Below are 54,962 nucleotides of genomic sequence, written 5' to 3'. Positions count from 1 at the left end.
CCGGGACGGTGTAGGTCGTCTCGCCGTCGCTGTGGGGGAAGACGCCGACCAGCCGGTCGCGGTCGTAGACGGCGAGACAGATCGTCGGCGTGACGAGGCGGTCGATGGTGCGCTCGGACGCGATGGAGGTCGTCTCCCGGGTCTGGAACGGCGGGTGGATGCTCACGTCGGCGCGATCGGCCCAGTCGGTGAAGCGGTCGTACTGGTCGAGGACCTCGGGGTGTGGCGTGTCCTCGAGCATCGCCACCTCGCCGGGCCAGCTCCGGAGGAGCAGGGAGTCGATGGTGCCGTCGCGCTCACACTGGCGGAGCGTCTCGATCTTCGCGTCGATCGGTTCGAGGACGAGCGTCGGACGGACGTGACAGGCAATCGTGAGATCTGTGGGGGCTGGCTCGGTAGACATGGGGACACCCGGTTCGACGCTCCGGGAGTGATCCTTCTGCGGGCAGGCGCATAAAATCCCCTCCGTCTCTCAGTACGTGGCAACAACGGCGTGGCGAAGCGAACGGAGCCCGTTGGGTCCACGCCGGTACGCGCGTGCTACTCGGTGACGGCGTCACGCTACGGTGCCGGCGCTCCAAAAGTCTCAGTTCCGCGCGTCCTCGACGGCCCGAACCAGTGCGGCCGCGTTCTCGGTCAGTTGCTCGTAGTCGCCTGCGTCGACGGCGTCGTGGTCCAGGATCGCGCCGCCCGCACCCACGGCCATCGCACCTGCCTCGACGTACTCGCCAGCGTTGCTCGGCCCGACGCCACCCGTCGGGATCACGTTCAGGTGGCCAAGCGGGCCCTTGAGTGCGGAGACGTGCCCGGGACCCCCGGACTTCGCGGGGAACACCTTGACGACGTCCGCGCCGGCCTCGTAGGCCTGCTGGGCCTCGGTCGGGGTGAAGACGCCAGGCGCGACGGGCACGCCGTAGCGGTTGCACGTTTCGACGACGCCGCGATCGAAGGTCGGGCAGACGACGAACTCGGCGCCGGCGGCGATCGCGGCACGGGTCGTCTCCGAATCGAGCACCGTCCCGACGCCGACGAGCGCGTCGTCGCCGACGGTCTCGGTGAGCGTCTCGATCATGTCCATCGCGTCGTGCGAGTCGGCGGTGACCTCGAGTGCGGTGACGCCCCCCTCGACGATCGCTTCTGCGACCTGCTCGACCGTGTCGGGTTCGACGCCGCGCAGGACGGCGACGACGCCGGCCTCCTCGATCCGCTGGAGCGTGTCGTTGACCATGTTCGTCGTTGCGACGGCCGGTGGCTTAAACGCGGCCATCCGGCAGGCGCCCGGTCACTGGCTGGAGCCGTGTATCGAGCGCCGTGGGCGACACGTTCAAAAGAAGTCCATGTCGGGACTCCCCTGCCCGTCCTGGCCCTCCGCCGTCACGTTCTCGCCGATCGCGGCGATGAAGGAGTCGAGGCCGCGGGTCTGGTACCAGACGCGTCCCGGCCCCGAGAAGTCGAGCACGAGGCCTTCCCCGCTGAGGATCGTGGACTTGAGGCCGCCGACGCGGCGAACGTCGAAGTCGACCGAGCCCTCCCAGGCGACCAGGTGCTCGTTGTCGATGGTGTACGTCTCGTCGGCCGATAGCTCCACTGACTCGATGCCGCCGAAGGCCTCGATCAGGACGTCGCCCGTGCCCTTGAGCGCGAGCGGGGTGAGGCCCGCGCCCCCGAGCATGGTCTTCAGCCCGCCGAGTTCGGAGTCGATGTCGATCGCCGGATCGGACGCGAGGTAGCTGCCGTCGACGGCGTAGAGCGTCTCCTCGGCGAGCTGGAAGTGCTTCACGTCGCCGGGGGTCGGCGGCGCGAGCGTGACGGTGCCAGGGCCGTCCTCGGCAGTGAACTCGTTGGCGAACGCCGACTCGCCGCCGAGCATCGACTTGGCGGAGGAGAGCAGGCCGTCTCGACTCGTCGTGGTGTCGACGGCGACGGTCGACGTGTGGCTCACCATCGCGCCTGGCTCCGCGAGGATGGTCTCGCCCATCTCGAGGTCGGCGACGACGTGGGTGTAGGAGGGCTGGTGCGTGAGTTCGATGTTCATGCGTACGCTTCAGTCGGTGGCGCCCGATCGTATTGAATGCTGAGGCGAAGCACGTCGCGTCCATCCGATCGATTCGCCGTGACTGCTCGGATCGAGGGGCGCCGCCCCCGCACTGCACTAGAACTCGACGGCTGCGCCGTCCGTCCAGACCGCTTCGACGTCCCGCACTGCCGAAATATCCTCGAGCGGGTCGCTCCCGAGCGCGAGCACGTCGGCGCGGTTGCCGGCTTCCAGCGTGCCGACGTCGTCGTCCGGGACCGTCCGCGCCGCGATCCGGGTCGCCGACTGAAGCACGTCGTGTTCGTCCATTCCGACCTCGTCGGCGAGCAGTTCGAGTTCGAGTGCGTTCTCGCCGTGGGGGACGAGTTCGGGGCCGAGGAAGTCCGTGCCCGTGGCGATCGGAATCCCGGCGTCGTAGGCGCGCTCGACGGCATCGAAGTGCGACTCGCTGGCCTCGCGGGACTTCTCGAGTCCGTACTCCGGGACGCCGTGGTCGGCACCGTGCTCGATCAGGCGGTACATGATCGCGAGCGTCGGGACGAAGGTCGCGCCGGTCTCCTCGAAGAGGTCGAGGCACTCCTCGTCGAGGTAGAAGCCGTGCTCGATGGTGTCGACGCCGTTCCGGAGTGCGGTCTTGATACCGGGTGCGCCCTGGGCGTGGGAGGCGACCGGAATGCCGACGCGGTGGGCCTCCTCGACGAAGGCCTGGACCTCCGCGTCGGTGAACTGGCTCTGGTCGGGGGCGTCCTTCTCGCTCAGCACGCCCCCGGTCGTCATGATCTTGAGGACGTCGACGCCGTCGCGGATCCGCTTCCTGGCCTCCTTCCGGCACTCGTCGGGGCCGTCGGCGAGCGTGCCGATGCCTCGCTCGCCCCCGGAGACCCACTCGTAGGGTAGGAAGTGGCTGTCGCCGTGGCCGGCGGTCTGGCTGATCGACTGCGCGCTGGTGTAGATTCGCGGGCCCGGGATCGAGCCTTCCGCGACGGCGTCCCGGAGCCCGAGCCCCGTTTGCGATCCGACGTCGCGAACCGAGGTGAACCCCGCCGCGAGGAGGTCGCGGAGGTCCGCGGTCGCTCGGGCCGCGCCCAGTTCCGAAGACTCGATTACCCACTGCATCGGGTCCATAGAGCGCGCGCCAGTGAGGTGCAGGTGCGCGTCGATCAGTCCGGGGGTGACGACGGGATGCGCCTCGTGAGCGGCATCGCCGGTTGCGCTCACGTCCTCCTGCGTTCCGACCTCGTCGATCGTTCCGTCCTCCTCGTCGATCACGATCCGTCCGTCCTCGATCGGTGGCGCGTCGCGTCCGGTGACGAGCAGATCTGCGTCGATGACTCGCATGATCGTTCGTTTGCAACCGTACCGCATAGTCGTTTGCGCCGCGGAACCCGCCGATTCGCGCGAACCGTCGCGTTGTGACCGCCGAATCGGGAGCACCTCCGAGCGGGGACTGCCAAATCGCGAACATCGCTGCGCGGAGCCCGCGACTGCGAGCACCGTCGCGCACGCGAAGACCGCAACACAGTTACCCGCGCCCGAAAAAATCGCTGCCAGATGAGCAACGACATCGACTACACGGACCTGCACGACCCGAACGCGGAGTACACGATGCGCGATCTCTCCGCGGAGACGATGGGCGTGACGGCGAAGCGCGGCGGCGGTCGCGACGTCGAGATCACGGACGTCCAGACGACGATGGTCGACGGGAACTTCCCGTGGACGCTCGTCCGGATCTACACCGACGCGGGCATCGTCGGCACCGGCGAGGCCTACTGGGGCGCAGGCGTCCCCGAAGTGATCGAACGGATGAAGCCGTTCGTCGTCGGCGAGAATCCGCTGGACATCGACCGACTCTACGAGCATCTCATCCAGAAGATGTCCGGCGAGGGCTCCGTCGAGGGCATCACCGTCACCGCGATCGCCGGCATCGAGGTCGCCCTGCACGACCTCGCCGGGAAGATCCTCGAGGTCCCGGCCTACCAGCTCCTGGGCGGCAAGTACCGCGACGAGATGCGCGTGTACTGCGACTGCCACACCGAGGAGGAGGCCGACCCCCAGGCCTGCGCCGAGGAGGCCCGCCGCGTCGTCGACGAACTCGGCTACGACGCCCTGAAGTTCGACCTCGACGTGCCGAGCGGCCACGAGAAGGACCGCGCCAACCGTCACCTCCGACCCGGCGAGATCCGGCACAAGGCCGAGATCGTCGAGGCCGTCACGGAGGAGGTCAAGGACGAGGCCGACGTCGCCTTCGACTGCCACTGGACGTTCTCCGGTGGCTCCGCGAAGCGCCTCGCCGAGGCCATCGAGGACTACGACGTCTGGTGGCTCGAGGATCCCGTGCCCCCGGAGAACCTCGAGGTGCAGGAGGAGGTCACGAAGTCCACCACGACGCCGATCACCGTCGGCGAGAACCGCTACCGCGTCACCGAGGAGCGCCGCCTGATCGAGAACCAGGCCGTCGACATCGTCGCGCCGGACATGCCGAAGGTCGGCGGGATGCGCGAGACCCGGAAGGTCGCCGACGTGGCGAACCAGTACTACGTGCCGGTCGCGATGCACAACGTCTCCTCGCCGGTCGCGACGATGGCGAGCGCCCACGTCGGCGCCGCCATCCCGAACTCCCTCGCCGTCGAGTACCACTCCTACGAACTCGGCTGGTGGGAGGACCTCGTCGAGGAGGACGTCATCGAGGAGGGCTACATCGAGATTCCAGAGGAGCCCGGTCTGGGCCTCACGCTGGACGAGGACGCCGTCGCGGAGCACATGGTCGAGGGCGAGACGCTGTTTGACGAAGCGTAACGGAGTGGAGCTTCGTCAAACTCGCTGAGCTTAGCTCAGCGTTGTTCGATCCTGCGTAAGCAGGATCGAGCTCGCTGGACGAGCGAAGCGAATCCGGATCGAACTCCCGACGCTTCGATTCGCGGCCATCGACGAGGTGCAGCCTCGTGACGTCTCGTCGACGGAGGGGCCGAGCGTTGCTACTCCTTCGGCGTTCGACGATCCTGTGTCAAGCGGACCGTGACCGTCCACGGCGAACGAGACAAGCGCCCGACTGGCCGCGATTCTCTCGATAGATAATCGGCTCCCTATCTTTACCTTGTACGACGAGCTGAGTGCCGATGAGATACTTACTGATGAGCGGATCCGATGCTGCACGCGAGTTCGACAAGTCGCACAGGATTCGGACGTCCGTCGGCCGTCGACAGCTTCTCGCCGCCGTCTCCGGCCTCGCAGGCCTCGCCGGCTGTTCGGCGCTGTCGGACGACGACGGATCCGACGGCGGATCCGACGACGGGCACGGCCCTGTCGTCGCCGACGCCGGTGAGGAGGCCGAAACCCAGACCGTCGATACCGTCGCCGTCGGGGAGACCAGGGGACGGGTTGCATCGGGCGGCGCCTCGATCGGCCGGGTCCAGATGGCCGTCCAGCTCGCGCAAGGCTCCGAGCAGGTCGACCTCTCGGCGATGACAATCCAGTACGTTGCCCACGACGCCTCGGTGACACTGGCCCACCAGAGCACGTCGACGGACGGCGAACCGGCGTTCGGCACCCGGGCGGTCTCGGCCGAGGACGAGCACGACGCAGTCCTCGAATCGGCGTCGGACGAGTACGAGATCGTGGTTCCACTCGGGGACGCGGCGGGGGAGTATCCGGCGCTCCGCCGGCTCGAGCCGGGTACCGCTGCCCAACTGACGCTGGCGCCCGACACCGACGCCCAGCGGGTTGTCAGGGTAGAGGTCCCCTCATCGCTCGGCGACGTTGAGGCAGGTGAGACCGTTGCACTGTGAGGGCACCGGCTCCTGTTAGTCCCACCGTGCGCCCCGACGATCAGCGGCATCGTCTGATCTCTCGCTCACGAAACAGGAAACCAGTTCAGCGAGCCCTTACGGTGCTGGGGTGTTTCGAATCGAATAATGCAATCCGACGGTTCACCGACTGTGGTCGCGATCTGCGGCAGTCTTCGCGACGCGAGCAAGACGAGAATCGCGTTACGTGAGGTCCTCGACGCCGCGAGCGATGCGGGCGCCGAGACGGAACTGATCGACCTCCGCGAGTACGACCTCCCGGTCTTCGACGCCGACGACCGGGACGCGGGCGACGCGCCGGACCTCAAGCGGACGGTCGAGCGGGCCGACGCGGTCGTCTTCGGCACGCCGAACTACCACGGCTCCTTCTCGGCGCCGCTGAAGAACGCACTCGATTACTGCGGCCGCGACGAACTCGCTGGCTCGACCGTCGGCCTGCTGGAAGTCGCGGGCGGCGACTACCCGAAGTCGGCGATGATGCACCTCCGGACGGTCGCGCGGACGCTCAACGCCTGGACCCTCCCGCTGGAGGTCGGGATTCCCGCGGCGTACGACACGGTCGGCGACGACGGCATCGAGGATCCGGACATCGAATCTCGCGTTCGCGAACTCGGGGCGCAACTGGTCGATTACGCGGGCGTCGACGCCTATCCCGAGGTCGCCGGAACGCCGGCGGAAGCGCCGCTGGCCGACGACGATTGAGCAATCGGACTTTCCCTCCTAGCAGATCGGTTTCGGATCCATCCCCATTCCGTCGAGGGCGTCGGCGTAGTCGTCGTACGCGACCTGGATCGTGTACTCGGTGACGCCCGCCGCCGTCTCCCAGTCCTCGTCGGTCTCACAGAGCGATTCGAGGAGGTCGAGCCCCGACTGGAGCGAGCCGTCGGTGTCCTCGCGGAGGTCCCGGAACAGGTTCGCACGCCGTCGATCCCCCTCGTTGACGAAGAAGCTGATCACCTGCAGGTGTGTGCGATCGCTGACGAGCCCCCGACCGACGAGTCCGGCCGCCCGGGCGATCGCGTCGTCCTGCTGGCGAAGGTGCGCGTGCAGCGGTCCGCCGTCGGCCGGCTCGAAGTCCTCGGGGAGGTGCTCGGCGACGCGTTCGTAGTGCTCGGCCTCCTGCTCGGCGACGTCGGCGAAGACCTCGCGGGCCCGCTCGTCGTCCTCGGAGTCGGCCCACTGCTCGAAGGTGTTGCGGGCGGAGTGCTCGCTCGCCGCTGCGGCTTCGAGGACTCCCTCCTCGCTGAGGTCGGCGTCCGTCAGCGCGATCAGGAGCTTCTCCGATCCCAGGCGGTCGAGTTCGGTGGCTTTCTCGTCCGTGACTCGCTCGCGGAAGGCCTCGCCGTCCATGCGCAGTTGTTGCTTCGGGACTGCATTGAGCGTTCGGACGGAACTGAGCAGTTTGCGCTCGAACTGGAGGATCGACCGCCACCGCACATTTACCCCCTCGCCGGGCGTACGCAGGTGCATGGCCGAGTCCATCGAACCGGTCGACCTCGCCGAACGCATCGCGCGCGGCGAGCGGATCGGGATCGTCGACGTGCGTAACCGCGAGGAGTTCGAGGAGTGGCACGTCGAGGGGCCCGCGGCCGAGGTTTCACAGATCCCCCACGCGCAGTTCCTCCAGGCCCAGGTCCGCGGCGGTGCCGCCGACCTCGTCGCCGACGTCCCCGAACCGATCGTCACGGTCTGCGCGATCGGCGAGGCCAGCGATCACGCCGCGGAGTTGCTTCGCGACGCTGGCCTCGACGCGATGAACCTCACGGGCGGCATGGAGGCCTGGGCCGACGTCCTCCTCGCGCGATCCCTCGACGCGCCCGACGGCGCGGAGATCATGCAGTACCAGCGCCCCGCGACTGGCTGTCTCGGCTACCTCGTCGTCGACGGCGAGGAAGCGGCCGTGGTCGATCCGCTCGGCGCCTTCGCGGATCGCTACCCCGACCACGCAGCGGAATCGGGTGCGGAGCTACGGTACGCGATCGACACGCACGTCCACGCAGACCACGTCAGCGGGGTCGCCGACGTGGCAGAGCGCAGTGACGCCGAACCCGCCATTCCAGCGGGCGCCTGGGACCGTGGGTTCGACAGCGACCTCGAGTACACCGCCCTCGACGACGGTGACGTCCTCGAACTCGGCGAGCAGACGACGATCCGTGCGATCCACGCCCCCGGCCACACCGGCGAGATGACCGCGCTGCTCGTCGAGCGTGCGGGTGGGAGCGGAGCGGAGCCGGAATCTGGCGACCGGCCGGGCACACTGCTCACGGGCGACAGCCTGTTCGTCGACGGCGTCGCGCGCCCGGACCTGGAGGCCGACGTCGATCCGGAGGAAGCGGCTGCGACGCTCCACGAGACGCTGCAGGCACTCCGCGAGCGGTTGCCCAGTCGGACGCTCGTCGCGCCGGGGCACGTCAAACAGCAGACCGAACCGACCGTCGACGGCACCTACGTCGCGGAACTCGGCACCCTCGCCGAGCGCCTCGAAGCGTTCGACCTCGACGCCGACGCGTTCGTCCGGTCCGTCACCGACGACCTCCCGCCACCGCCGGCGAACGCCGAGCGGATCGTCGCGGCGAACCTCGGCCACGAGGCGATCGACGACCTCGACGAAATCGAACTCGGCCCGAACAACTGCGCGGCCTGAACCGTCGGCGGATCGCACGCAGCGAGGTCACTCTCGCATCGTCACCCGGAACTGGCTCCACGAAGCGCGGCCGAGTCGACCCGTCCGGCGACGTACACGAGGGTCACCACCAGCAACGTCGCGCCGATCGGCAGGAGCCACGCCAGCAAGCCGACGAGGAGGCTCCCCGCCTGGATGCCGAGCACGATCAGCAGCGTCGGCGCACAGCACGCCGAGCCGCCCAGCAGTGCCGGAATCGCCGCTGCCAGCCCCGTCCCGGCGCCGACCCCGCAGGACTTCGGTTGCGTGATCGCGAGGAAGGAGAGCGCGAGATTTGTACCGACGAGGACCGCGAGGCCCAACCCGAGCAGCGTATTCAGCGGCGAGAACAGGAGCTGTCCTGCGGAGAACTCCACGAGTGCGATCGGCTCGTGGGTGTAGGGACCGGGCCCCGGTTCGAGCATTCGCTGCCACGGCTCCGCGACGGTCGTGATCCCCCACCCTGCGGCCTCGAACTCGAGATCTCCCATCGCGTAGAGGAACGCGAGCAGGTAGGCGAGCGTGCCGACCACGAGTACTGCGAGGGGGCGCCACCGGGTCGCGACGAGCAGCAGGACCCGGGCGCGGTGCTGAAGCCCAGCGAGCACGCGGTGGAGTGGACCGGGATTGGTGGTCGTGGTCATGCCGTCACGAGTGCTGTATTCGGGTAGTCTGCCGCCCATGCGAACCACATGGCGTCGAAGCTGATCACGCGCTCCAGTGGGAGCGACTCGGGATCGAAGGCCTCGCCGTCGACGGTCGGCCGCTCGCCGTCGTGGCCGAGGTCGCGGTCCTCCGCGTTCCGGTAGACGACGGCGGTGTCGAGGCTCGGTTCGTAAACGGCGACGAAGGGCGTCCCGCCGACGGTCGTCTCACGGACGCCGGCGCTCCGGATCGCCTCCTTCTCGATTGCGAGCGCGCCGTCGGCGGTCCGTGCACCCATCACCACCGTCTTCGGGTGGAGGCGGTCGTCCTCGTTGGTCACGTCGAAGAAGATCCCCCGGTTCTGGTAGTAGGCGTCTTTCGGGTTGTACTCGCCGTAGGGGTCGTCGCCGTAGTCCCGGACGTAGCCGGTGTCCTCGGAGAGGATCGCGGTGTCGGGGTGGGCCCCGGTCCAGCGGCCGAACGTCGTCCAGGTGACCTCGAACTCCTGGAGTTCGTGGCCGACGTGATCGCCGGCGATCGCCGTCGCGAGGATCTGGGGCCACCAGGACTCCGTCGCCCGGTCGTACATGACGAGGTTGTCGTTCAGGAGGTTCCCGGAGACGCCGAACTCGGTGTCGCCCCGACGGAACCCCTGGACCGTCCCGGTGAGCGGACAGTACGTGATCGCGACCGGTTCGTCGCCGAGGCGGTCGTTGACGATTTCGTGGTGGACCAGGACGCGCTGGGGGTATGCCTTGGCCTCGCCGTTCCGCTCGACGCCGAACACCGGATCGCCGTCGTCGAGACCAGCCGAGTTCGGGGACTCGAACGACGGGTCGTCGATCGAGGGGATCCCGTCCTGACTGACCCCGCCGTTGAGCACGGCGTCGCGAAGCTCCTGCATGGAATAGGCACGCGGAAGGTTCCGCTCGGCGGTCGGCGGTGACGGACCGACTGCCGCGTCGGGATCGGAGGACGGCGGATCGGCGCTCCCGCCCTGCTCGAGGCAGCCGGCGAGTCCGACGGCGCCCGCCGTCGCGAGACCTGCTATCGCCTCGAGGACGGTTCGTCTGGAGGGCATTCGAGGCGGTGCTACGCTACGATCGTTCCTAACGGCACGCCGATCGTGTGGTGGTGTCGCACGAACACCCGAGCGACGGTCTCGTCGCACTTCCGAGCAGGTTCACGGAGAGAAGCAGCGCCGCCGGAACGACCCTCGACTCAGTCGTCCGCGGCAGCCGTCGCGTCGCCAGTGGTCTCGGCGTCGTCCTCGATGCTCGGCGGGTACACGCCGCGATCGAGTTTCAGGTCGGACTGCGGGCGGGCCATACAGGTCAGCGCGAACCGCTCGGCCTCATCCTCGGTCAGCGCACGGGCCGCGGGCTGGGTGACCTCGCCCTCCAGGATCTCCGCGGAGCAGGCCAGGCACATCCCCACGCGGCAGGAGTACTCCTGGGCGATCCCCTCCTCGATGCACCGCGAGAGGATCGTCTCGGTGTCGGCGACCGTGATCGTCTCGCCGGTCCCGACGAACTCGACGGTGTAGTCGGTCATTGTGCTCGAATGGTTCGTCCCCCGGCAAAACCGTTTCCCTGCGACTCCCGGTCGGTGGGACTGCGGGATCGCGGCCACCGGCGTATAAAGAGTTTTCTCGCTCGGTGTCGCATCGGCGAACATGCCAGACTACGACGTGGTCGTTGCCGGCGCCGGCACCGCAGGGTGCTACGCGGCTGCGACCGCGGCCCAGGCCGGTCTCGACGTCGCGATCGTCGAGCGGAAATCGGAGGAAGAGGCCGGCCACATCGCCTGCGGCGACGCGTTGAAGGGGGCTGACGCGTTCCCGGAGTCGATCCCGAAAGAGCGCATCGAACCGGCGTTCACCAACACCGGCGTCGACCACGGCCGGTTCGAGATCCCGTCCGAGGACACCGTCCTCGAGATCCCGGTCCCCGGCGAACTCGCGGTCATCGATCGCTGGGAGTACGGCCGCCGGATCATCGACGCGGCCGACGACGCTGGCGTCGACATCCACTACGACACCGTGGTCCAGACGGTTCTCCAGGAGGACGACAGTGGCGAACCGAGCCCCGACGGTTCTGGCCGCGTCACTGGCCTGAAAGCCACGCGCAAGGGCGAGCCCGTCGAGTACGACGCAGGGGTCGTGATCGACGCCGCCGGCGCGCTCAGCCTGCTCCAGGACGAGACGGACTTCGAGGACACCACGTTCGACACGAACGTCACCTACAGCCAGTTCTGCTCGGCCTATCGCGAGATCGTTCACGTCGAGGAGCCCGTCGAGTGGGAGGACGCCCTCGTGTTCAAGCCGACCGAGCGCGCCGCGGGCTACCTCTGGTACTTCCCTCGCACCGAAACCGAGATCAACGCGGGTCTCGGCTTCCAGATGACCGAAGAGCCGATGCAGCTGGTCGACGATCTCAAGCGCGACCTCCGGGAGCGTCCCGAGTTCGAGGGCGCGGAGGTCGAGGACAAACTCGGCGCCGCGCTCCCCACCCGTAGACCATACGACTCCGCGGTCGCCCCCGGCTACATGGCCGTCGGCGACGCCGCCGGGCACGTCAACCCCACCACCGGCGGCGGGATCGCCGGCGCCGCGTACGCGGGCAAGTACGCCGCCGAGGCCGCGATGGACGCGCTCTCCAACGGTGGCCCGACCGAGGACGCGCTCTGGGAGTACAACGAGCGCGTGATGGACCACTTCGGCGCGCGCTACGCCGCCCTCGACGTCTACAACATCCTCTCGACCGCGGTCGACATCGACGAGATGATGGGCCTGCTCGCGGCGATGCCCGGCGAGAAGATCGCCGAGTCGCTCTACGAAGGCTCGACCAGCCTCTCCTGGCGGCTCAAGGCCCGGATGGCCATCGACAGCTTCGGTTACTGGCGGGACATCTACGGGCTCTACAAGACCAAGTCCGTCGCCGACGACCTCCTCGCCCACTACGAGCAGTACCCGAGTTCGCCCGCCGCCTTCGACGACTGGCAGGCCGAGCGCGACGAGATCATGGACCGGGTCTACGCCACCACCGGCGCGGATCCGAAGTACTGACTCGTGTCGGGTGGCGCCTTCGGTGGCGACGGATTCGCCGCTTCCGGGGCCGACGGCGAGTCGTTCTCGACCACGCACGTTCCGCTCGTGGGCGACGCCCGCGACCTGCCGTTGCCCGACGACTCCGTCGAACTGGTCGTCACCTCGCCGCCGTACCCGATGATCGAGCAATGGGACGACCTGTTCGCGAGCCTCGATCCCGCGATCGCCGAGGCCCTGGGCCTCGAAATCGGTGACGGCGAGGACTCGTTCGACGGCGACGACCGCGCGGACGACCTCGACGGCGAGGCGGCCTTCGACGCGATGCACGACATCCTCTACGCCGCCTGGGAGGAGGTCCAGCGCGTGCTCGTCCCCGGTGGCATCGCCTGCGTCAACGTCGGCGACGCGACTCGGACGCTCGATCGCTTCCGGGTCTACCAGAACCACGCCCGTATCGTCGACGCCTTCGCGGACCTCGGATTCGACCCCCTCCCCGAGATCCTCTGGCGCAAGCCCGCCAACAGCGCCGCGAAGTTCATGGGATCGGGGATGGTGCCCCCGAACGCGTACGCCACTCTGGAGCACGAGTACGTCCTCGTCTTCCGTAACGGCGAGCGTCGCTCGTTGGAACCCGGTGCGGATCGTCGGTACGAAGCCGCCTACTTCTGGGAGGAACGCAACGAGTGGTTCTCCGACGTCTGGACGGACGTACGGGGCGAGCGCCAGGCGCTCGGCGACGGGCCGGTGGCCGACGACACCGTCAGGGAGCGCTCGGCGGCCTATCCCATCGAGATCCCCCACCGTCTCGTGAACATGTTTTCAGTCTACGGCGACACCGTGCTCGACCCGTTCTGGGGGACTGGAACGACCACGACGGCGGCGATGGCGTCGGGACGGCACTCGGTCGGTATCGAGCGTGACCCAGTCCTGCTTCGGGCCTTCGAGGACGGGGTCGAGACAGTTCCGCAGCGGTCGCGAGCGATCGCGGCCGATCGCCTCGCTGCACACCGCGAGTTCGTGGCGAACCGACGAGCAGCGGGCGACGAGCTCGGCTACGACGCCGAATTCTACGACGTGCCGGTCAGGACGAAACAGGAGCGCCGGCTCCGGCTCTACGCGGTCGAGTCGGTCGATCGGACGGCGGCGGGCTATCGATGTCGACACGTTCCAGCCGAGCAAGAGTGACCGGCGGCCACTCGACAGCGACCAGGTTGCTACGATGGCTCCACTCCTGACTCGTGTGCTTCGAGTGGTTCCCAGCCGCTAACCGCGTTGGTAGCATCGGCCTACCGGGACCCACCCAGAACAGGCACCGAGTCAAAAAGCACATAGCCGTCCTTGCTGTCGCACCCGTATGGACGCGATCGTCCTCGCCGGCGGGTACGCCACCAGACTCTGGCCGATCACCCGCCATCGCCCGAAGATGTTCCTCCCCATCGGTGAGTCGACGGTCATCGATCGCATCTTCGAGGAACTCGAAGCCGACGACCGCATCGACGACGTCTACGTCTCGACGAACGAGCGCTTCGCCGAGGAGTTCGAGATCCACCTCGAGGAGTCCTCTTTCGAGAAGCCCCAGCTCTCCGTCGAGGAGACGACGGAGGAATCCGAGAAGTTCGGCGTCATCGGCGCGCTCGCCCAGCTCGTCGATCGCGAGCGCCTGACCGACGACACGCTCGTCATCGCCGGCGACAACCTCATCAGCTTCTCCGTCTCGGAGTTCGTCGACGAGTTCCAGTCGGTGGGCACGCCCACCATCGCCGCGTACGACGTTGGCTCCAGGGATCGCGCGACGTCCTACGGCGTTATCGACGTCGACGACGGCCGCGTGGTCGACTTCGAGGAGAAGCCCGAACAGCCTGCGAGCACGCTCGTCTCGATCGCGTGTTACGGCTTCCCGGCGGACACCTTGGGGCTCCTCCAGACGTATCTCGCCGGGGACAACAACCCCGACGAGCCCGGGTGGTTCGTCCAGTGGCTCGTCGACCGCGAGCGCGTCAACGCCTTCACCTTCGACGAGGCGTGGTTCGACATCGGCACGCCAGACTCCTATCTCGACGCAGTCTCCTGGTATCTCGACGGCGGACAACTGGTCCACCCCTCGGCGACCGTCGAGAACTCCGACCTCGGCGAGAACGTCCACGTCATGGCCGACGCGGAGATCGTCGACACGGAACTCGAACGAGCGATCGTCTTCCCCGAGGCCACGTTGCACTCCTGTGAGATCCGCTCGTCGATCATCGACGAGGAGACCGTCCTCGAGAACCTCAACCTCGCCGGCGCGCAGATCGGGGCGCACACGCGGATCGCCAACGGCGGGGAGTGAGGGCCTCGAACGGGGTCGCAACGCCACCGGCCACCAGCAGGTCGGCAGCACGCTTATTTTGCCGAATCTCGTACGAACGTCTATGAAGAATCGGTGCCCGGGCTGTGGCGAACTGTTCCACCTCGACGATCAGACGACCCGCGTCTGGGAGTATCGCTGTCCGTACTGTCACCGGACAGAAATCGTGCCGGCGCCCACTGCCTGAATCCGCGTTTTCGTTTCCAGAGACCGGGCGCGTCGCCATGTTAGCGCTTCCCACGCCGCCCGAACCGTTGATAGGCTCGCCCTCACAGCTTGTAGCATGACCGATCACGGCTACGACGAGCAGATGGCGGCGATCTACGACGCGATGACGGCTGCCCGCGACGACGACGTGGAGTTCTACGTCGACCGTGCGACCGCCGCCGATGGCCCGGTTCTCGAACTCGCCGTCGGCAGCGGCCGCATCTACCTCGACGTCCTCGAATCGGGCGTGGACGCGGACGGCGTCGACGTCTCGCCGGAGATGCTCGACGTTCTCCGGGATCGCGCCGCCGCCCGCGGCCTCGATGCCACCGTCTGGGAGGGCGACATGACCGACCTCGCGGGGACGACGGATCGAGCGATCGAGGGCCGGTACGACCTCGTCTACTGTCCGTTCAACGCGCTCCAGCACGCCCGCTCCGTCGACGACCAGCAGGCGGTCTTCGAGTCCGTCTACGACGCCCTCGTTTCCGGCGGCCGGTTCGTCTTCGACGTGTTCGTCCCCAACTTCGAACTGATCGAGGCGACCTACGGCGAGTGGCAGCCCCAGACCGTCGACTTCCGGGGTTCCGAGCACGAACTCCGCACCCGGAGCCAGTTCGTCGACGAACCTCGCCAAATCGTCGAGGTGGAGAACCAGCTCCGCGACCTCGACGGCGAGGTCGTCCACGAGACGAGCCACCGGATCAGCCCGCTTCCCTACCAACAGGTGGAACTCCTCGCTCGGGCGTCGCCGTTCGACTCGTGGGACGTACAGGGCGGGTTCGACGGCAAAGCCCTCGAAGACGGCGACGCAGTCCAGGTCTGGACGCTGGAGCGGGAGGCCTGAACCACGAGCTTTCACAGTCCACCGGGGATTTCGTGTGACTCGACCACTCTCCGCCGGGTGGGACTGGAAGGGGGCTTCCAAGCGGTTTGCTGTCGCGTTACTTGCGTCGCGATCGAAAGCTCGCTTTACTCACTCCAGCCAGGCGTCCTCGATCACGAGGTGTCCGCGGGTTCCCTCCCAGACCGTCGACGTCTCCAGTTCGATCCGGCGATCCATGTGCGGCCCGTCGACGACGAGCGTCTCGAACTCGCCGCCCTCGCCGAGCAGGTGGACGCCGTACTCCGTCCCCAGCTCCCGGAGCTCGTCGAGCGCCTCCCGATCCAGCGTTCGCCCGAGCCAGTCCTCACCGAGCCCCGCTGCCGCGACCTGAATGATCCGAATCTCGAAGCCCGCGTCGAGCATCTCGGCGGCCAGCTCCTCGGGATCCCGCTGCCAGAGCGGTGCGAACAGCTCCACGTCGAGTCGCTCTGCCATCGCCTCGATCCGGCTGGTCTGGAACTCGCTCTCGATCGCGCCCGCGGTGATGCCCGCGAGGCCGCCGTCGCCGCTCGCTTCGAGGTCGGCGTCCAGTTCGGCCAGTGCAGCCTCCAGCGGTTCTAGCTCAGCGTCGCCCTGTGCACCCGAGTCCACCGTCTCCGCTGCGTCGAGGTCGCCCGGATCGACCTCCACCAGTTCGATCCCGATGGACTCCGCGGCCAGTTCGGCGAGGTCGGTCGCCGGAACGTGGTACATGTAGGAGTCCTCGCCAGGATGGACCGTGACGAGGCGTTCGACGGGGAGGCCCTCCTCCAGTGCTCGATAGCACGCCCAGGATGAGTCCTTGCCGCCGGAGAAGAGGCTCGCCCAGACGCCCTGCGTCATTGGGATATCTCCGAGTCGATCGCACTTACCGGCTGCGATGCTGGTCGTCGTCATCGAAACTGACTCCTCGCTCGCTCGAGGGTGCCCTGCATGGACGAGTTCGCGTACGTCGTCAACGTCGACGTCGCCGTGCATCGGGACGACGAGTACTTGTTCATCGAACGCGGCGCCGACGAGGAGCACGCAGCGGGCCTGCTGGGGTTCCCCGGCGGCAAACTCGAGTCCGATCCAGGAACGGCAGACGCCATCGAAGCGACGGCGATCCGGGAAGTCGAGGAGGAAGTCGGTGTCGTCGTCGAATCCCCCAGCTACGTCCATAGCTCGACGTTCACGGCGGACGAGGGGACGACCTGTCTCAACGTCCTCACGCGTGTGGCCTACGTCGAGGGTCGGGCTCGCCCGTGTGCCGGCGAGGAAGTCGATGCCGTCCACTGGTTGACGCCATCGGAACTCGCCGGCCTCGACGGCGTGCCCTCCTTCACCAGGACGTACCTCGAACGCGTCGAGGCGGATCGCGATGCTGCGACCGAGGCCTGAGCCGGCACGCCCGGACTGCCTGGCTCGACCAGCGCCTCCTCGCCTGCCCTCCGAAACCCGTTTCCCCCTCGGTGGGCTATCCAGCACGAACGATGGTACGGGAGGTCGATCCCGACGAGGTCCAGTCGAAGCTCGCGAGCGACGACGAGGAGGTCACGGTCGTCGACATCCGCTCGCCCCGACAGTTCGCGCTGGGGCACGTTCCCGGCGCGATCAACGTCCCGCTTCCGGAACTTCCCCGGCGCGTCGACGCCTACGACTGGGACGCCGACGAGGTCGTCGCTGTCTGCCCACACGGAGAGAGTTCGATCCAGGCCGCCCGGCTCCTCGGGAGCTACGAGGGCATCCACGCCGACGCCGTCGCGAGCCTGGCGGGCGGCTATCGGGAGTGGGATGGAGATCTGGAGACCGGTGCTCCCGCGAGTGAGACTGCGGCACCGGCTGCAGAAGCCGACGGCGGGACGAACGACGAGGGACCCGAAGCACGCGACGAGGGACCCGAAGCACGCGACGAAGGACCCGAAGCGCCATTCTAACGCACGATTGCTACAGCGTCCGCGACGGATAGCCCTCCAGTCAGAACCGATCCGTCCGTCCCGACGCCGTCCACGCGTCTCGCGGAGCGTCTGCCGGCACGCGAACGGAGCGACCCTGCAACTGTTCGATGCGGCCGGCGAAGGTGAAGCGCTCGCCCTCCCACGACGGCTCGCCACCGGCGGCCGCCGCGGCCGCAGCAGCCTCGCGATCCCGGATGTGTGCGCCGACGGCGGCCACGATCGCAGCTGCCTCCTCGGTCGTCGCGGAGGGTGGAATCTGGATCGAGAGGTCGCGAGGGAGGTCGGGGACCTCGCCGTCGGCGTCGCGGGCCGTCGGCTCGACGTCGTCGTAGGCGTCTGCCGGATCGACGGGCGTTGGATCGGCCATTACAGTGGGATGTTGCCGTGTTTCTTGTCGGGGTTCGCCTCGCGCTTGGACTGGAGCATCTCGAGGTCGTCGATCAGCCGGGGGCGGGTCTCGATCGGATCGATGACGTCGTCGAGGTAGCCCTTGTCCGCTGCGGTGTAAGGGTTCGCGAACTGCTCGCGGTACTCGGCGATCAGCTCTTCGCGGAGTTCGTCGGGGTCGTCGGCGGCTTCGAGTTCGTCGCTGTAGAGGACGTTCACCGCACCCTGTGGCCCCATCACCGCGATCTCGGCGGTCGGCCAGGCGTAGTTGACGTCCGCGCCGAGGTGCTTGGACGACATCACGCAGTAGGCGCCGCCGTAGGCCTTGCGCGTGATGACGGTCAGGAGTGGGACCGTCGCTTCGGAGTAGGCGTAGAGGAGCTTCGCTCCGTGGCGGATGATGCCGCGGTGCTCCTGGTCCGTGCCGGGCATGTAGCCGGGCACGTCGACGAAGGTGAGGATCGGCACGTTGAACGCGTCACAGAAGCGGACGAAGCGGGAGGCCTTCATCGACGAGTCGACCGTGAGCGTCCCGGCGTTGACGCGGGGTTGGTTGGCGACGACGCCGACCGAGCGGCCGTCGAGCCGGCCGAAGCCGGTGACGATCTCTGCGGCGAAGCGTTCGCCGACCTCCATGAAGGACCCCTCGTCGAGTACGGAATCCAGGACGTTCGTCATGTCGTAGGGCTTCTGCGGACTCGGCGGGACGATCTCGCGGAGCTCCGCGTCCTGGCGATCGGGTTCGTCCCAGGGCTCGACGCGTGGCGGATCCTCGACGTTGTTCTGGGGAAGGTACGACAGGAGCCGGCGGATGTCGTCGAGGGCCTGCTCCTCGTCCGATGCCGCGAAGTGTGCGACGCCGGTCTTCGAGCTGTGGGTGCTCGCGCCGCCGAGTTCCTCGTGGGTCACCTCCTCGCCAGTGACGGTCTCGATGACGGAGGGCCCGGTGATGTACATGTGGCTGGTGTCGTTCACCATGAAGATGAAGTCCGTCATCGACGGGGAGTAGACCGCGCCGCCGGCACAGGGACCCATGATGGAGGAGATCTGGGGGATGACGCCGCTGGCCTCCTGGTTGCGCCGGAAGATCTCCGCGAACCCGGCGAGCGCGTCGACGCCCTCCTGGATCCGCGCGCCGGCGGAGTCGTTGAGGCCGACGAGCGGTGCGCCGACCTCCATCGCCTTGTCCATGACCTTCGTGATCTTCTCGGCGAACACTTCGCCGAGCGAGCCACCGAAGACGGTGAAGTCGTGGGCGAACACGAAGACGGTCCGGCCGTCGACCTCGCCGTAGCCCGTCACCACGCCGTCGGTCAGGAGCTGGCGCTCCTCCATCCCGAAGTTGTGGGTGTTGTGGGTTCGAAGCTGGTCGAACTCGTTGAACGTGCCGTCGTCGAGGAAGTACTCGATCCGCTCGCGGGCGGTCTTCTTGCCCTTGTCGTGCTGGGACTCGATGCGGCCCTCCCCGCCACCGAGTTCGGCCTCCGCTTGCAGCTCCTCGAGCTCGTCGAGCCGGTCTTCCATCGTCACGGCGCGAACCCTCCCGCGATCATTTGATGGTGACCGACGGCGACCGACCGGAAAAGCGTTCCGAACCCCAGTACCACGGGCCTGTGCCCCGATTACCGAGCGACCGACGTCCGCCCTTCAGTACCTACCGACTACTTCCTCGCGTCGCTCCGATTCGACTGTCCACCGGGCGGCGACGGTCCGCTTCACCGTCCGCCGAGAGTTCGCGACCTTCGATATCCACTCGGTTTCGTGAGCCTGCACAGTTCACCCTCGGGTGGGACTGGAAGGGGGCTTCCAAGCCGTTTGCGGTCATAGTAGCGTCGCGAACGCACTTCTGAAAGTCACGCGACCGCGAATTCGGACCCGGTATCACCGCATTTTTCGATCCCCCGCCCCAACGGAGGTGTATGTCCGGTATCACCAGCGCCCTCCGGTCGCTCCCCGATGCCGTGTTCGCCGACTTGCTGGAGAGCGACGACGCCTACCTCCTGGTCCTCGATCTTCCCGGCGTCACCGAGGACACGCTCGACGTGACGGTCGCCACGGGTCGGCTCCACGTCGAGGCCCACCGCGACAAACCCGACGTCGCTGGCTATCGGTTCGTCGAGGAGCATCGTGATGCGTTCCTCGACGTCGACCTCCCGCTCCCGCCGGACGCCGTCGCCGAGGACGCGACGGCGACGATCGAGCAGGGCGTGCTCGAAGTGACGATCCCCAGGGAGCCCGAGGCGGAGGTCACCGAGATCGAGGTCGGGGACGCCTAAGCGTGCCCTTCCTCCGGCCGTACTGGCGGTTCCTTCGCGTCCTCCGGCAGTTTCTCCCGCTCATCCTCGCGTGGTGGCGGGACCGCCGCCGATTCTTGCTCTTCGGCGGCCGGCGGGCGGTCTCCTCCGAGGAACGGACCCGCCGCGCCGAGGAGTTACTGGACACCCTGCTCACGCTGGGGCCGACGTTCATCAAACTCGGCCAGTTGCTCTCGACGCGGCCGGACGTGCTTCCCCCGGAGTACGTTTCCGTCCTCTCGAGCCTGCAGGACGACGTGCCGCCCGCCGAGTGGGAGGACGCGAAGCGAGTGCTCGAAGCCGAACTCGGGCCGACGGAGCTGCGCTTCCACGAGTTCGACACCGAGGCGATCAGCGGGGCCAGTCTCGGACAGGTCTACCGCGCCCGGATCGACGACCAGGACGTCGCGGTGAAGGTCCGCCGGCCCGGCGTCGAGTCGCTCGTCGCCGCGGACCTCCGGGTGATCCGGTGGTCGCTCCCGGTCCTCCTGCTCGTCGTCGACGAGGCGCGGGCCTTCTCTCTGCGGAACCTCGCCGACGAGTTCGACAAGACGATCCGCGAGGAGATGGACTACGAGCGCGAGCGGCGGATGCTCGACGAGATCCGCGCGAACTTCGCCGACGAGCCGAAGATCGCGATTCCGGACACGATCGACTCCCACTCCAGCGAGCGCGTGCTGACGATGGAGTACCTCGGCGGCACGAAGGTCGATCGGATCGACGACCTCGACCGGCACGGGATCGACCGCACCGAGGTCGCGGAGACACTCCAGCGAGCCTACCTCGAGATGATCGTCGAGCACGGCGTGTTCCACGCCGATCCCCACCCTGGGAACCTCGCGGTGCAGGACGACGGTACGATCGTCTTCTACGACTTCGGCATGTCCGGCCGGGTCGACGAGTTCGTCCAGGACAAGATCGTCGAGTTCTACGTCGCCGTCGCCGAGCAGGACATCGACGGTATCCTCGACGCGCTGATCGAGATCGGGACGCTCTCGCCGCAGGCCGACCGCGCCGTGATGGCCGAGGTGATGGAACTCGCCATCCAGGACGCCCGCGGCGAGGACATCGAGCAGTACCGCATCCAGCAGATCGTCGGCCAGATCGAGGACTCGATTTACGAGTTCCCCTTTCGGCTGCCGAAGGATCTGGCCTTGGTCCTCCGGGTCGCGACCGTCGTCGAGGGCGTCTGCGTCACGCTCGACCCGAACTTCGACTTCATCGCGACGGCGACGGAGTATCTCACGGAGGAGGGCTATCGGGAGGAGACGATCCGCAACGTGATCGAGGATACCGGCGATCAGCTCCAGCGATCCGGCGCAGCGGCCGTCCGAATCCCGCCCAAACTCGAGAGCGCGCTGGACCGCGTCGAGCGCGAGAACGTCCGGGTCAAGGCCGAGATTCAGGACTCGAACGAACTCCTCGGGCTGCTCGCGAAGCGGTTGCTCGTCGGGATGCTCGCCGCTGCCGGCGTCGTCGCGACGACGATCCTCTACGTCGCAGCGTCGATCGAGGCGACCGCGGTCGCGGCCGGCGCCACCGTCTTCCTCTTGCTCGTCCTCTATCGATCGTTCCGCCGGCGCCGAGGGATCCGCGCCCAGCCGCAGTTCACCCGGCAGAATCTTCGGGCCCGGCGCGGACCGGACGAGGAGTGACCGACCCCGGCTGTGGACGAAGCGCGTGCGGTCGCGTCACCGGTTCGACCCAGCCAGCCTGGCCTCTGGGACGGCTACGGAATCCCGGCACCGCTCGCGACAAGCCTGACGCCGACGACCAGTAACAGCCCGAGCACGATCCGCTGGATCAGTCGCTGTGAGATACGGGGTCGAATCCGACTGCCCACCAGCGAGCCAGCGACCGCGGGAATCGCCAGTCCGGCGGAGACGGCCACGAAGCCCACCGACGGATAGAGCCCCAGCGCGGCGGCACTCGCGACGCGAAGGCCGTTGATCCCCAGAAACAACATCGCGAGTACGCCGACGAAGACCTGCTGGCGAAGGTCGCAGCTCCGGACGTATGCGACGAACTGGACCCCGACGTTCGTCGCACCGAAGAGGAGCCCGGACCCCGCCCCGAGGCCGACCATCGCGGGCGTCGTCTCCGCGAAGCAGCGGTCCGCCGCGGTCTCGACGCCCGGCAGCAAGCCGAGGCGATTCGCGACGAACCCGAGCGTCAGCACGCCCAGGCCGAGGAGCAAAGGGGAGCGGGGAATCAGATCCAGTGCGACCATCCCGAGGGTGGTACCTAGCAACGCCGCGCCGAGAAACGGCCAGAACCGGGCGACGCACTCCCGGGCGTCCTCGGGGCCCAGTTCCGTGATCAGACTGAGGTTGACGCCCAGAATCGGCAGGACTAGCAACACGACGGCCTGTGCCGGGTCGATGAGGGTCGCAGCGACGGCGGTTCCCAGGAGCGCAAATCCGAAGCCGGCGATGCCCGTCAGCGCACCGGCGAGTAGCGCCACGACCACGAGGACGGCGACGACGGTCGGCGAGAGCACGTGCGACCGATTCGTCGTTCGTGTAATAAATCGCCCCCGGCTGTGCTCGTCGCGTGACCGAGCGACGTCGTCGGGTCGGCGCTTCCTCGTGCTCCTGGCCTGTTTTTCGGTTGCCCCTCGATAGCGCGCCTGTATTGGGACGAGCCTCCGCCGACGACCGGCCGGATCCTCCGCGTCCGGCCGCCAGACCGGGATTCCAAACCGTTTATCACAGTCCGGTGGCAACGCCGGCGCATGGCAAGAGAGCAGAAGGAAGTGCGGGATCTGCAGGAGGGCAACTACGTCATGATCGACGACGCCGCCTGCAAGATCAACTCCTACAGCACCGCGAAGCCGGGCAAGCACGGGAGCGCCAAGGCCCGTATCGAGGGCGTCGGCGTCTTCGACGGCCAGAAGCGATCGCTCTCCCAGCCCGTCGACGCGAAGGTGTGGGTACCCATCATCGAGCGCAAACAGGGCCAGGTCGTCAGCGTCGAGAGCGAGGACGTCGCCCAGGTCATGGATCTGGAGACCTACGAGACGATCACGATCCGCGTTCCCGGTGACGACGAACTCTCGCCGGACCAGCAGATCGAGTACCTCGAGATGGACGAGCAGCGCAAGATCGTCCAGACGTAACGAATGTTTCCTGGCGCGACCGCCGACCGCGCGGAGGCGGGGTTCGCGGTCGTCGGCGCGCCACTCGACGCTTCCACCTCTTTCCAGCCGGGCACCCGCTTTGGGCCGGATCGCGTCCGGCAGTTCGCTCGTCCGTTCGAGGACTACGACCACCACACCGACCAGCACTTCTCCGACCTCGGCGTCCACGACCACGGCGACGTGCGTGCCTGGCCGAATTCGGCGGAGTACCTCGACTTTCTCGAGGGCGAACTCGCCGCGTTTCACGACGAGGGCACCGTCCCGCTCACGATCGGCGGCGAGCACGCGGTGACGGTCGCTGTCGTCCGCGCCGTCGAGCCAGACGTCGTCGTGAGCCTCGACGCCCACCTCGACCTCCGGGAGTCCTACGACGGCGACGAACTGAGTCACGCCTGTGCCATGCGGCGAGCACTCGAGACCGCCGAGGAGGTGTTCGTGCTCGGTGCGAGGGCCGGCAGCGAGGCCGAGTGGGAGCGCGCCGCGAGGGACGACGTGACGGTGGTCGAACCTGCCGACGTCGCGGACTGGTCGCCTCCGGCCGCGTTCGGATCCGACGACCGATCGGTCTACCTGACCGTCGACGTCGATGTGCTGGATCTGGCGTTCGCGCCGGGCACCGGCACTCCGGAGCCGTTCGGCCTCGACTCCGCGACTGTCCACGACGTGGTCCGTGCGATCGCCCCACTGGCCGAGGGCTTCGACGTCGTCGAGGTGAACGATCGCGACGACGGACAGGCGGCCTCGGTCGCCGCGAAGCTTCTGCGGGCGTTCGTCTTCGCGCACGCGGCGATGGACGATCCCTGAACGCGTCGGGGACAGCTATCGAGCGCCAGCGTCACCACTCTCCCGACCGCAACTGCCTTTCCACAGTCCTGCGAAGTCCCAGTCATGCAACGCTCCGAGTTCGTCTCGCGACTCGACGAGCGGCTCCGGACCGAGGACTACGCCGACGTGGATGCCAGTCCCAACGGCCTCCAGGTCGGCTCCGCCGAAGGCGAGGTCGAGCGGGTGGCCTTCGCCGTCGACGCGGCGGTGGCGACCATCGAGGCTGCGATCGAACGTGACGCGGACCTCCTGGTCACCCACCACGGCATCGTCTGGGGGTCGATCGAGCGCGTGACCGGCACGGCACACGATCGGATCGCCCCGTTGCTCCGGAACGACGTGGGGCTGTACGTCTCTCACCTCCCGCTGGACGGCCACCCGGACCTCGGGAACGGAGCGCGACTCGCGGACCTGCTTGATCTGGGTAACCGCGCTCCGTTCGGCGAACTGGGGCCTGAGTACGTCGGCCAGCAAGGGGTGTTGCCCGAGCCGACGGCGCTGGACGACCTCTCGGCGACGCTGTACGAGGACCTCCCGACCGGCGACGGCTCGGTGCAGGTGCTCGATCACGGTCCCGGAACGGTCTCGGACGTCGCGATCGTGACCGGCAGCGGCTCGGACTGGCTGGACGAAGCCGCGGCCGAAGACGTCGACGTGCTGCTCACGGGCGAAGGCAAACAGAAGGTCTACCACGAGGCACGGGAGGCCGGCGTGAACGTGATTCTCGCGGGCCACTACGCGACGGAGACCGGTGGCGTCCGGGCACTCCGGTCGCTCGCCGAGGAGTGGGGTCTCGCAACGACCTACATTGAGCATCCGACGGGGCTCTGAGCGGCGCGGACCTCGCGCGGTTGGCGCCGTCGATCCGATGGGCGAGCAGGTGGCGACGCTGCATCGATTCTTTCGTTCGCGACGCGGTGTGCCACACTCTCGCCTCGGCCGCGCCGCACTGGTCGTCAGCGCATGGGGGCGATCGCCGCGCTATCCGACGTAAAGCTGTGGAGCGACCTCGGTGCGATTCCCTGCTCAGCGGAACTCCGCCATGAGACGACCGACGTCAAGCCGGAGGTAGTGGACGAGCGTCCCCGTCAGGCCCCACCTGTGGATCCGCCGTCCGGACGTCTCGACGAGCACGTCGGGGTGATACGCGGTGTCGTACTCTCTGGCGAGGTGCCGGCTGAATGCGGTGTCCTCGTTGGGAACCTCCGGGAAGCCGCCCGCTGCCTCGTACACTTCGCGACCGATGAAGAAGTTGAAGCCTGGAAGGATCGGCCGCCGGAGGCGGGGAAACACGCGGTTGATGGTCGCCTGCATGAGCTTCGGGCGGAGGCCGTCCATCCGGCAGCGCGATGTCGCGGCGTCGAGATCCTCGGCCTCGACGAAGGCGAGCATCTCGTCGAGGAAGTCGGGATGGAGGACGGTGTCGGCATCGACGAAGGAGAGCCACTGGCCGTGGGCGTGTTCGGCCCCGAGCGCACGGCCGCCGCCGATGCTCTCGCCCGGTCCCTCGACGAGCCTTACGTCGTACTCCCTGGCAATTTTGGGCGTTCGATCGTCGCTGTCGCCGTCCACGACGATCGTCTCGTAGTCGTACTCCGTGTCGAGTGCGGCGACGCTGTCGAGGCAGTCGGGGAGGTAGTCGGCCTCGTTCCGTGCCGGGATCACGATGCTGACGGTCGGCGCCGCTCCCATCGATTCCCCAGTTCGACCACTCGGAAGTTGAACGCTCCGATCCTGCGGATTCGTTGCATCGACGATCACCGGAGCCTCCCCGACGTCGGTCGGACGCTGGGCGGAACCGCGCCGTTCAAACGGGTGGCGGGCGGATCCGCGGTCATGACCGAGGACGGCCACGACGAGGGCGACCACGCCGACGGCGACGACGGCGGCCACGCCCACGACCCCGAACGCGAGGAGTTCCACCACGATCCCGTCGGCCACGCGGAGGTTCGAGCGGGCATGACCGTTGGCGAACTCGCCGACGAGTACGGCGACGCCGGCGTCGGCGCCGCGACGCTCCACGAGGCCGTGGATATCTACGCCGACATGCTCGGCGACGAGGTCACGAACTTCGTCGGCCTCGCTGGCGCGATGGTGCCGACTGGTATGCGCCGGATCGTCGCGGACCTGATTCGTGACGGCCACGTCGACGCGCTGGTAACCACGGGCGCAAACCTCACCCACGACGCGATCGAGGCCATCGGGGGAAAGCACCACCATGGCCGCTCGGAGCACCCGGACATGACCGAGCGCGAGCACGACGAGACCCTCCGTGCGGAGGGCGTGGATCGGATCTACAACGTCTACCTGCCCCAGGAGCACTTCGCGCTGTTCGAGTCCCACCTGCGCGATCGGGTCTTCCCGCCGCTGGCCCAGCAGGAGTCGGTGTCGATCGCGGATCTGTGTGCGGAACTCGGCCGGGCCAACGCCGAGGTAAACGACGAGGAGGACATAGCGGAGGGGCCTGGCATCGCCGCCGCTGCGTGGGAGAACGACGTGCCGATCTACTGTCCGGCGGTGCAGGACTCCGTGCTCGGCATCCAGGCCTGGATCTACTCACAGACCTCGGGGCTCACGCTCGACGCGCTGGGCGACATGACGGGGCTGAACGACCTCGCCCACGAGGCCGACTCGTCTGGTGCGCTCGTCGTCGGCGGTGGCGTGCCGAAGAACTTCGTGCTCCAGACGATGCTCGTCGCTCCCGACGCGTACGATTACGCGGTCCAGTTGACGATGGATCCGCCACACACCGGGGGACTCTCGGGGGCGACGCTGGACGAAGCGCGGTCCTGGGGAAAGCTGGAGCCTGCCGCGCGGAACGTCTCCGTGTACGCCGATGCGACGATCACGTTGCCGCTGCTCGTGGCCGCCGCTCGCGAACGAATCGGCGAGTGAATTGGAGGCCTGTCTTCTCTTTCGGTGTCCGTTGTAGAGCGGCATACCCCTTGGAAGCCCCCTCCCGCTCGACTCGGGCGGCTCGCTGCGCGCTTCGCTCCCTTCGGTCGCTGCAGTGCTTGCGTCGCCGGCCTTCGTCGAGCGGTCGGCCCCTTCCATTCCCACCCGAGAGTAATCGGTTGAATCTCACGAATCTCGGTGGATCGGGCCTCACGCGAAACCCCGGTGGAACGTGCAATCGCGCGTCGGGTTGTGGGCCGTCGGTGATCGCGGCAAAGGCACACATCCCTTCCGCGCACTGAAGTAGCGGGCCGAGCGAGCGGACGTATGGTGGATCGCGGTCGGGTCGCGAGCGTCTGGCGGCGCGTCCTCTCGCTGTCGTGGCCGATGATGGTCGAGCAGGTCACGCGGACGGGGATGCGGACCACCGACGTGTTCGTCACGGCGTTGTTCTCGCCGATCGCGGTCGCGGCGATCGGGCTTGCCGATCTGTACGCACGACTGCCCCTGCGAATCGGACTGGGGTTGGGGACGGGCGCGATCGCACTCTCGAGTCAGGACACCGGGGCTGGCGCGGAGGCGACGCGCGACGAGGCGATCTCCCAAGCGCTGCTGGTCGGCGCGCTCGCTGGGATTCCGTTCGTGCTGTTTGGCTTCTTCCTCGGAGAGCCCGCGATCGCAGTGCTCGGGGAGTGGGCCGACCCCGACGAGGTCGCGGAGGTCGCGGACCTCGGTGGCACCTACCTCGCGATCATCTTCGCGACCGCGCCCGCACGCCACGTCTCCCTGATCGCGGCCCGCTCGCTCCAGGGGACCGGCGACACCCGGACGCCGATGTACGTCAACGTCGTCTCGAACGTGCTGAACGTCGCCCTCTCCCTGATTCTCGGGCTCGGACTGCTCGGTGCGCCCCGACTCGAGGTCGTCGGCGTCGGGCTCGCCACGGCGTTCGGGAACGTGTTCACGGCGACGGTGATGGTCGGGGTGCTGGCGCTCGGCGTTCGCGACGCCGGATTGCGCCGACCGACGGAGTTCGTCATCGCCAAACAGCTCCTCGTCGTCTCGGCGCCGAAGATCGCCGAGGGACTGATCGCGACGGTGATCGAGTTCCCCTTCAACGCGCTCCTGTTGTACTTCGGGACGCCGGTGAACGCGGGCTACCAGATCGGCCGGCGCGTCTACCAGCAGGTGACCAGCCCGCTCTCCCGCGGGCTCCACGTCGCCGCGAGCGTCGTGGTTGGGCAGTCCCTGGGTGCGGGGAAGCCCGACGAGGCGCGCTTCGACGGGTGGGCGACGACGGCGCTCGGGGTGCTCCTCGTCGGGTCGATCGGGCTCGGACTGGTCGTCGCTGCGGGACCGATCGTCGGCCTGTTCACGGACGACGCGGCGACGGCGAGTCACGCGCTCGCGTTCGTGCGAGCCTATGGACTCTCCGCACCGTTCCTCGCCGCCTTCGTCCTCCTCGCCGGTGCGCTCCAGGGTGCCAGCGAGACGCGGACGCCCTTTATCGCCCGAACCTCGGGGCTCCTGGTGGTGTATCTCGGCGTCTCGTTCGTCGGCGGACTCGTCCTCGGCTACGGTCCGCTCGCCGTCTACGTCGCGGTCGCCGCCTGGAACGTCTGGGGGTTCGCCATCGTGTGCTGGGGGTTCGCGCGCGGCGACTGGGCGGAGCGCGCCGCGTCGATGATGGCCGACCGTGGCTCGACTGCCGGCGATGCGGTGGTCGCTGACGGGGAGAGCGACGAGAACGGGAACGACGAGATGGATGCGCCCGCCGATCGTGGCGGTGACGAGACCGTGGACGCCGGCTGATCGCAGGTTGATCGGTTCGGGCACCTTGAATCCCTGCCCCGGCTGGCCGAGCCAGCGACCGACCACCCACCACCAAGTGGTCCGGCGTGGAACGGACGCCCGATGAGTCTCGACGACGCCGTCCGCGACAGCGTTCGGGCCTTCGGCGCCCGTCCCGCGAAGGTGCTCCCCTTCTACGTCGCCGGCCTCGCGGTGCCGGTGATCACCCGCGTGGTCCCCGTCGTCGGCCTCTTCCTGGCGTACCTCTCGCTCCGGGGCAGCGGCCGCATCGAGGCCGTACGCGACGAACTGGAGGGCGAGAGCCCGATCGGCTTCGAGGACCCGGGCACTACCGACGTCGACGAGGAGGCCTTAGGCGAAGCGTTGCTGGACCTCCTCACGCCGACGGTCATCGCCATCCTGCTGGTGACAACGCTGCTGGCGATCGTCCTGTTCGCGGTGATGCAGGCTGCGGTCTCGGCTGGGCGCCTCCACGCGGTGTACGCGGTGCTCTCCGACGGGGACGCGACAGAAGCGGGCGTCGACGGCGTCTTCGCGGACACCTGGACGTTCCTCGGCCTCGCGATCGTGGAGCTACTCGCGTACCTGTTCCTGTTCGGGATCCCGACCGCTCTCGTCGCGGTGGCAGTCGGACTCGATCTGGTGTTGCTTGCGCTTCCTGCCATCCCGCTCTTCTTGCTGGCCGCCGTCGCATCGCTCGGCGTTCGGCTCCTGTTCGCTTTCGCCCGGCCGGCGATCGTCGTCGACGACGCCGGGGTCGTGGCGGGAATTCGTGGCGCGCTCGGCTACGTCCGCCGGAATCTCACCGTCGCCATCGGCTACGGGACGCTGACGATCGGCCTCCTCGTGGCCGCCAACGTCGTCAGCGGCGCGTTCAGCCAGCTCGGTGCGGTCACCGTCACGACCCTGCTCCCGCTGGTGTTCGTCTTCCCGCTCGTCGACCTCGTGAAGACGCGGCTGTACGCCGACGACGCAGAGGTCGACCTCTCGCCACCGACCTCGCCGGAGGCGGACCGCCTGCCGCGACTCCGTGCCGGATTCGCGCGGGGCTGGAGTGCGCTCTGGACCTTCACCCGGGGTCACCTCGGACTCGTCGGGGTGAGCACGGTCGTCCTCCTCGCTGGCGTCTGGGTCGGGCTCTGGGCCGGTGCACAGGTCGACGACCTGTTCGCCGCTTCGATCGAAGCCCGGCTGGACCGCCAGGGCCCGGTCGGCGCCTTCTTCAATTATGCCGCGAACAACTGGTCGGTCGCCGCCGGGCAGTCGCTCTCGGGGCTCGTCTTCGGCCTCCCGACGATCGTCTCGCTGGCGTTCAACGGCGCGAACGTCGGCTTCCTCTACCAGCTGGAGGTCGAGCCCGAAATCTTGGTCGCGTTCGTCCTGCCACATGGGATCGTCGAAGTTCCCGCGTTGCTCCTCTCGGGTGCACTCGGACTCCACCTCGGGCGCCTCGGCTGGGGGTACGTATTCGGATCGGTGAGCCGCGAGCGGCTGGCGGACGACATCGACCGCGGCTTCCAGGTCCTCGTGGGGCTCGCGATACTGTTCGTCCTCGCCGCCGTGATCGAGGCGTTCGTGAGTCCGTACTACTGGCGTCTACTGGGCATCTGAGAGAGGCGGTCCGTCGCTCGGACGGCTCGCGATCGACGGTACCCGAACCAGTTCGCCCGTCGTTCCAGCGTTCCGGGAATCGCGGACCTCCTTTTCGCCGTCGCCGACCGATACTGTCGCATGGGACGCCAGCGCACACGACGCGGCCGATCGCTTCTCGACGGCGGTTCGAGCGTCGACGACGCGGGCAGCCGAACCAGCGAGGGGGTCTGGGACGCGGACGCCGCCACGGCGTCAGAGGCGACAGAGCCTGAGGAAACCACGCCAGTCTCGACCGAACCGGAGACGACTGCAGCGGTCGATCTGGACAAACTCACGGACCGGCAACGCGAAGTCCTCGGCACGGCCTACGAGATGGGGTACTACCAGTACCCACGCGGCGCGAACGCCTCGGAGGTCGCGGAGGCGCTCGACATCTGCCCGTCCACACTCGCGGAGCACCTCGCTGCCGCACAGACGAAGGTACTCGACGACCTGCTCGCCGACGACTGAGCGAGCGCCCGGATGGGCCGCCGCTGCCCAGCCCTGTTCACGTCTGCACGATTCCCGCTGCCACACCACGTTTTCGGTTGCCTGGATCCCCGAACTGCTTAACAGCCGAGCGTGGGAACCGACTGCCATGCTCTCTCTGTCCGACGTCGAGGCGGCGCGCGAGCGGGTCGCCGAGACGGCACGCGACACGCCGCTCAAGCAGTCCCACACTTTCTCCGCGATGACCGGTGCGGACGTCAACCTCAAACTCGAGAACTTCCAGCGCACGGGAGCGTTCAAGATCCGGGGCGCGACGAATCGGATCAAGACGCTCACGCCAGAACAGCAGGCAGCGGGCGTGGTGACTGCCAGCGCCGGGAACCACGCGCAGGGGGTCGCCCTCGCCGCTTCCCGGCTCGGTGTCGACGCGAAGATCGTGATGCCGGAGTACGCGCCGATCTCGAAGCTCCAGGCCACGCGATCCTACGGCGCGACCGTCGAGTTGCACGGGCTGGACTACGCGGAGGCCGCCGAGCGCGCCCACGAGATCGAACAGGAGGAGGATCGGACGTACGTCGAAGCCTTCGACGACGAGCAGATCATGGCGGGGCAGGGCACCATCGGGCTCGAGATCCTCGAGCAGTGCCCCGACGTCGAGACGGTCGTCGTCAGCGTCGGTGGCGGCGGCCTGATCAGCGGCGTCGCGACAGCGATCAAGGAACGGCGCCCGGAGGTCCGGGTGATCGGCGTCCAGGCGGAGGGGGCCTCGAGCCTCGCGCAGTCCCTCGACAAGGGCGAGATCTACGAGCGAGACTCCGTCGACACGATGGCCGACGGCATCGCCACCCGCCGCGTCGGCGACCTGACCTTCGATGTCATCGAAGAACGCGTCGACGAGGTCGTCACCGTCTCCGACCCGGAAATCGCGATGGCGGTCCTCTACTTGCTCGAGCGCTCGAAGACGCTCGTCGAAGGCGCTGGCGCCGCCCCGCTGGCGGCGATCCTGCAGGAGAGCTTCCGGTTCGCCGAGGACGAGACGATCGTTCCCCTGCTGAGTGGCGGTAACCTCGACCTCAACACGCTCACCACCGTGATCGTCCGCGGTCTCGTCGAGACCGGCCGGTACGTCAAACTCCAGACGGTGCTGAAGGACCGCCCCGGCGCGCTCGACGACCTGATCTCGATCCTCTCCGCCCAGAAGGCCAACATCTACCGGATCCAGCACGACCGCAGCTCCCGCGACATCGACATGAACGCCGCCGAGGTCGAACTCGACCTGGAAACCCGCGGCCACGAGCACGTCGCCGAACTCCTCGACGCGATGGAGGATCGCGGCTACGAGGTCGAACTGCTCGTCTGAGGGCGCGGATCGGCTGCCGGCGGTGTCCGCATGCTACGCGACTGTGCGCAGTCCACCGTGGATTCGTGCGATTCGAATTTCTACCGAGACGTGGCTTGACTCGACCGACCACCCTCGGGTGGGACTGGAAGGGGCCGACCGCTCGTGGGGTGTAACGACGCAAGCACCGCAGCGGAGCGAACGAAGTGAGCGACGCGAGGAGCGCAGCGAGTTAGATCCCACGAGCGGGAGGGGGCTTCCAAGTTGTCTGCAGTCGAGGTGATATCTAATACGATCCCATCAGCAGCACTCATTCGCCCACTCCAATTCGGGGCGTTAATCTGTCCGGACTGGCTCACCCCGCGTAATGACCCTGTTCGCGTTCGACTTCGACGGCACGCTCTCGGACTCGGAGATGACGGTGCTCCTCGGCTCCCAGTACGGCGTCGCCGACCAGATGGACTCGATAACGGAGCAGGCGATGAACGACGAGATCGAGTACGCAGAGAGCCTGCGCCAGCGCGCGGCCCTCCTCGAGGACCTCCCTGACGAGAAGGCCCAGGCGGCCTTCGAGGAGGTCGTGCTCCGCCCCGGCGCCGCCGAGGTCATCGCGGACCTCCGCGAAGCGGGTCACCACGTCGCGATCCTCACCGGCGGGTTCGAGCGCGGCGTCGCCGAGGCGCTGACGAAGGAGGGCGTCGACGTGGACACGATCGTCGCGAACCGCCTGCCCGTCGAGGACGACGCCCTCACCGGCGAGGTCCGGGGCTCGCTGATCGAGGGGACGAAGGACGAGGCTTTGGAGCTACTCGTCGACGATCAGGACCTCGACATCGGCGACACCGTCGCGGTCGGCGACGGCGCGAACGACCTCCCGATGCTGCAAGCCGCGGGCTGGGCGATCGGGTTCGAGCCGAAGGAGGCCGTCGCGCCCCACTGCGACGTCGAGGTGACGACGATGGAAGCACTGCGGGCGGAGCTGATCGCGGAAGGGCACCTCGAAGCCTGACATCGCGGTGCGATAGCCGGTCGCTGTCCGACCGGCTCCCAGTTTTGCACTACCGCGGGCACAATTGGCAAGCACGTGGAGTGCGTCGCTGCTTCCAATGCCGGTCTCCCCGCTGGTCGTCCTCTCCCTCCTCTCCGGCGTTCTCTGCCTGGTCTCGGGGTGGCTCGTCCGGGGCCGGTGGGCGAAACCCGGTGCGCTCTGGTTCCAGATCGGCGCGCTCGCCTCTGCCTGCTGGTCGATCGGGTACGGCGTCGGCCTGCTGGTCTTCGATTCCCGGCTCCGCCAGCTGTTCGAAATCCCGATCTGGCTCGGTCACGGCGTCGGGCCGGTCGCCTTCTTCCTCTTCGTCGCCGCCTACACCGGTCGCCGGACCATTCTGGACCGGCCGATCGTGGCCGGGCTCTTCGTGGTGCCAGCGATCACGATGGTCGCGGTGCTCACGAGCGGCGAGCACGCCCTCATGTGGACTGACTACCGGATCGACGCGGCCCTCGGCGCGGCGACGGTCACCTACGAGAAGCAGCCCTGGCTCTACGTCCACAAGGCGTACTCCTACGCCGTCTTGCTCGCGGCGGGCGCGATCTTGCTTGCGGTGCTCGTCGATCGCGACGCGCTCTACACTATCCAGGCGACGCTGCTGATGGGCGTCGTGGTCTCCCTGGGCGCCGGGAGTCTGGCGTGGGTGATCGGCATCGGGCCGTACCCGCAGGTGACGACCACGCCGCTGCTGTTCGGCTGGGTGTTCGCGATCGCAGCGGCGGTGTTCTTCCGCGCGCCGCTGTTCGACTCGCCGCCAGCCGCTCGCCGGCTCGGACGGGAGCGTCTGCTCTCCGAGTTCGGGGACGGCGTCGTCGTTGTCGACGACGAGGGGCGAATCGTCGAGGCCAACCCGGCGGCGATCGCGTTGCTCGGATCGGCGGCGGACGACGACCTCGTGGGCCGGTCGATCGACGAGATCGGCGGCGTGCCCGCCGACTCCGCCGAGTCCAGCATTCCGCTCGAGCAGGGCCGTCACAGGGTCGAACTCCAGACGGCTTCCGGTCGGCAACCCTTCGAGATCACCATCTCGCCGGTGCGCGACGAGTCCGGGTCGCTGCTGGGTCGCACGCTCGTCTTCCAGGACGTCAGCGAGGAGACCCGCCGCCGGCAGCAACTCTCGGTGCTCAACCGCGTCCTGCGGCACAACCTCCGGAACGACATGACCGTCGTCCGGGCGTTCGCCGAGGAACTCGCCGATTCGGCCCCGGACGAGCGACGCGCCGACATGGCCGAGACGATTCTCGAGGAGGCCGACGGGCTGCTCTCGCTCGGCGAGCAGGCCCGGACGATCGAGGAGTCGCTCGCGGATCCGGATCGGCCGGTCGAGCCGATCGAACTGGAACCGATCGTCGACGACGTCGTCGAGCCCTATCGCGACTCGGCGGAGGTTACCGTCGACGTGCCCGAGGGCTACGTGCTGGAGACGGATCCTCGATCGTTGGCCGCTGTACTGACGGCTGCCGTCGACAACGCCGTCGAGCACTCCTCCGCCGACCGACCCGCTGTGACGATCGCAGCGAACCACGACGCTGGCCGGGCTCGGATCACCGTGAGCGACGACGGGCCCGGGATTCCCGACCACGAACTGGAGCCGATCCGCGCTGGGACGGAGACGGACCTCGAACACGGCAGCGGACTGGGCCTGTGGCTGATCACCTGGGGCGCGGGAAGTCTCGGTGGCGAGGTCAGCTTTCACACCGGTGACGACGCTGGGCCGGGCGACGGAGGGACGACGATCGAACTGGAGCTTCCGGGAACCGATACCTCGGAGCAGTCACCGTAGGCGGCGCGCTAGAATCTTCCCAACGGGATCGGGGCTCAGAACAGACTCGAGTGCACCGGCGGGATCGTGTCCTGTTCGGGCACGTCGCCGTCTGCGTCCGTGACCGCCTTCCCTTCGACGCCCGCTTCGAGGAAGTCCGCCAACGGCGGGCCGACGGTCTCGGGTTCGACGAGGAAGGCATCGTGGCCGTGGTCGGACTCGGCGACGTGGTGGGCGACGCGAGCGTCGGTCTCGCGGAAGGCGTCGGCGAGTTCGGCGGCCTGTGCGACGGTGAAGTGCCAGTCTGCGGTGAAGCTCATGACGAGCGCCTCGCCGGTGAACGCCGCGAGCGCGTCGGCGTCGTCCTCGTAGCCGGAGGCGAGGTCGAAGTTGTCCATCGCCCGGGTGAGATAGAGGTAGCTGTTCGCGTCGAAGCGCTCGGCGAACTTGCGAGCGTTGTAGTCCAGATAGGACTCGACGTCGCGGTAGGGGAAGAAGTCCGCGGCGGGGTCGGAGGGGAACGTGTCCCGTTCGGCCTCTCGCCCGGCAGCCCGCCGGCCGAAGCGCTCCTCCATCGAGGCCTTCGAGAGGTAGAGCACGTGACCGAGCTGTCGGGCGATCTGGAGGCCGTGGGTTGGGTCGGGCTGGTCTTCGCCGTAGTAGTGGCCCTCGTTCCAGTTGCAGTCGCTGGTGATCGCGCGCTGTGCGATCGCCTCGATCGCGAGCGACTGGGCGTCGAGTCTGGGCGCGGCGGCGATCGGCACTGCTCGCCGGACGTCGTCGGGATAGCGGCTGACCCAGTCGAGGACGTTCATCCCGCCGACGGAGCCGCCGACGACGGCGTGGAGGCGCCCGACGCCCAGCGAGTCCAGCACCTCGCGCTGGACCCGCGTCCAGTCGCCGACGGTGACCGGCGGGAAGTCGGTGCCGTAGGGCTCGCCAGTCTCGGGGTTCTCGCTCGCGGGCCCAGTCGTGCCGTAGCAGGAGCCCGGATCGTTCACGCAGACGACGTAGTACTCGTTCGTGTCGATGGCCTTGCCGGGGCCGACGACGTCGGACCACCAGCTCTGGGCCTGGCCCTCGGTCTCCGGGACGTCGGCGAGCGCGTCGTCCTCGTCGCCGTCGAACTGGCGCTTCGCGACGTGGGCGCTCCCGGTCAGGGCGTGGCAAACGAGGACGGCGTTGTCGCCGGTGAACTCGCCGTAGGTCTCGTAGGCGACCTCGAGGTTCGGGATCGATTCGCCGCACTCGAACTGGAACTCCCCGAGGTCCTCGGTCGCTACCGTCGTCGACATGTGGGCACCTCCGCAGGGGGAGTATTGCAGGCTGTCGGTTTCGTGTTCCAGGGGGCGACAGCAGGACGTGTCGCACCGACGGACCGGCGCGGACGCGGAGAGATCCTCATTAACAACACGCATATAGTGCTACATGGATATAACCCTCAGTTACGGCAACATCTGCAGGGGTCCGCTCGACCTCGACGGCATCGCCGGTCTGCGTACGGATTTGGGATCGGACCTCGAGCGCCCGGGTTGCAGGACGGGTCAGACCGGGCCAACGTATTTCGTGGCGTGGTGGGAACTTCGTCCCATGACGGTCATCGTCGGTCCCACGCTCCCGGATCCGTACTCCGACCGGGTCGAAACCGTCTGGGACGACCTCGTCGCTGCGTTCGGCATCGACCGGTACGTCAATCCCTATCCCCACGTCACGCTTTACGCGCTCGACGACGTCTCGGACCTCCAGACGGTCGAGGACGTGGTCCGGGACGTGGCGGCGAATCACGAACCTGTGCCCGTCCACACCGACGGGATCGGCGTCTTTCCCCAGAACGCAGTCTGGCTCCCGGTGGCTCGATCGCCGGAACTCGCAGCGCTGCACCGCGACGTCGTCGCTGCCGTCGGGGACCTCGGCGACGCGCCGGTTCCGTTCTACGACCCTGCGCGGTGGTTCCCGCACGTCGGGTTCGCGCTCGGACTCGAGGACGAGCTGACGGGTGAGATTGTGACGTATTTGCTGAATTACGACTTCGCGTGGTCGTTCGAGTTCGAGACGATCGCGATCACCCGTCCGCCGGAGGAGGGCGACGAACACGAACTGGTGGCCGCGGTCGAGCTGTAGAACGGGGATCGGGGTGGATGCTGTTTCGATCCTACTCCGTTGCCGCCTCGATCCTAGAGTCGAAATCCGTGATGCCGGGGGTTTCGATGCTGCAAATCCAAGACTGGAAAGGGACGATCGCTCCCCACAAACTGTCGACCTCGGAGGGGGTCCCGAATCGCCGGGTGTTCAGTCGACCTCCATTTTCCCTAATCCCAACAGCAAAAACAGCAACGCGACGCCTGCCGTGACGGCTGGCGGGAGAATTGCACCTATTTCGCCCTGATAGCTATCGAGAGCGGTGTAGTAGAGGAAGATAAGCAGGACCGTCAGGGCTGCGCAAACTCCCGAATACCTGAGGTATTGCCGATTCATGCGTTACTGGTATAGGGTATAGTTTCAATACTATATCGATCGCTATTAATGCGGTCCATTGTGATGGCAACTACGCATCCCGCTGGTTCCTTACTACTCCGTCGCAGCCTCGATCCCGGCGTCGACGTCTGCGAGAATGTCGGCGGGATCCTCGATCCCCACCGACAGCCGCAGGAGGTCCGGCGAGACGCCGGCCTCCAACTGCTCCTCCTCGGTCAGTTGCGCGTGCGTCGTCGACGCCGGATGGATCACGAGCGTCTTCGCGTCGCCGACGTTCGCGAGGAAGCTAGCGAGCTCGACTCGCTCGCAGAAGCGCTTGCCCGCCTGGAACCCCTCCTCCAGGCCGAAGGCGATCATGCCGCCGTAGCCGTCGACGGCGGTGCCAGCGCCGCGGCTCGCCTCCTCCGGCGGATCCCCCAGATACCGACGGGCGTTCTCGTGGGTCTCGTGGGATTCCAGGCCCGGATACGCGACCCACGCGACGTCCTCGTGCTCCTGGAGATACTCCGCGACGATGGCGGCGTTCTCACTGTGCTGGCGCATCCGGAGGGAGAGGGTCTCCATCCCCTGGAGGGTCTGCCACGCGTCGAAGGGCGTCTGCTGATTACCGAGACTCCGGACGGCGCGCAGGCGGACTGCCGCGGCGAGCGGTGCGTCTGAAAAGCGCTCGCTGAAGTCCACGCCGTCGTAGGCGGGGTTCTCCCCCGCGAGTTCCTCGTAGCCGCCTGCAGCCCAGTCGAAGTCGCCGCCGTCGATCACCGCGCCGCCGATCGTCGTTCCGGCGCCGTGGAGCCACTTCGTCGTCGAGTTCCAGACCACGTCGGCGCCGTGTTCGAGCGGGCGACAGAGGGCCGGCGTCGCGAACGTGTTGTCGACGACGACGGGGACGTTCCGGGCGTGAGCGATCTCGGCGACGCGCTCGAAGTCGGGCGTGACGAGCGAGGGATTGCCGATCGTCTCGAGGTGGACGTAGGCGGTGTCCTCGTCGATCTGCTCCTCGTAGGCCTCGTAGTCCAGCGTCGGGACGAACCGGGCCTCGATTCCGCGCCGCTCGGCGGTCTTCGAGAGGTAGGTCGTCGTCCCGCCGTAGGTGTCCGTCGAACAGACGACGTTGTCGCCGGCTCTCGCGAGGACGAGCGTGATCGAGTCGAGCGCCGCCATCCCGCTGTCCGTCGCGACCGCGCCGGCGCCGTTTTCGAGGGATGCGAGACGCTCCTCGAGCACTTCGACCGTGGGATTCGAGATCCGGGAGTAGAGGTGGCCACCGCGTTCGAGGGCGTACCGACCCGCCGCGTCGTCGGCGTCGGGGAAGACGTAGGAACTCGTCTGGTAGATCGGCGGTGCACGGGCGCCCGTCGCCGGATCGGGCTCCTCCTGGCCGGCGTGGACGGCCCGCGTCCCGAGACGGTGGCGTCGGTGGGACTCCGGGTCCGGTGTGTCCTCGTCGCTCATGTATCGTGTGCATACGGCGGCAGACTTCTATAACTGCCAGTTACGGCAACACCTGACGTGAACTGTGAAATGAGTGCTATTCTTGGGAATTCGTCAACCTGGTTAATCCCCTCCGAAAGCCCCAGAGCGCTTGACATTCCAGGGCTTGCTGCGCGCTTCGCTCGGCCTTCGGCCTCGCTGTAGTGCTTACGTCGCCCGGGAAGGACCGACCGCACGGCCCCTTTCGAAGTCCCACCCAAAACCGCATCCTCAATCTTCCCCAACCTCCTGTGCTACTCGGGTTCGTTTCGCTCACCACTGCGCTGCTCGTCCACCGGAAGACTCGCTACGCTCGCCTTCCGAGCCTTCGTTCGCTTCGCTCACGAAGACCTCGCACGCTACGCGGCTGCTGACGCCTACGTCGGAGCAAGCTCCGACGAGGTTCGCCTCGCTTCGCTCGGCTCACAGCCGCGAAACGCGCGCCACCACGTCCCACCGGGATTCCGGCCCACGCCACAGCCACAGGGAGGGGCTCCGGAAGGGGCCGACCGTTCGATCCGTCCCCGACGACGTAAGCACTGCAGCGAGCGAATGGGGTGAGCGAGCGAAGCGCGCAGCGAGTCGAGGACGGTCGAGCGGGAGGGGGCTTCCGTAGGCGGCTGCGGCCGGGGAGCTACGATCCACTTCCCAACCAACAATTCCTAGCCGAACGTTCAAGCCGGACGCCCGCCACCCACGAGCCAAGAAATGCGCCGACACTACGACCACGCGCGGGTCCAGGAGTACTGGCAGCACGTCTGGGAGCGCGAGGACGTCTACCGCTGCCCGGATTCGGCCGAGGATCCCACCTACGTCCTCGGGATGTTCCCCTACACCTCCGGGAGCCTGCACATGGGCCACGTCCGGAACTACGCGATCACGGACGCCTACGCCAGATTCCGGCGGATGCAGGGCGACACGGTGCTCCACCCGATGGGCTGGGACGCGTTCGGCCTGCCCGCCGAAAACGCGGCTCACGAGCGACTGACGGATCCCGAATCGTGGACTCGTTCGTGCATCGAGCGGATGCGCGACGACATGGAGGAACTGGGCTTCGGCTACGACTGGGAGCGGGAGATCACGACCTGCGACCCGTCCTACTACCGCTGGAACCAGTGGCTGTTCACCCGCTTCTACGAGGAAGGCCTCGTCGACTACCGCGACGCGACGGTCAACTGGTGTCCGGATTGCGAGACGGTCCTGGCCGATGCGCAGGTCGAAACCGCCGACGAGCAGGGGTTCCCCGACGCCGGTTCAGACCCGCTCGAAGATCCGCTCGATCCTGCCGCAGCCCGGGCTGAAACCGGAGACGCGTCCGACGCGGAACCCGAGGCAGACGACGCCGGTGCCCACGATCACGACGCCGACGACGATGCGGGCGTCTGCTGGCGCTGTGGCACGCCGGTCGTCACGCGCGATCTCGAGCAGTGGTTCCTCCGGACGACCGAGTACGCCGAGGAACTCGACGACGGCCTCGACGAACTCGACGCGTGGCCGGAGGGCGTCCGGAACATCCAGGCGGATTGGATCGGTCGCCAGGAGGGCGCGGAGGTCACCTTCGACGTCCCCGCATTCGGCGACCTCGCCGTCTTCTCCGCTCGTCTCGACACGGTCCACGGCGCGACCTACGTCGCGGTCTCGCCGGGCCACGACCTCGCTCGCCAGCGCGCCGACGAAGACGACGCGTTCGCCGCAGACCTCGAATCCCTTCGCCAGGCCGACCACGCCGAGGACACCGCCGGCGTCGACACCGGACTCACCGCGATCCATCCGCTCACCGGCGACGAACTGCCGATCTACGCCGCGCCGTACGTCCTCGAGGACGTCGGAACCGGCGCGCTGATGGGGGTCCCGGCGCACGACGAGCGCGACCACGCCTTCGCGAGCGATCACGGACTCCCGATCGAGCCCGTCGTCGCGGAGTCCGCGGATGCACCGATCACCGACGCCGACCAGCTCCCGTTCACCGAGGACGGCGTTCTCACAGACGCAGCCGGCGAGTACGCCGGCCTCGAGAGCGCCGAGGCCCGCGAACGGCTCCTCGCGGACCTCGACGCCGCAGCGGAGTCGACGACCTACCGCCTCCGCGACTGGCTCATCTCGCGACAGCGCTACTGGGGTACCCCGATCCCGATCGTCCACTGCGCAGAGTGCGGTCGCGTGCCCGTTCCGGACGAGGACCTTCCCGTCGAACTGCCCGAGTTCGAGCACACGACGGGCAACCCGCTCGACGCGGCGGAGGACTGGAAACAGACCGAGTGCCCCGAGTGCGGCGGCCCCGCCGAGCGCGAGACGGACACGATGGACACGTTCGTCGACTCCTCGTGGTACTTCATGCGGTACCTCTCGCCGGACCTCGATTCCGCACCCTTCGACGCCGACCTCGCCGAGGAGTGGCTCCCCGTCGACGTCTACGTCGGCGGCGAGGAGCACGCCGTGCTCCACCTCCTCTACATCCGCTTCTTCGCCCGTGCCCTCGCCGATATCGGCCTCGCGACTCACCGGGAGCCAGTCCAGCGCCTCGTCAACCAGGGCACAGTCCTCCACAGCGGCCGTCAGATGTCCGAGGCGTCGGACAACGTCGTCGCTCCCCACGAGTACGGCCCCGAGACGACCAGACTGTTCATCCTCTCCGCCGCGCATCCGGAGCGGGACTTCGAGTGGACCGCGCGTAACGTCGGCGCCGCCTACGACCTCCAGCAGGACGTCCACGGGATGGTCGTCGACTTCCTGCAGCGCACGGAGGTCCGCCGCGATCGCGAGCCTCGAGACGACCACCTCGACCGAGCGGTCGACCGCGCGATCGACGCCGTCGCGGACCACTACGAGTCCTTCCGGTTCCACCGCGCCGTCACGGAGATCCGGGAACTCGCGAGTCTCTGTAACCGTTACAGCGCGTACGGTCTCCCACACGACGACGGCTACGAGCGCGCCCTGCAGGCGATCGCCGCGCTGATCGCGCCGCTCACGCCCTACCTCGGCGAGGAGCTGTGGAACCTGCTCCGCGCCGACGGTCTGGTCGTCGAAGCCGACTGGCCAGAACCGGAAACGGACGTCCCCACCGAGGATCGCGCCGCCGAGCGCCGCCTCGTCGACGACGTGCTCGCGGACGTGCGGGAGATCGTCGACGTCGTCGATATCGACGATCCCGAGCACGTCGAACTCGTCGTCGCTCAGGACTGGAAGTACCGGGCCTACGAGATCGCCCAGGAGGCCGGCCGCGACGAGCCGATCGTCGGGAATATCCGGGCCGACGAGGGCGTTCCGGACACCGACGCAGCAGCCGCCTTCGCCGGCGACCTCGCCAGCGAAGGCCAGGGCCTCGAACCGGTGGTCGACGGCGAGCGCGCGCTCGAACTGCTCGCCGACGCCGCGTGGCTCCTCGACGACGAGTTCGGCGCCGAGGTGACCGTCCGGCGGGCCGAGGACGGCGAGGACCTCGCGGCGAAGGCGGCGCCGCGCAAGCCCGCGATCCACGTCGAGTAGTTCGGCGACGTGACGGAGGGGCGGCGTTCGGGAACGCATTCAGGTGCCTCGGCGCCGAACCGTCGCTCATGGCCTACCAGTTCGAGTGCGCGGCACCGGAGTGCGTGTTCCTGATCCGGGCCGCCGACCAGGACGAGGTCGTATCGCAGGTCCAGCGACACTCCCGGGAGCAACACGACAAGTCACCGCCGCCTGCCGAGGTCGTTCGCGAGCGCATTGAGACGGTCGAGGTCGAGTGAGCGGCGGCGCGTCGAGATACTCGAGCGCCCTCCGCTCGGGCCGTCGGCGAGCGATCCGATTGCGTGGCGCCCTCCTCGCTCGCCACGGCTTGCACTAGTTCGACCTCACCGCTGCAGTGCGTCCTCCACGAACGTAACCGCCCCAGCCGCCGACTCGACGGGCTCGGCGCCCTCGACGTCGTGACTCCCGAGCGTTGCTACCGGACTCCCCCGATCGAGGGCCAGCGCGATTTCCGAGAGCGTGCCGTACTTCCCGTCGATGGCGATCGCTGCGTCGCCGTTCCCGACGACGAGTGCGTTCCTGGCGTTGCCCATCCCGGTCGCGATGGGCACGTCGACGAACTCGTTTGCGTCGGCAGAGTCGTCGGTGGGAAGGATACCGACCGTGCGCGCCGGGTCCTCGGCTTCCTTCGCGCCGCGGCAGGCCGCTTCCATGACGCCACCGAGGCCGCCACAGACGATCTCGTGGCCGCGTTCGGCGAGTTCGCGGCCGACTGCTTCCGCTCGTTCGCGATCTTCCTCGTCGACTCGCCCGCCCCCGATGACGCTGACGCGCATGGCTGGCACTGTGACGGCCGCCCGCTCAAGCGTTTCGCCGGCGTCGATCGCCGAGGTGCTACTCGACCTCGTCTGCCGTCGAGCGATCGTACGCCCCTTCTCGTTCCAGTTCGCCGCGTCGTTCGAGCACGCTCGGCGTGCGACAGATCCCGGACGCACCGGTGACCTGCGGGACGGTGCAGTTGTTGCAGTCCTCGCACACCGCCACGGCGTCGGGGTCGGACAGGAGTCGGGCGGGCAGCTCCGGCTCGGCGTAGAAGGGCCGCGCCATCCCGGCGAGGTCGCAGGCGTCGCCGAGCAGGGCGTCGATCTGCTCGCGCTCGCGGAGGCCGCCCTCCAGCAACACGGGAACGTCGACGCGCTCGCGAACCCGCCGCGCGAGGTCGGCGTTCCACCCCGGCTCGGAGCCGAAGCGGCGCGCCTGGAGCCAGTTCAGCGCCTGGACGAGTCGCTTCTGCAACCGGCTACCGAACGCGGCGTCGTAGCCGGCCTGGAACTGCTCGTCGTTCCAGGAGCGCTCGGGGTACTTTCCGCGGACGATGCTCATGTCCCACGTCACGGAAGTCCGGACCGGCACGAGGCCGTCGAACCCGATCGCGGCGAGCCGTTCGCAGATCGCGACCGCGTCGTCGTCGGTGAGGTGCCGGTGGACGATCCGCGGGGCGGGCCGCTCGGAGGGAACCTTGGTCACGATCGGTACGTCCTCGCCCGCTCGCTCGCGAATCTCGTCGTGAATCGCTTCGAGCAATCGAACGCCGTCGGCGAAGCGGTCGCTCCGGCGGTTGTAGAACGGCGACAGGAACTGCTGGAGGATGCCCATGTTTGCGCCGGCGAGGTGGATGCCGTCGTAGCCAGCGTCGACGGCGCGGGCCGCGGCGCGGCCGAAGTCCGCGGCGAGAGCCTCGACCTCGGCCGTGGTGAGTACCTCTGGCGAGAAGTCGAGCACGCCGATGCGGTCGAGGAGGCGGAACTGCCAGGGAAGGACAGCGGCCGCCGCCTGCGTGAGGTCGGGGTGCTCGGACCGGTACTCGGCGTGCCAGACCTCCATGCTGCGAAGGCCGCCGTGGGCGAGCTGGCAGAAGATCCGGCCACCGTGGTCGTGGACCGCGTCTGGAACGGGTGCGAGCCCGGTGACGAACGAGTCGTCGGCGAAGCGGGTCATCCCGGGCGCCGCGCAGCCGCCCTCGCTCCGGACGATCGTCGCGCCCTGGAACACCAATCCGGCGCCCGCGGCCGCGGCGGGTTCGAGTTCCGCAACGAGTCGCTCTGCGGTGTCCTCGTTCGTTCCGGCACACTCCAGCACCGGCGCTCGATAGAGTCGGTTCGACAGCTCTAGGCCGCCGAGTTCGACCGGGTCCCGCAGCGTCGGCATTGGCGGGCGTTGGAAGCCGATCGGCAAGAAGGCGTCCCCGACCGGGGCCGAGTTGCGGCAATTCAGTCTGCCGACGCCGCGGTTGGCCTGCCCAGGGACAGCCGGAGGAACGCCGGCGCGGCGATCAGGGCGATCGCGATCTCCAGGCTACCCGCGACGAGGAACGCCGCTTCGTAGCCGCTCGCGTCGGCGACGGTCCCGCCGAGCAGGAAGCCACCCAGAAAGCCGACGCTCCCGAAGAGGTTGAACCCCGCCATCGCGCCGCCACGATCCGTGGGGTCGGCGAGATCCGTGACCAGGGCCATCGTCGCTGGAGCGACGAGCGCACCGAGGACGCCGACGAGTACCATCCCTGCCGCGGCGAGCGCGATCGAGGGTGCGACCCCGACGGCGATCACCCCCACGCCGTAGCAGAGCGACCCGGCCACGACCGGGATGGTCCGTCCGATCCGATCCGAGAGCGCACCCATCGGGTACTGGAGCAGGGCGAATGGGGCGAAGAAGGCCATGAGGACGAGACCGGTGTCGCCGGGCCCGAGACCGAACGCGTCCTGGAAGTAGAGCGTGCCGACGAGCGCGAAAAAGCCCGCGGTGAACCGGTCGATCAGCCCGAAAGCGTAGGGGACGACCAGCGGCGGGGTCCGGCGGACGACGGCAAGTGCCTCTCGGGGCGATCGGTCGCTCGCCGGTGCGCGGTCCTCGACGAGCGTGACGAGCAGTGCGACCGCGGCGAGGAGGAGGGCGGCGAACCCGAGGGGCGCGATCGGATCGAGTTCGGAGAGCTGGCCGCCGACCGGCGCGCCGAGCGCGGTCCCGACGCCGATCGCGATGCCTGCCGCGCCCATGTTCTTCCCGTGGCCGCCCTCGAGGTCCATCAGCATCGTGATCGCCAGCGAGAATGCGCCGATGGTCGCCGCGCCCTGGACGACCCGCAGGAGGAGGACGCCGGTGAACGTCAGGTCGATCGCGGCGGGGAGCACGGCGAGCGTCGCGTAGCCGATCGCCGCGCCCGCCGCGCCGAGGACGATCCAGGGCACGCGCTTTCCCGTCGCGTCGGAGACGGCACCCCAGACCGGGACGCAGACGACGAACGCGCCGAACTCCGCGGCGAGGAACCACATCCCCGCGTCGAGTTCCGTCGTCGCACCGAGCGCGGTCACGAGGTCCCCGATGCCCGGGTAGAGGAGCACCTGCGCGAAGAGGACGGCGGCGACGACGACGGCGAGGAGCGTCCGGTCCCGGCGGACTGTCACACCGGGGAAATTGGCAGGGTTCGGGGATAAACGCCGCGTTCGAACTCGCGTTCGCCTGGGAGGGGAACCGGTGGCGTAAAGCCGATTCCGCAGCATCCCCGTTCCATGGGCGAGCCACTGGAGCTACGCGAAGCACAAGCACGCGAGGTCGTCGACCGGCTGGCGGAGGAGTACCCCGACAGCACCATCTCGCTGCACTTCTCGAATCGCCTCGAACTCCTGATCGCGGTGATCCTCTCCGCCCAGTGCACGGACGAGCGCGTGAATGCCGAGACGGAGCACCTCTTCGAGAAGTACGACTCCGCCGAGGACTACGCCGAGGTGTCCCAGGAGGAACTCGCGGAGGACCTGAACTCGATCAACTTCTACAACAACAAGACCTCCTACATCCGGGAGGCCTGCCAGATCATCGTCGAGGAGCACGACGGCGAGGTGCCGGACACGATGGAGGAGCTCACGGAGCTCCCCGGCGTCGGCCGAAAGACCGCGAACGTCGTGCTTCAGCACGGCCACGACGTCGTCGAGGGGATCGTCGTCGACACGCACGTCCAGCGGCTCTCTCAGCGCCTCGGACTCACGGAAGAGTCCCGCCCGCCGGCGATCGAGGAGGATCTAATGCCGGTGGTGCCGGAGGATCGCTGGGTCCAGTTCACGCACCTGCTGATCGACCACGGGCGGGCGGTTTGCTCCGCGCAATCTGTCGACTGCGAGGCGTGCGTGCTCGCGGACATCTGTCCCTCCGAGCAGGGCGACAGCGAGGTCGACCTCGCGAGCGGCGAGCCCTGGTAGCGCCCTGCCGTCGCTTTCCGCACAGGCTTCGCGAGCGAGCTACCCGAGCAGGAAGCGTTCCCAGCGGAGGAACAGGATCACGAGTCCGAGGAGCCAGGCGATCAGCCAGGTGAGCACGTAGCCGAAGACGCCGACGCGGAGGCGGAACCGCCACGCGCCCATGTTCTCGTGAAGTTCGGAGATGTCGACGTCCTGATCGGGGTCCTCGTAGAGCGAGTGTGCGCGCTTGGCCCGGAAGATGTGGAAGATCCCGGTGAGCGCGAACAGCAGGAGGGCGTAGGCCTGGAGGCCGAAGAATGCGTGCATCGCCACCGTTCCAGTGAACCCCTCGATCAGCCGCGGAACCATCCAGGTCACGACCGGCACGGTCGTCAGCGTGAGGCCGACGCTGATGAACTTGAGGTGGTGCGTGAGCACCGACCACGTCACTACTTCGGCGTCGATCACGATCCACGCACCGTAGAGGTAGAATGGGAGACTCGCGGTGACGAACAGCGCGACGACCGTCGCGATCTCCGTCGATTTCGGTACGCCGTCGATCAGGCCGCCGTAGCTCGCCAGCACGCTGGCGCCAACGAACAACTCGGCCGACGACGCCACGGCGTCGATCGACGGTCCCATCGCCATCGAGTGGCGGTTAGCGCGACGCATTGAAAAAGGGACAGACACGCCCCGGGGACTGAGAACGGATGCCGGGCCGCGGTGCGGAGCAGCGATCGTTGTCAGCGGTCGGCGAGATAGCCGCCGAGGAATCCGAAGACGATCGGGAAGCCGATCGCGGCGAAGAGGACCCCCTCGCCGGTTGTAGCTGCGATGCCGCACCACTCGGTCAGGAAGACGCCGAGGAACATGACGCCACCGTAGCCGGCGACCACCATCGTGCCGAGCGTGCCGAGGGCCTCGTTTGACATGTCGACGTGGCCGTTCGAACGGGCGATCGATCGACCGCCCACGAACGGCCCCAGTGCGGGAATTAGGTAGTAGGCGGTCGTCGGGCGGCCACCATCGGGCAACATGAGGTGGTTGAAATCGCCCGTACCCCCGGTGATCGGAACCGCGTGGGCGTCGTAGAACGACCAGGTGATCACCTGAACGAAGGCGCGGGACGACTCGAAGTCGGGGAGGCCCGAGCCGTCCGAGGAGATCAGCAGGAAGTCTTCGACCATCGCGAGGACGACCACACGAAGGAGACGATCAGAGACGAGACGCCGTTACGGCCGCGAAAACTCAGGGGAAAGTCCCAATCTCGTCCTGAATTTCGTCAGCATCGAAGGTCATCAGTGGACCGATGGCCCACGCCGGATAGGACGACGAACCGTCACCCTAACGGCACGCGCGGCCGAACGGGTACCCAATGACCGACTCGCCGGATCCCGCCGCTTCCGATCCTCCGTCCAAGGACGGTGCCTCGACGGACGCGGCGTCCGGAAGCGAGGCTGCGGACGCCCTCGACGACGGTGCGGTGGCTGCCGAGTCCGACGGGCATTCCGCCGAAGCGCGGGCCGCCGGGACGGAGGAGTCCGAGGAACTCGCCGAACTCCGCCAGCGCGTCGAGGAGGAGTACGACTTCGAGGACTTCGGGCCGGCGGACATGGCGCAGATGGACCCGGAGGAGTGGGACGTGGCCTTCGACGCCGATACCTGGATCACGGGCGAGGCACTCCTCGACCGCGTCGAGGCCGACCTCAAGAACCGGGTCGCGACACGGAACGTCTTCGCCGTCGTCGAGCGAGTCACCCACGAGGGGCAGCCCTGCGTCCTGGCCTACACAGATTCGGGGTACGCACTCGTCGAGCCCGACGGCTCCGTCGAGGGCTTCGGCACCGTCCTCCGCGATACGAAACCGGTCGTCGCGCTCTGTTCGATGGAGAGCTACGACGTGGCGCCGATGCCCGACGAGGACTACTTGCTGCCCCATCCCGAGGAGGTCCCGGAGGGGAGCGACGAACTCGGGAACCTGATGATGCAGGTCGTCGCTGGCGTCCTTTCGCTCGCGGGCGTCCTCCTCGTCATCGCTTCCTTCTACGCGGTGGCCGCTTCCTATGGCGCTCCCGGCGTGGCTGGGCTGACCAACGCCGGCGGGGGTGCACTCGCGGTGACGATCGTCATCGGGTTCGTCTTCGTCGGCGTCGGCCTGACGCTGTTCGCCACCGTCGCGAACGCCCGCCTGTCAGACGCGTTCCGTGCGGAGGAGTACCGCGAGCGGCTCCGCCGGATGGGCCTCGACGACGGCGAACGCCCGGCGTTCCTGCCGACGGAATCGACGACCAGAGAGTTGACCGACGAGGATCGCGGTGAGGCCTGACCCGTACGGATCGATTCGTGGCGATCACGCCGTTGACTCGGATCCGCGAGGTGGCGGATCCGGACCCGCAAAATCAGGGGGTCGTCACCTCGTCACAGACGCCGAACAGCCCCGACGGATCCGATCGCATCGGTGGCTTTAAACGCGACCAATCCCGAGCGTCAGGCTGTATGAAACGGCGGGACTTTCTCCGTACAGCCGGCGGGGCAGCCGGGGCCGCGACGGCAGCGAGCGCCGCGGCGTCGCCGGCCTCGGCGGAGGGCGGAGTGAGCGCCATCCAGGACGACGGTGGTAACACGACGCAGTCCGGCGGGAATCAGACCGACACCGGCGGGAATCAGACGGACGGCGGCAACCAGAGTGCCGGCGGCGGCCTCCCCGGTGCCGGCCAGACGCAGACGATCACCGCCGGACCCGGCGGCGAACTCGTCTTCGACCCAGCCGACGTCGAAATCCTGCCCGGAACGCAGGTCGTCTGGGAGTGGGATTCGGACACCCACAACGTCGTTCCCGACGGACAGCCCGAGGGCGCGAACTGGGAGGGACACACACCAGTCGAGAACACTGGGTTCACGTATTCGCATACGTTCACCGTCGAAGGAACCTACGACTACTACTGTGAGCCACACCGAAGCGCCGGCATGGAAGGGAGCATCACCGTCACCGCCGACGCTGGTGGCGGTGCCGGTGGCGGCGGGTACGAGCCGCCGGATCCCGAGCACATGGGCATTCCCATCCAGAAGCACTTCGTCGGAGCGCTCGCCTTCATGGGCATCTTCGTGACGCTCGTGTTCACGTTCTACCTCCTGAAGTACGGCGAGTCCGCCCACACCGCGGCACCGAACAAGAGGGACTAACATGGCAACGAAAGGAAGCAACTACGGCGACATTCACCGCTACGAGCCCGCCCGCGAGAGTCTCGCTGCGGCGATCGCGATCGTCCTCCTGACGGTCATCGAGGTCGCGCTCACCGGCCTGTTCACCTACGGCCTCGTCGAGGGCTGGGGCATCCGCGAGTCCGGGAACATCTACCTCGGCACGCTCCTCGGCCTCCTGTTCATCAACCTCGGCATCATCCTCGCGCTGTATCGCAAGGAGTTCCTCCCGGACGTCATGATCGTGAAGAAACGCCGTCGCAAGTGGGAGGACCTCTACGTCACCGAGGACAGCGTCGACGGCGACACGCTCGGGGGCGACCTCGGCGAGAACCTCAAGCGCGCCGTCTACCCCTACTACAAGAAGTAACCATGGACGACCCATACGACAAATACCCCGAAGATTCCGATCGCAGGCGTTTCGTCAAGGGCGTCGTCGGTGCCGGCGCACTCACGGGTGTCATCGGCGCCTCCGCGTCGCTCGTCGACATCAGCACCGCGCCCCCGGGAGCCGGTGGTGGCCCGACGGACTACATGGGCATCGAGAAGACCGGGGGCCCGGCGCCGCGCGGGATGCCACAGATTCCCCTCGAGTACGACTCCGATGGCAATCTCAAAGGTGTCTGGCCCGAGGTCGAGATGCAGGAGATCGGCGGCCGTCCGGTTCCCGTCGCGGAGATGGAACTCGGTGGCCGGACGTACTCCACGACCTGGTACCAGTACTGTGGCTCCCAGAACAACCCCGCCATCAAGCCCGACGCGGACCTCGACAACACGATCCGCTACACGGCCAACCCGGCCTACGAGTGGCAGTCCAACGCGGTCAGTGCCGGCGATCCCGTTCGCAAGGAGCACTTCGAGGACTACGCCGACTGGGGCAACAACATCGGCGAGGGCGGCGTCGGCAAACCGGCGAAGGTCACCTGGCGCTCGACGGAGCTCGAGCCCAAGAACCGCATCCCGGTCCAGCTGATCCGGAGTCCGCTCATCGAACGGAAGGCCGAAAACGACGACTGGCTCGCAGCCAGCACCGTCGACGGCTTCATGGCGGTTCACAACCAGTGTACGCACTTCTGCTGCGTGCCCGGGTTCAAGGACCCCGACCAGACCGACGCGCTGGCCTACAACGCGGGCGACAAGATCTACTGCCAGTGCCACCAGTCGGTCTACGACCCGTTCGCCATCATCCAACAGGACATGATCGCGCTCCCGCGGTCTGAATAACAATGAGTCTGGAACGCACCGACGAGTTCGACCGCGGCGACTGGCTGCAGAACAAGGACCTCTCCCGCGTCGAGCGGACCTACCTGGTCACGCTGATGTGGCTCGACAAGCGGTTCCGGCTCGTCGATTACCTGGAACTGCTGGAGGACGCGTACTACAAGACGAACCTCCAGATGCCCAAGAGCCACACCGAGCAGTACAACCTCGACAACAAGTTCTGGTACTGGTATCCCCTGTACTCGCTCGGATCACTCTCGATCATATCGTACGTGTTACTCGCGATATCGGGCGCGCTGCTGGGCTTTTACTACTCCCCATCGGCGACCGCGGCGGCGGGCGAGGAAGCCACGATCGCGTACAACCAGATCGTGTTCATCCAGACCGACCTTAACTTCGGGTTCATGCTCCGGTCGATCCACCGGTGGGCGGCCCAGTTCATGGTCGCAGCAGTCTTCCTCCACATGATCCGCGTCTACTTCACGGGCGCGTACAAGGAACCCCGCGAGCTGAACTGGATCCTGGGGGTCGTCTTGATCCTGCTTACGCTCCTGTTCGGGTACTCCGGCTACGTGCTGCCCTGGAACCAGCTGGCGTTCTGGGCAGCACAGATCGGGCTGGAGATGGCGCTGTCGGTGCCGCTCATCGGCGAGTGGGCAGCACAGCTGCTCTTCGGCGGGTTCTCGCCAGGGGCACCGACGCTCATGCGGATGTACATCCTCCACGTGTTCGTGTTGCCGTTCGTGGTCACCAGCCTGATCGCGATCCACGTGGGCATCGTCTGGATGCAGGGCATCGCGGAACCACACTGATCGACCAATGTCTGAAACACCTGATTCCGACGAGGTTCGCACTGACGGTGGAGCGATTACGCCTTCGGACGACTCGCCGTCGTTCCGCGAGCGCAAGGAGCGCACGGACGGCCTCTCCCGGCTGACCTACGAGTACTTCGAGCGTTCTCGCCGCGAGGACGAGGTGCTCCGGGACGACTCGGACTACGTCGAGCGCGACGTGCTCGGCTTCCCGGCGTGGCCCCACGAGATGATCCGGAACCTCTCGATCACGAGCTTCTTCGTGGGCGTCATCCTGTTCGTCGCCGCGTTGATGCCACCGCCACTGGAGGCGCCGGCGAACCCGACGTCGACGCCCGCGGTCATCCTCCCCGACTGGTACCTCTACTGGTCGTTCGGGATCCTCAAGACGCAGGCGCTCAACCTCGAACTCGCGATCCTCGGCGGCCAGACGCTCGCCACGGACCGCACGTTCGCGGTGCTCCTGCACGGGCCCATCATCCTGATGTTGTTCCTCGTGCCGTTCCTCAACAAGGGAAGTGCGCGACGGCCCGTCGAAGAGCCGTTCTGGGCGGCCGTGGGCGTGTTCGGCGTCGTCCTGTCGTTCACGCTGAGCCTGCTCGCGATCAAGAACCTGATGGCGACGCGGGTGCCCCTGCTGACCAGCCACATGCAGCTCTGGCTGAGCTTCGCGCTCCCGATCGTTACGGGAACGATCACGTACGCGGTGCTCAAATCGATGCAAGAGGGGTACATGTACGACCTCAACCGTCGGTACTACCGTCTGCGGCCGCCGCGGTAGCCGGATGACCGACGACCGTACCGACGACGAGCGACGTTCCACCGACGCTGCTTCGAACGATCCTTTCGAACCCCCAGAACCCGGGAGCGACGCGCCCGCCAAGCGCGCCGGCCGTCCGGAGGTCGTCGTCCCGATGGATCTCTACAAGACGATCACGGTGTTCTCGACACTGTTCGCGATCGCGCTGGTCGTCGGGGGGATGATCGCACTCGACGCCGCGACGGGTCGCGCGAGCCGCGCCGTCGAGGACGTCAACCTCCCGATCGCGTTCCTCGGCGTCGCCGCAATCGTCCTCGGTGCCGCGACCTACGCCTTCGCTGCACGGTTCCGCGCCGAGGGAATGGGAAACCCTAAAGACGGCGACGACGAACGATAAGCCAATGGCTGACGAATTCATCAAGGGCTTCGGGATCCTCTCCGGCGCCGGGATGATCTGGATGATCCTCGCGGGCTGGTACCGGACGCCCAGCTTCGGCGGGCGCCAGCTCACCGCGCCGGTGTCGCCGGCGTCGAACATCTACGAGCAGATGGCCTACCTGCTGATGGACGCGATGTTCTGGTTCATGATTCTGGGCCCGCTCACGTTCTGGATCCTGATCCCGGTCGCCCGAGAGCTCCGCGCTGGCTACGCCGGCAACGGCGAGTAAGCGACGTCCGCTGTTCTCACGCGTTCGATTCGATCGCCAGTCGATACTCCGCGCCGTGGAAACGTCTCGCTGCTCGTGGCCGACGAGCGGCCTCTGCGTCGGTCCGGTGAAACCGTCCTCCTCGTGCCGGATCAGTCCGTGAGGTCCTCGACGTCCTCCAGTTCCGTCGATACGTCGTCGATGAGGGGCACCTTCGAGGGGCCGGCGCGCCGCACGATCACGACGTCGTAGTCGTCACCGGTCGCAATTCCACCGCCGACGCTCCCGAGTGCGGTGATCATCCGACCGGCGTTGTCGCTCCCCACGAAGACCATCGAAGCATCGACTTCGCGGATGACGCGCCGGAGCCTGTTCTTGATCGTTCCGACGGGCGCGTAGCGGTCGACCAGTTCGTGGCGGAACGTCGCCGCGGGATAGCACGCTTCGACCTGCGAACCCAGGCGATCCAGGATGGTGTCGAGGTCGTAGTCGCTGCCGGGGTCGATCCAGCCGTGATTGGCAGCGTAGTCCGCGTTGCGTTTGGGAATGACAGTGACGGCGAGCACGTCCTCGTCGAGGACGGTCGCGAATGCGCCCGCACGGACCAGTGCGGCCTTGGCGAGGTCCGACCCGTCGAACGGGACGACGAACGTCATGGCTGAGGCGAGGGTCAGGACGGACATATACCTGTCCGCCGCGGAACGGCGGGCGCATCGGTCGCGTCGCTGACGAATCGGAGTAGACCGCAGGAAGGACCGCAACGAATCAGTCTCGGTGCTCGACGCGGGGTCTCGCTCGGAGCGGCCTCACCCGCCGATGACGCCCCAGAGCGGGTCGACGATGAAGCGGAGCGCCTTGTAGCTGATGTAGGTCGCGGCCACTGCCCAGGCGGTCAGCGCACCCTTGGGAACGTCGAGCGAGCGATCCGTCCGGGCCTCGGCCTTGCGCGCCTCGAACTCGAAGAAGTCGGTGATGATCACGCCGATGACGAGCACGACGACGATCGTCCCGGCTTCGAACTTGACCGTCGTGTAGTAGACGGCAGCGAGGAACAACAGGGCGTTCGAGATGGTGTGCGGAGTGAAGCGCGCCACCGCCTCGGCGCCGCCCTCCTCGTACTGACTGACGTGGCGACGATGTGCAACCTGCCGCGTGATGGCGTTGAGTAACACCAGCACGAACAGCACGTACGCCGCGTGCGGATAGAGGAGATCCAGCGGCCCGAAGATCGAGGTCGGATCCATGTTCGATGACAGGGCGGGCGTCCCATTAGTGTCTTTCCAATCGTGGGTCCAGAACGGGACGACAGAACCGCCAGCCGGTGGGCTGCCGACGCTACGCCGGACCGCGGACGCTCTGTTCGGTCACGAGGACCCCCATTGTAGCGGCCGGTCGCAGCGACAGCGTTGCGCCTCGCCCCACCGTCGTCAGCACCTCGCCGTCGGCCTCGACGGTGACCGCGGCCTCGTCGCGCTGAACGCGAACGGTCACTCGTTCGACGGGAACGACCCATCGATTGCGATCCGTGCGGAACGGCGCGACGGGAACGACCGCCAGCCCTGTACCCGGT

57 protein-coding genes and 1 pseudogene (2 of these 58 running past the window's edge) are annotated in these 54,962 nt (G+C 67.7%); 35 read left to right on the top strand and 23 right to left on the bottom strand.

Annotation, left to right across the window (positions count from 1 at the left end):
- The 4 genes from L593_RS03530 to L593_RS03515 form a co-directional block, all read right to left on the bottom strand.
- Nucleotides 1-403: the 5' portion of an HTH domain-containing protein gene (locus L593_RS03530; protein WP_020445553.1), read on the bottom strand. It extends 269 nt beyond the left edge of the window; the window shows 403 of its 672 coding nt (coding positions 1-403); the start codon lies at nt 401-403; its stop codon lies off the left edge, out of view.
- Nucleotides 404-586: 183 nt separating this feature from the next.
- The gene (locus tag L593_RS03525) at nt 587-1,228 is read right to left on the bottom strand and encodes a bifunctional 4-hydroxy-2-oxoglutarate aldolase/2-dehydro-3-deoxy-phosphogluconate aldolase (protein WP_049893824.1); all 642 of its coding nucleotides are present in this window, start codon (nt 1,226-1,228) and stop codon (nt 587-589) included.
- A 96-nt stretch (nt 1,229-1,324) separates the two neighbouring features.
- Nucleotides 1,325-2,035, bottom strand: a complete 711-nt coding sequence (locus L593_RS03520) for a TIGR00266 family protein (protein ID WP_020445551.1) — start codon at nt 2,033-2,035, stop codon at nt 1,325-1,327.
- A gap of 117 nt (nt 2,036-2,152) precedes the next feature.
- Nucleotides 2,153-3,373: an amidohydrolase family protein gene (locus L593_RS03515; protein ID WP_020445550.1), complete on the bottom strand. Its 1,221-nt coding sequence runs from the start codon at nt 3,371-3,373 to the stop codon at nt 2,153-2,155.
- A gap of 213 nt (nt 3,374-3,586) precedes the next feature.
- On the opposite strand from L593_RS03515, the gene L593_RS03510 reads away from it, so the two are divergent.
- The 3 genes from L593_RS03510 (at nt 3,587) to L593_RS03500 (ending at nt 6,540) form a co-directional block, all read left to right on the top strand.
- Nucleotides 3,587-4,831: a mandelate racemase/muconate lactonizing enzyme family protein gene (locus L593_RS03510; RefSeq protein ID WP_020445549.1), complete on the top strand. Its 1,245-nt coding sequence runs from the start codon at nt 3,587-3,589 to the stop codon at nt 4,829-4,831.
- Nucleotides 4,832-5,166: 335 nt separating this feature from the next.
- A complete protein-coding gene (locus L593_RS03505; protein WP_020445548.1) occupies nt 5,167-5,820 on the top strand; it encodes a hypothetical protein in 654 nt (217 codons plus the stop codon).
- A 126-nt stretch (nt 5,821-5,946) separates the two neighbouring features.
- Nucleotides 5,947-6,540, top strand: coding sequence for an NADPH-dependent FMN reductase (locus L593_RS03500; RefSeq protein ID WP_020445547.1), 594 nt, complete (start codon nt 5,947-5,949; stop codon nt 6,538-6,540).
- A gap of 18 nt (nt 6,541-6,558) precedes the next feature.
- Here the strand turns inward: L593_RS03500 and L593_RS03495 are convergent, their stop codons facing one another.
- Nucleotides 6,559-7,188, bottom strand: a complete 630-nt coding sequence (locus tag L593_RS03495) for a transcription antitermination protein (protein ID WP_049894282.1) — start codon at nt 7,186-7,188, stop codon at nt 6,559-6,561.
- Nucleotides 7,189-7,306: 118 nt separating this feature from the next.
- Between L593_RS03495 and L593_RS03490 the strand changes: the two genes are divergently transcribed.
- Nucleotides 7,307-8,482 (top strand): MBL fold metallo-hydrolase, encoded by a 1,176-nt coding sequence (locus tag L593_RS03490; protein WP_020445545.1) that lies wholly within the window; start codon nt 7,307-7,309, stop codon nt 8,480-8,482.
- Nucleotides 8,483-8,523: 41 nt separating this feature from the next.
- Here the strand turns inward: L593_RS03490 and L593_RS03485 are convergent, their stop codons facing one another.
- The 3 genes from L593_RS03485 to L593_RS03475 all read right to left on the bottom strand — a co-directional run bounded on the left by L593_RS03485 (nt 8,524) and on the right by L593_RS03475 (nt 10,699).
- Complete coding sequence (locus L593_RS03485; protein ID WP_020445544.1) at nt 8,524-9,144, bottom strand: hypothetical protein; 621 nt, start codon at nt 9,142-9,144, stop codon at nt 8,524-8,526.
- Nucleotides 9,141-10,226, bottom strand: a complete 1,086-nt coding sequence (locus tag L593_RS03480) for a DUF3179 domain-containing protein (protein ID WP_020445543.1) — start codon at nt 10,224-10,226, stop codon at nt 9,141-9,143. Before L593_RS03480 ends, L593_RS03485 begins: the two co-directional genes overlap by 4 nt.
- 140 nt (nt 10,227-10,366) lie before the next feature.
- Entirely contained in the window at nt 10,367-10,699 is a 333-nt protein-coding gene (locus tag L593_RS03475) for a 2Fe-2S iron-sulfur cluster-binding protein (RefSeq protein WP_020445542.1), read from the bottom strand.
- Nucleotides 10,700-10,820: 121 nt separating this feature from the next.
- On the opposite strand from L593_RS03475, the gene L593_RS03470 reads away from it, so the two are divergent.
- The 5 genes from L593_RS03470 (at nt 10,821) to L593_RS03455 (ending at nt 15,592) form a co-directional block, all read left to right on the top strand.
- Complete coding sequence (locus L593_RS03470) at nt 10,821-12,212, top strand: geranylgeranyl reductase family protein (RefSeq protein WP_020445541.1); 1,392 nt, start codon at nt 10,821-10,823, stop codon at nt 12,210-12,212.
- 87 nt (nt 12,213-12,299) lie between these two features.
- Nucleotides 12,300-13,379, top strand: coding sequence for a site-specific DNA-methyltransferase (locus L593_RS03465; protein ID WP_049894280.1), 1,080 nt, complete (start codon nt 12,300-12,302; stop codon nt 13,377-13,379).
- A 169-nt stretch (nt 13,380-13,548) separates the two neighbouring features.
- Complete coding sequence (locus tag L593_RS03460) at nt 13,549-14,520, top strand: sugar phosphate nucleotidyltransferase (RefSeq protein WP_020445539.1); 972 nt, start codon at nt 13,549-13,551, stop codon at nt 14,518-14,520.
- Between the two features lie 82 nt (nt 14,521-14,602).
- Nucleotides 14,603-14,725: a hypothetical protein gene (locus L593_RS16375; protein ID WP_255347061.1), complete on the top strand. Its 123-nt coding sequence runs from the start codon at nt 14,603-14,605 to the stop codon at nt 14,723-14,725.
- A gap of 96 nt (nt 14,726-14,821) precedes the next feature.
- Entirely contained in the window at nt 14,822-15,592 is a 771-nt protein-coding gene (locus tag L593_RS03455; protein WP_020445538.1) for a class I SAM-dependent methyltransferase, read from the top strand.
- Between the two features lie 129 nt (nt 15,593-15,721).
- On the opposite strand, the gene L593_RS03450 is transcribed toward L593_RS03455, so the two are convergent.
- Nucleotides 15,722-16,453 (bottom strand): diphthine--ammonia ligase, encoded by a 732-nt coding sequence (locus L593_RS03450; protein WP_049893822.1) that lies wholly within the window; start codon nt 16,451-16,453, stop codon nt 15,722-15,724.
- Between the two features lie 90 nt (nt 16,454-16,543).
- On the opposite strand from L593_RS03450, the gene L593_RS03445 reads away from it, so the two are divergent.
- Together L593_RS03445 and L593_RS03440 are read left to right on the top strand one after the other, a co-directional pair.
- Nucleotides 16,544-16,990: an NUDIX domain-containing protein gene (locus L593_RS03445; RefSeq protein WP_020445536.1), complete on the top strand. Its 447-nt coding sequence runs from the start codon at nt 16,544-16,546 to the stop codon at nt 16,988-16,990.
- Between the two features lie 92 nt (nt 16,991-17,082).
- The gene (locus L593_RS03440) at nt 17,083-17,526 is read left to right on the top strand and encodes a rhodanese-like domain-containing protein (RefSeq protein ID WP_020445535.1); all 444 of its coding nucleotides are present in this window, start codon (nt 17,083-17,085) and stop codon (nt 17,524-17,526) included.
- Between the two features lie 40 nt (nt 17,527-17,566).
- Here the strand turns inward: L593_RS03440 and L593_RS03435 are convergent, their stop codons facing one another.
- Together L593_RS03435 and L593_RS03430 are read right to left on the bottom strand one after the other, a co-directional pair.
- Complete coding sequence (locus L593_RS03435; RefSeq protein ID WP_020445534.1) at nt 17,567-17,914, bottom strand: hypothetical protein; 348 nt, start codon at nt 17,912-17,914, stop codon at nt 17,567-17,569.
- Entirely contained in the window at nt 17,914-19,458 is a 1,545-nt protein-coding gene (locus L593_RS03430; protein WP_020445533.1) for an acyl-CoA carboxylase subunit beta, read from the bottom strand. The genes L593_RS03435 and L593_RS03430 overlap by 1 nt, the downstream gene beginning before the upstream one ends.
- Before the next feature lie 395 nt (nt 19,459-19,853).
- On the opposite strand from L593_RS03430, the gene L593_RS03425 reads away from it, so the two are divergent.
- Both L593_RS03425 and L593_RS03420 read left to right on the top strand, forming a co-directional pair.
- A complete protein-coding gene (locus L593_RS03425) occupies nt 19,854-20,210 on the top strand; it encodes an Hsp20/alpha crystallin family protein (protein ID WP_020445532.1) in 357 nt (118 codons plus the stop codon).
- Nucleotides 20,211-20,212: 2 nt separating this feature from the next.
- Entirely contained in the window at nt 20,213-21,883 is a 1,671-nt protein-coding gene (locus L593_RS03420; protein ID WP_020445531.1) for an AarF/ABC1/UbiB kinase family protein, read from the top strand.
- Nucleotides 21,884-21,957: 74 nt separating this feature from the next.
- Here the strand turns inward: L593_RS03420 and L593_RS03415 are convergent, their stop codons facing one another.
- A complete protein-coding gene (locus tag L593_RS03415; RefSeq protein ID WP_020445530.1) occupies nt 21,958-22,728 on the bottom strand; it encodes a sulfite exporter TauE/SafE family protein in 771 nt (256 codons plus the stop codon).
- Nucleotides 22,729-22,962: 234 nt separating this feature from the next.
- On the opposite strand from L593_RS03415, the gene L593_RS03410 reads away from it, so the two are divergent.
- From L593_RS03410 to L593_RS03400, 3 genes are all read left to right on the top strand, one after another.
- Nucleotides 22,963-23,346 (top strand): translation initiation factor IF-5A, encoded by a 384-nt coding sequence (locus L593_RS03410; protein ID WP_020445529.1) that lies wholly within the window; start codon nt 22,963-22,965, stop codon nt 23,344-23,346.
- Between the two features lie 3 nt (nt 23,347-23,349).
- Entirely contained in the window at nt 23,350-24,171 is an 822-nt protein-coding gene (gene speB / locus L593_RS03405) for an agmatinase (RefSeq protein WP_020445528.1), read from the top strand.
- Between the two features lie 84 nt (nt 24,172-24,255).
- A complete protein-coding gene (locus L593_RS03400; protein WP_020445527.1) occupies nt 24,256-25,023 on the top strand; it encodes a Nif3-like dinuclear metal center hexameric protein in 768 nt (255 codons plus the stop codon).
- 195 nt (nt 25,024-25,218) lie between these two features.
- On the opposite strand, the gene L593_RS03395 is transcribed toward L593_RS03400, so the two are convergent.
- Entirely contained in the window at nt 25,219-25,884 is a 666-nt protein-coding gene (locus tag L593_RS03395) for a glycosyltransferase family 2 protein (RefSeq protein WP_049894277.1), read from the bottom strand.
- Between the two features lie 144 nt (nt 25,885-26,028).
- Between L593_RS03395 and L593_RS03390 the strand changes: the two genes are divergently transcribed.
- The 7 genes and pseudogenes from L593_RS03390 to L593_RS03360 all read left to right on the top strand — a co-directional run bounded on the left by L593_RS03390 (nt 26,029) and on the right by L593_RS03360 (nt 35,151).
- Nucleotides 26,029-27,087 carry a deoxyhypusine synthase gene (locus tag L593_RS03390; protein ID WP_020445525.1) on the top strand — a complete coding sequence of 353 codons (1,059 nt, stop codon included), beginning with the start codon at nt 26,029-26,031 and terminating at the stop codon, nt 27,085-27,087.
- A 330-nt stretch (nt 27,088-27,417) separates the two neighbouring features.
- Nucleotides 27,418-28,899, top strand: coding sequence for an MATE family efflux transporter (locus L593_RS03385; protein WP_394296468.1), 1,482 nt, complete (start codon nt 27,418-27,420; stop codon nt 28,897-28,899).
- A gap of 102 nt (nt 28,900-29,001) precedes the next feature.
- A complete protein-coding gene (locus L593_RS03380; RefSeq protein WP_020445523.1) occupies nt 29,002-30,510 on the top strand; it encodes a stage II sporulation protein M in 1,509 nt (502 codons plus the stop codon).
- Nucleotides 30,511-30,807: 297 nt separating this feature from the next.
- Nucleotides 30,808-31,002: pseudogene (locus L593_RS16225) on the top strand (helix-turn-helix domain-containing protein); the annotation flags it as partial.
- 127 nt (nt 31,003-31,129) lie between these two features.
- On the top strand, nt 31,130-32,341 hold the full coding sequence (ilvA, locus tag L593_RS03370) for a threonine ammonia-lyase (protein WP_020445521.1): 1,212 nt from the start codon (nt 31,130-31,132) through the stop codon (nt 32,339-32,341).
- 346 nt (nt 32,342-32,687) lie between these two features.
- Complete coding sequence (serB, locus tag L593_RS03365; RefSeq protein ID WP_020445520.1) at nt 32,688-33,329, top strand: phosphoserine phosphatase SerB; 642 nt, start codon at nt 32,688-32,690, stop codon at nt 33,327-33,329.
- A gap of 97 nt (nt 33,330-33,426) precedes the next feature.
- Nucleotides 33,427-35,151, top strand: coding sequence for a histidine kinase N-terminal 7TM domain-containing protein (locus L593_RS03360; protein ID WP_020445519.1), 1,725 nt, complete (start codon nt 33,427-33,429; stop codon nt 35,149-35,151).
- Between the two features lie 35 nt (nt 35,152-35,186).
- On the opposite strand, the gene metX is transcribed toward L593_RS03360, so the two are convergent.
- On the bottom strand, nt 35,187-36,425 hold the full coding sequence (gene metX / locus L593_RS03355; RefSeq protein WP_020445518.1) for a homoserine O-acetyltransferase: 1,239 nt from the start codon (nt 36,423-36,425) through the stop codon (nt 35,187-35,189).
- Nucleotides 36,426-36,720: 295 nt separating this feature from the next.
- On the opposite strand from metX, the gene L593_RS03350 reads away from it, so the two are divergent.
- Nucleotides 36,721-37,251, top strand: a complete 531-nt coding sequence (locus L593_RS03350) for a 2'-5' RNA ligase family protein (protein WP_020445517.1) — start codon at nt 36,721-36,723, stop codon at nt 37,249-37,251.
- A gap of 447 nt (nt 37,252-37,698) precedes the next feature.
- On the opposite strand, the gene L593_RS03340 is transcribed toward L593_RS03350, so the two are convergent.
- Nucleotides 37,699-39,057: an O-acetylhomoserine aminocarboxypropyltransferase/cysteine synthase family protein gene (locus L593_RS03340; protein WP_020445515.1), complete on the bottom strand. Its 1,359-nt coding sequence runs from the start codon at nt 39,055-39,057 to the stop codon at nt 37,699-37,701.
- 726 nt (nt 39,058-39,783) lie between these two features.
- Between L593_RS03340 and L593_RS03335 the strand changes: the two genes are divergently transcribed.
- Nucleotides 39,784-42,561 carry a class I tRNA ligase family protein gene (locus L593_RS03335; RefSeq protein ID WP_020445514.1) on the top strand — a complete coding sequence of 926 codons (2,778 nt, stop codon included), beginning with the start codon at nt 39,784-39,786 and terminating at the stop codon, nt 42,559-42,561.
- 68 nt (nt 42,562-42,629) lie between these two features.
- A complete protein-coding gene (locus L593_RS15235; RefSeq protein ID WP_081638637.1) occupies nt 42,630-42,800 on the top strand; it encodes a DUF1059 domain-containing protein in 171 nt (56 codons plus the stop codon).
- 105 nt (nt 42,801-42,905) lie between these two features.
- On the opposite strand, the gene L593_RS03330 is transcribed toward L593_RS15235, so the two are convergent.
- The 3 genes from L593_RS03330 to L593_RS03320 all read right to left on the bottom strand — a co-directional run bounded on the left by L593_RS03330 (nt 42,906) and on the right by L593_RS03320 (nt 45,983).
- Entirely contained in the window at nt 42,906-43,358 is a 453-nt protein-coding gene (locus L593_RS03330; protein WP_020445513.1) for a TIGR00725 family protein, read from the bottom strand.
- A gap of 58 nt (nt 43,359-43,416) precedes the next feature.
- Nucleotides 43,417-44,730 carry an NADH:flavin oxidoreductase/NADH oxidase gene (locus L593_RS03325; RefSeq protein WP_020445512.1) on the bottom strand — a complete coding sequence of 438 codons (1,314 nt, stop codon included), beginning with the start codon at nt 44,728-44,730 and terminating at the stop codon, nt 43,417-43,419.
- Between the two features lie 62 nt (nt 44,731-44,792).
- Nucleotides 44,793-45,983: an MFS transporter gene (locus L593_RS03320; RefSeq protein ID WP_020445511.1), complete on the bottom strand. Its 1,191-nt coding sequence runs from the start codon at nt 45,981-45,983 to the stop codon at nt 44,793-44,795.
- A gap of 105 nt (nt 45,984-46,088) precedes the next feature.
- Between L593_RS03320 and nth the strand changes: the two genes are divergently transcribed.
- Nucleotides 46,089-46,772, top strand: coding sequence for an endonuclease III (gene nth, locus L593_RS03315; RefSeq protein WP_020445510.1), 684 nt, complete (start codon nt 46,089-46,091; stop codon nt 46,770-46,772).
- A gap of 39 nt (nt 46,773-46,811) precedes the next feature.
- Here the strand turns inward: nth and L593_RS03310 are convergent, their stop codons facing one another.
- Both L593_RS03310 and L593_RS03305 read right to left on the bottom strand, forming a co-directional pair.
- Nucleotides 46,812-47,399 carry a hypothetical protein gene (locus L593_RS03310; RefSeq protein ID WP_201764637.1) on the bottom strand — a complete coding sequence of 196 codons (588 nt, stop codon included), beginning with the start codon at nt 47,397-47,399 and terminating at the stop codon, nt 46,812-46,814.
- 95 nt (nt 47,400-47,494) lie between these two features.
- Nucleotides 47,495-47,953, bottom strand: a complete 459-nt coding sequence (locus L593_RS03305; protein ID WP_020445508.1) for a hypothetical protein — start codon at nt 47,951-47,953, stop codon at nt 47,495-47,497.
- Nucleotides 47,954-48,126: 173 nt separating this feature from the next.
- On the opposite strand from L593_RS03305, the gene L593_RS03300 reads away from it, so the two are divergent.
- The 8 genes from L593_RS03300 to L593_RS03265 all read left to right on the top strand — a co-directional run bounded on the left by L593_RS03300 (nt 48,127) and on the right by L593_RS03265 (nt 53,413).
- Complete coding sequence (locus tag L593_RS03300; protein ID WP_020445507.1) at nt 48,127-49,077, top strand: CvpA family protein; 951 nt, start codon at nt 48,127-48,129, stop codon at nt 49,075-49,077.
- Nucleotides 49,078-49,247: 170 nt separating this feature from the next.
- Nucleotides 49,248-49,934, top strand: coding sequence for a plastocyanin/azurin family copper-binding protein (locus tag L593_RS03295; RefSeq protein WP_049893819.1), 687 nt, complete (start codon nt 49,248-49,250; stop codon nt 49,932-49,934).
- A 1-nt stretch (nt 49,935) separates the two neighbouring features.
- Complete coding sequence (locus L593_RS03290; protein WP_020445505.1) at nt 49,936-50,322, top strand: hypothetical protein; 387 nt, start codon at nt 49,936-49,938, stop codon at nt 50,320-50,322.
- A gap of 2 nt (nt 50,323-50,324) precedes the next feature.
- Complete coding sequence (locus tag L593_RS03285; RefSeq protein ID WP_020445504.1) at nt 50,325-51,176, top strand: Rieske 2Fe-2S domain-containing protein; 852 nt, start codon at nt 50,325-50,327, stop codon at nt 51,174-51,176.
- A 2-nt stretch (nt 51,177-51,178) separates the two neighbouring features.
- Nucleotides 51,179-51,985, top strand: a complete 807-nt coding sequence (locus tag L593_RS03280; protein WP_020445503.1) for a cytochrome b N-terminal domain-containing protein — start codon at nt 51,179-51,181, stop codon at nt 51,983-51,985.
- 7 nt (nt 51,986-51,992) lie between these two features.
- A complete protein-coding gene (locus L593_RS03275) occupies nt 51,993-52,766 on the top strand; it encodes a menaquinol--cytochrome-c reductase (cytochrome bc complex) cytochrome b/c subunit (protein WP_020445502.1) in 774 nt (257 codons plus the stop codon).
- Between the two features lie 4 nt (nt 52,767-52,770).
- Entirely contained in the window at nt 52,771-53,142 is a 372-nt protein-coding gene (locus L593_RS03270; protein WP_020445501.1) for a hypothetical protein, read from the top strand.
- A 4-nt stretch (nt 53,143-53,146) separates the two neighbouring features.
- Entirely contained in the window at nt 53,147-53,413 is a 267-nt protein-coding gene (locus L593_RS03265) for a hypothetical protein (protein ID WP_020445500.1), read from the top strand.
- 131 nt (nt 53,414-53,544) lie between these two features.
- On the opposite strand, the gene L593_RS03260 is transcribed toward L593_RS03265, so the two are convergent.
- The 3 genes from L593_RS03260 to L593_RS03250 all read right to left on the bottom strand — a co-directional run.
- Entirely contained in the window at nt 53,545-54,048 is a 504-nt protein-coding gene (locus L593_RS03260) for a universal stress protein (RefSeq protein WP_049894272.1), read from the bottom strand.
- Nucleotides 54,049-54,198: 150 nt separating this feature from the next.
- Nucleotides 54,199-54,636, bottom strand: a complete 438-nt coding sequence (locus L593_RS03255) for a hypothetical protein (protein ID WP_020445498.1) — start codon at nt 54,634-54,636, stop codon at nt 54,199-54,201.
- Between the two features lie 91 nt (nt 54,637-54,727).
- A protein-coding gene (locus L593_RS03250) for an NAD(+)/NADH kinase (RefSeq protein WP_020445497.1) crosses the window boundary here: on the bottom strand, nt 54,728-54,962 show its final stretch. Its footprint extends 539 nt past the window's final position; 235 of the gene's 774 nt are visible here — the last part of the coding sequence; its start codon lies beyond the right edge, outside the window; its stop codon occupies nt 54,728-54,730.

Source organism: Salinarchaeum sp. Harcht-Bsk1 (genome assembly GCF_000403645.1).
Taxonomy (GTDB): Archaea; Halobacteriota; Halobacteria; order Halobacteriales; family Salinarchaeaceae; genus Salinarchaeum.
The sequence above is the reverse complement of the archived record's forward strand: the minus strand, read 5'-3'. Positions and strand labels throughout refer to the sequence as shown.

Bases quoted from the DNA above. Each gene is read 5' to 3' on its own strand.
- L593_RS03410 (WP_020445529.1), top strand. From the start codon at position 22,963: ATGGCAAGAGAGCAGAAGGAAGTGCGGGATCTGCAGGAGGGCAACTAC.
- L593_RS03330 (WP_020445513.1), bottom strand. From the start codon at position 43,358: ATGCGCGTCAGCGTCATCGGGGGCGGGCGAGTCGACGAGGAAGATCGC.
- L593_RS03350 (WP_020445517.1), top strand. From the start codon at position 36,721: ATGACGGTCATCGTCGGTCCCACGCTCCCGGATCCGTACTCCGACCGG.
- L593_RS03285 (WP_020445504.1), top strand. From the start codon at position 50,325: ATGGACGACCCATACGACAAATACCCCGAAGATTCCGATCGCAGGCGT.
- L593_RS03435 (WP_020445534.1), bottom strand. From the start codon at position 17,914: ATGGCCGATCCAACGCCCGTCGATCCGGCAGACGCCTACGACGACGTC.
- L593_RS03260 (WP_049894272.1), bottom strand. From the start codon at position 54,048: ATGACGTTCGTCGTCCCGTTCGACGGGTCGGACCTCGCCAAGGCCGCA.
- L593_RS03300 (WP_020445507.1), top strand. From the start codon at position 48,127: ATGACCGACTCGCCGGATCCCGCCGCTTCCGATCCTCCGTCCAAGGAC.
- L593_RS03505 (WP_020445548.1), top strand. From the start codon at position 5,167: ATGAGCGGATCCGATGCTGCACGCGAGTTCGACAAGTCGCACAGGATT.
- L593_RS03265 (WP_020445500.1), top strand. From the start codon at position 53,147: ATGGCTGACGAATTCATCAAGGGCTTCGGGATCCTCTCCGGCGCCGGG.
- L593_RS03450 (WP_049893822.1), bottom strand. From the start codon at position 16,453: ATGACGCAGGGCGTCTGGGCGAGCCTCTTCTCCGGCGGCAAGGACTCA.
- L593_RS03525 (WP_049893824.1), bottom strand. From the start codon at position 1,228: ATGGTCAACGACACGCTCCAGCGGATCGAGGAGGCCGGCGTCGTCGCC.
- L593_RS03460 (WP_020445539.1), top strand. From the start codon at position 13,549: ATGGACGCGATCGTCCTCGCCGGCGGGTACGCCACCAGACTCTGGCCG.
- L593_RS03490 (WP_020445545.1), top strand. From the start codon at position 7,307: ATGGCCGAGTCCATCGAACCGGTCGACCTCGCCGAACGCATCGCGCGC.
- L593_RS03480 (WP_020445543.1), bottom strand. From the start codon at position 10,226: ATGCCCTCCAGACGAACCGTCCTCGAGGCGATAGCAGGTCTCGCGACG.
- L593_RS03455 (WP_020445538.1), top strand. From the start codon at position 14,822: ATGACCGATCACGGCTACGACGAGCAGATGGCGGCGATCTACGACGCG.
- L593_RS03470 (WP_020445541.1), top strand. From the start codon at position 10,821: ATGCCAGACTACGACGTGGTCGTTGCCGGCGCCGGCACCGCAGGGTGC.
- L593_RS03335 (WP_020445514.1), top strand. From the start codon at position 39,784: ATGCGCCGACACTACGACCACGCGCGGGTCCAGGAGTACTGGCAGCAC.
- L593_RS03495 (WP_049894282.1), bottom strand. From the start codon at position 7,188: ATGGACGGCGAGGCCTTCCGCGAGCGAGTCACGGACGAGAAAGCCACC.
- L593_RS03500 (WP_020445547.1), top strand. From the start codon at position 5,947: ATGCAATCCGACGGTTCACCGACTGTGGTCGCGATCTGCGGCAGTCTT.
- L593_RS03380 (WP_020445523.1), top strand. From the start codon at position 29,002: ATGAGTCTCGACGACGCCGTCCGCGACAGCGTTCGGGCCTTCGGCGCC.
- L593_RS03360 (WP_020445519.1), top strand. From the start codon at position 33,427: ATGCCGGTCTCCCCGCTGGTCGTCCTCTCCCTCCTCTCCGGCGTTCTC.
- L593_RS03325 (WP_020445512.1), bottom strand. From the start codon at position 44,730: ATGCCGACGCTGCGGGACCCGGTCGAACTCGGCGGCCTAGAGCTGTCG.
- L593_RS03280 (WP_020445503.1), top strand. From the start codon at position 51,179: ATGAGTCTGGAACGCACCGACGAGTTCGACCGCGGCGACTGGCTGCAG.
- L593_RS03270 (WP_020445501.1), top strand. From the start codon at position 52,771: ATGACCGACGACCGTACCGACGACGAGCGACGTTCCACCGACGCTGCT.
- L593_RS03430 (WP_020445533.1), bottom strand. From the start codon at position 19,458: ATGGAAGACCGGCTCGACGAGCTCGAGGAGCTGCAAGCGGAGGCCGAA.
- metX (WP_020445518.1), bottom strand. From the start codon at position 36,425: ATGTCGACGACGGTAGCGACCGAGGACCTCGGGGAGTTCCAGTTCGAG.
- L593_RS03290 (WP_020445505.1), top strand. From the start codon at position 49,936: ATGGCAACGAAAGGAAGCAACTACGGCGACATTCACCGCTACGAGCCC.
- L593_RS03310 (WP_201764637.1), bottom strand. From the start codon at position 47,399: ATGGCGATGGGACCGTCGATCGACGCCGTGGCGTCGTCGGCCGAGTTG.
- L593_RS03390 (WP_020445525.1), top strand. From the start codon at position 26,029: ATGACCGAGGACGGCCACGACGAGGGCGACCACGCCGACGGCGACGAC.
- L593_RS15235 (WP_081638637.1), top strand. From the start codon at position 42,630: ATGGCCTACCAGTTCGAGTGCGCGGCACCGGAGTGCGTGTTCCTGATC.
- serB (WP_020445520.1), top strand. From the start codon at position 32,688: ATGACCCTGTTCGCGTTCGACTTCGACGGCACGCTCTCGGACTCGGAG.
- L593_RS03510 (WP_020445549.1), top strand. From the start codon at position 3,587: ATGAGCAACGACATCGACTACACGGACCTGCACGACCCGAACGCGGAG.
- L593_RS16375 (WP_255347061.1), top strand. From the start codon at position 14,603: ATGAAGAATCGGTGCCCGGGCTGTGGCGAACTGTTCCACCTCGACGAT.
- L593_RS03445 (WP_020445536.1), top strand. From the start codon at position 16,544: ATGGACGAGTTCGCGTACGTCGTCAACGTCGACGTCGCCGTGCATCGG.
- L593_RS03340 (WP_020445515.1), bottom strand. From the start codon at position 39,057: ATGAGCGACGAGGACACACCGGACCCGGAGTCCCACCGACGCCACCGT.
- ilvA (WP_020445521.1), top strand. From the start codon at position 31,130: ATGCTCTCTCTGTCCGACGTCGAGGCGGCGCGCGAGCGGGTCGCCGAG.
- L593_RS03425 (WP_020445532.1), top strand. From the start codon at position 19,854: ATGTCCGGTATCACCAGCGCCCTCCGGTCGCTCCCCGATGCCGTGTTC.
- L593_RS03275 (WP_020445502.1), top strand. From the start codon at position 51,993: ATGTCTGAAACACCTGATTCCGACGAGGTTCGCACTGACGGTGGAGCG.
- L593_RS03520 (WP_020445551.1), bottom strand. From the start codon at position 2,035: ATGAACATCGAACTCACGCACCAGCCCTCCTACACCCACGTCGTCGCC.
- L593_RS03440 (WP_020445535.1), top strand. From the start codon at position 17,083: ATGGTACGGGAGGTCGATCCCGACGAGGTCCAGTCGAAGCTCGCGAGC.
- L593_RS03255 (WP_020445498.1), bottom strand. From the start codon at position 54,636: ATGGATCCGACCTCGATCTTCGGGCCGCTGGATCTCCTCTATCCGCAC.
- speB (WP_020445528.1), top strand. From the start codon at position 23,350: ATGTTTCCTGGCGCGACCGCCGACCGCGCGGAGGCGGGGTTCGCGGTC.
- nth (WP_020445510.1), top strand. From the start codon at position 46,089: ATGGGCGAGCCACTGGAGCTACGCGAAGCACAAGCACGCGAGGTCGTC.
- L593_RS03395 (WP_049894277.1), bottom strand. From the start codon at position 25,884: ATGGGAGCGGCGCCGACCGTCAGCATCGTGATCCCGGCACGGAACGAG.
- L593_RS03475 (WP_020445542.1), bottom strand. From the start codon at position 10,699: ATGACCGACTACACCGTCGAGTTCGTCGGGACCGGCGAGACGATCACG.
- L593_RS03400 (WP_020445527.1), top strand. From the start codon at position 24,256: ATGCAACGCTCCGAGTTCGTCTCGCGACTCGACGAGCGGCTCCGGACC.
- L593_RS03295 (WP_049893819.1), top strand. From the start codon at position 49,248: ATGAAACGGCGGGACTTTCTCCGTACAGCCGGCGGGGCAGCCGGGGCC.
- L593_RS03515 (WP_020445550.1), bottom strand. From the start codon at position 3,373: ATGCGAGTCATCGACGCAGATCTGCTCGTCACCGGACGCGACGCGCCA.
- L593_RS03485 (WP_020445544.1), bottom strand. From the start codon at position 9,144: ATGACCACGACCACCAATCCCGGTCCACTCCACCGCGTGCTCGCTGGG.